The following is a 55953-nucleotide window of genomic DNA, read 5'->3' on the forward strand; positions in this document are numbered from 1 at the left end:
GTATGAGTAGCATTCTCGCGACTCTCCTTCGACACCACCAAAGCATCCATGTCGGCACGCCGCTGCGCATCATCGCGTTTCATCTGTAATTCGGCCTTGCGCGCCGCGACCGCAGCTTGCGCCTGCTCAACCGCGATCTCATAGTGCGACGGATCGACCTGCATCAACAGATCGCCCTTTTTAACCAGCTGGTTATCCTTCACCGGCAGGTCGACAACCGCACCCGAAACATCCGGCGCGACATTGACAATCTCAGCGCGCACGCGCCCATCACGTGTCCACGGTTCATCCATGTAATGAACCCACAACACGCGCCCAATCAAAATCGCGACGATAAAAATAACGGCTGTCGCGACGAAGCCCACAAGATTTCGGATGGTCATGATTCGACTCTGATCAACGATAAACGGCGAGACTCAGCACGCCGCACACACACACGAGCAAGCTGGCCCGGAACAAGGACGGATGCCACACCACGCGATACACGCCCGTATAGGCGATCACGCGGTCCAGCACCCAGGTAAGCGCGGCGCCCGCGATAAACAGCAGCACGATGGCCGGCACGTAGGCGTCGAATACGGCGATCTCACGTGGCATGACGAACTCCTTTCTCTGATGCACCGTCGGCGCGGGCGCGTCCGCTCATCAACGGTTCAAGCGGCGATTGCGGATCGAGCAGTGCGGTACGGATGAAATGCAACTGACTCAGAATGCGTTGCAGTTGATGACGCTCCTCACGCGGCGGCGCGAAAGTGGCCAGCATCTGCTGAAGCGCGGCGATCGCGTCGGTGGTCGCGGCGAGCGCACGGTCGAAGCGGTCTTCGCGCGGACGCTCGAACAGCGCGGTCAGCGCATCGCGCATCGCCCGTAACGTGACGCGCCACGGCATCGACTTCGCGTAGCGTGCGTCGGCGGGCAGCGTCGCCACTTCGCGGCGCAGATCGATCATCGCGTTGCCCACTTCGAGCACCGCGAACAGCCAGCGCAACGTGTCGCGCTTGAGTTCGGGCTCGTTCTGCGCGAGCGCGTTGATCTGGAACATCAGATCGCGCGCGCCGCTCTCGAAGCGCGAACGTACCCGCCGCATGCCCGCGCTGCTCGCCAGCGACACCTGACGGCGCAGGTCCATCAGCAGACGATTGCGCAGCCACGGCGTCGACGGCGGCAGCAGCACCGCGAACGCAATCGATACCACCAGCATCGACAGCACCAGCGCAATCGCGTCGTTGATCGTGCCGCTCGGGTCGTAATGGATCACGTTGTCCGGGCCGGCCAGAAAGCAGAAGAAGATGCAGTAGCCGATGCCGTAACCGGCCAGCGCGGGCCGCGTCGTCATGAACACGCCGAGCAGCAGGAACGGCGTGAGCGCGGCGCACAGCAGCGGAAAACCGTCGATATGCGGATACACCCCGTACACCGCGATCATCCCCATGACGGAGGCGACCAGCGTGCCGCCGGCCATCTGGAACGCAGTGCGCTTCGGGTTCGGCGACGCCGATGCGAGCGCGCAGACGGCGGCGGCATCCAGTGTCAAGGTCGAACCGCTCGGCCACGCGGTCGCGATCCAGAACGCGCCGAGTACCATCATCACGAGAGCGGCCCGCACGCCCGCGACGCCTGCCGCGATCGCGTTGGTCTTCGGCTCGTAACGCTCGATCCAGCGCTCGCGCTCGTGCGTGTCGACGGCGAGCGATGCGTAAGTGGCGGCGTACGCATGCAGATCGTCGACAAAGCGGTACAGCAGTTCGGCGCCGGTGTCGAAGTCGAGCAACGGCGCGTCGGGGTGCGCTTCGAGCGCGCAGCGCGTCGCGCGTACACGCTTCGGCAATTCGGCCTTGTAGGCGTCGAGTTGCGCGGCGGCGTGGGCGGCATCGGCGGCGCTCAGCACGGGTTCGCCGGATTTCGCGAGCAGCGGGGCAATTTCCTTGAAGTACGGTTCGAGCGCGTCGACCGCAATCGCCGCGCCGTGCATGTCCTGGCTCGGGCCGGTTTCGCGCAGTCGGTTCATCAACTGATGCAGCGCGTGAAAGCGCGTCGACGCGGTCATGAACTCGCTGTTCAACCGCGCGAGACGGCCGCCGCGCATCCGCGAATCGGGCCCTTCGAACACGGCCACGCTGCGCGCCGCTTCGAATCCGACGATATCGGCGACGAAGCGCGCATTGGTCGCTTCGATCTGCGCGCGGTCGTTACGGCCCGCGAGCGACGCGGACACATACTCGACGAACGACGAAAAGCGCGCCCGCACGGTGCCGCGCATCTGCAAGCCGGCGAACTGTGGAAACACCAGGCCGCTGACCGCACCCGCGCAGACGATCCCGAGCACCACTTCTGCGACCCGCGTCAGCGCGCTGAGAAACGCGCCGTCCGGATGCTGCGAAGCGGGAATGCCGATCAGCGCGGCGGTGTAGCCGGCCAGCACGAAACCGTACGACTTGAAGTTGCGGTTACGCGCGGCGCCGGCGGTGCAGATGCCGACCCAGATCGCGGTGCTGGCGATGAACAGTTCGGGCTGCTGCGCGAACAGGCCGATCAACGCAAGCATCACGACGAGACCGACGAGGGTGCCGCAGATCCGGTAGAAGCTCTTCGCGAACACCATGCCGCTTTGCGGCTGCATGACGATGAACACGGTGGTCATCGCGGTGCGCGGCTGCGGCAGATCGAGTTTCATCGCGATGCCGAGCGCGAGGAAGCAGGCGGCGAGCGCCTTGAACAGATAGATCCAGGTGAGGCCGTCGTTGCGCGCCCAGTCGACGGCGGCCGCGTAGAGCGTGGCAAGCGACGTCGGTCGCGAGGTAGAGGATGGGGAGGCTGACATGGCCGGTTTCCTCACTCGACCGCGGGCGCGGTGGTATTACCCGCGGCGCTCGCGGCAGGATCGCCCGCTGCGTTGCCTTTGCCACTGCTGCCCTTGCCATGCGCCGGCAGCGTCTCATTCGCCTGCGGACCGTTAGCCGGCTCGTCGAGCCCGCCGCCCAAGGCCGTAACCAGCGACGCATGCGCACCCAGCCGCTCGGCCTGAATCTTCGCGACGCCTTCCTGTGCGCGCAGCAACTGGTTCTGCGCGACCAGCACGTTCAGATAATCGGTCAGGCCGCGCCGATAACCTTCGCGCGACAGATCGTAGTTCTTGCGGGCGGCGGCGACCGAGCGGTCCGCATCACCCGCCTGCGTGGCGAGCGAGCGGATCCGGATCACCTGATCGGACACGTCCTTCAACGCGCCCACGATCGACTGGTTATAGCGATCGACCGCTTCGTCGTAACCCGCCGACGCCGCGCCGAGTTGCGAGCGCAACCGGCCGCCGTCGAGAATCGGCAACGACAGCGCCGGCCCCGCGCTCCAGCTATGCGACGGGTTCTTCAGGAACTGGAACAGCGGCCCCATCGCCGCATAACCGCCGATCGATGCGAGCAGGTTGATGTCCGGATAGAAGTCGGCCTTGGCGACGTCGATGCCGCGCGCCTGCGCTGCCACGGTCCAGCGCGCCGCGACCACGTCTGGCCGATGGCCGATCAGATCGGCGGGCAAGCTGCTGGGCAGGCTGGCCGGCGCGGTATCCAGCGACAGCGTCGGACGCTGGATCGCATCGCCCGCGCCCGGACCTTTGCCGGCCAGCGCGGCCAACTGGTTGCGGCCGAGCGCGATCTGCTCGTCGAGCGCGTCGATCTGGCGGTCGTATTCCGGCAGCGGCGTTTCGGCCTGGCTCACGTCGAGCTGCGTGCCGATGCCACCCTTCAGCCGGCGGTTGGCGAGATCGACGATCTGCTGCTGCTGCTTCAGGGTCGCCTTGGCGATGTCGAGCAACGCGTAGTTCATCGACATCTCGATGTACGTGCGCACCACGTTGCCTTCCAGTTCGAGCTGGGCGGCGCGGGCATCCGCGGCGCTGGCGTGGGCGGCGTCGAGCGCGCGTTCGGCGGCGTTGCGGTCCTTGCCCCAGAGATCGAGGTGATACGACAGGCCCAGCGTGCCAGTGTTGTTCCACGATTGCTCGCCCGCGAGCGGACCCGGGCCGTAGTACACGTTGTCGGCCCACTTCTGACGCTGCACCGACAGGCTGCCGTTGACTTGCGGCGCCAGCGCCGAGCGCGCGACGCCCGCCATCGACATGGCCTCGCGTACGCGCGCCTGGGCGGCCGCGAGACTCGGATTGCCGGCCTGGGCGGCGGCGATCCATTCGTTGAGTTGCGGATCGTTATAGGCGCGCCACCAGTCGGCGGCGGGCCACTGGGCGTCCGCATCGGCGGCGCGGATCGCGTTGCCCACGTCGAGCGAGGAGGGCGTCACGCTGTTCGCTTGCGGAGCGATGCCTCCGGTACTTGCACAGCCGGCGATTGTTAATAGGATCGTAAGAACCGCGGCTGCGGCGATCCCTTTTTGTACCGGAGACTGCACGATTTCCTCCAAAATTGACTATAGAAGCATGTGCGTCATTATATTTTTTGATTGATTGGGGAATAACCTGTAAAGATGCAAGGCATTTTTACGGGATCTGAGACAATCGCCTTTGCGAATCATGTAACAATCGCTTCCGATAAAAGAGGAAGGTTATGGATACGCTTCAAAACATGCGCGTATTTGTCCGGGTGGTCGAAGCGGGCAGCTTTACAGGCGCCGCGCAGCACCTGAACACGACGACGGCCTACGCGTCGCGCGCGGTGTCCGATCTGGAAGCGCATCTGCGCACGCGTCTGTTGAACCGCACCACGCGCCGCATTGCGCTGACGGAAGCCGGTGAGCGCTACCTGCAACGCTGCGAACAGATCCTCGCCTACGTGGATCAGGCGGAAGCCGAGGCGGGCGACGCGCACGCGCGGCCTGCCGGCAAACTCAAGGTGCATGCCATGACGAGCTTCGGGCAGCACTATGTGGTGCCCGCCGTCGGCCTTTATCAGGAGCGCTATCCGGAGGTGCAGATCGAGCTGACGCTCGCGCAGCGCATGCCCGATCTGCTCGACGAAGGCTTCGACGTGTCGCTGACGCTCGCCACCACCGGCTTGCCGGATTCGGGGCTGGTGTCGCAACGGCTGGGCGGCGCGTTCAGCATTGTGTGCGCGTCGCCGGCTTATCTGGAGCGGCACGGCGTGCCGCAGACGCCCGCCGATCTCGCGCACCACACCTGCATGCAAATGGTGACGCCGGTGTTTCCTACGGACAAATGGACCTTCGATGGTCCGAACGGCGAGGAAACGGTCGCGCTGGGCTCGTCCCGGTTTCAGGTGAACGTGGCCGAAGCCATGGCGGTCGCGGTGAGCCGGGGCATGGGGGTCGGGCTGATTCCGATCTACTCGGCGATCAGCGGTTTGCGTAGCGGCAATCTCGTCTGGCTGTTGCCTGAATACACGTCGCAGGAAATGACGCTGTACGCGTTGTATCCGTCGCGCCAGTATCTGGACGCGAAAATCCGCACCTGGGTCGAATTTTTGCGCGACGAGCTGCCCGCCACGCTGGCCGCGGATCAGGAAGAGTTGCGGCAGTTTGCGCGTGCGTGAGCGGCTGTTACATAGCTGCCGCGCCGCAACATTTCCTTACTTCTGCCGTGCGGTCGATTTGCTAACGTGTCGTTCATGCGCTGCCGCTTCAGCCGGACGCGTTCAATTTCGCTGCTGTTCGGCAAATCGCACTAATCGAAGGACGAGGGATTCATGGATACGCATCTGATGATCGGCGTGGCCGTCATGTTTGGACTGATCGGGATCGCCGCATCGCGTGATCTGCTGCGCCGGCTGCGTGAGCAGCAGCCGCAATTGGCGCCGATCAAGGTCGAACGCGCGGATTTGCGGGCGCAGCGGCTCGATCGGTGAAATTCGCGGGCGGCTTTTGCACTGTGCCCGCGCATTGAGTCTTTCAGCTTTTCAATCCAGCGCTTCGATCAAACCCGGCTCGTCGTTGAGCGTGCGGTCCACGTCGTGACTTACGCGATGCCAGCGAAACCGCCCGGCGGCCAGGCCGCCCGTGCGCGCCAGTTGCTCCAGTTCATCGGCCGGTAAATCCGGGGCCAGCCAGCGGCGCGCCGCGTCCGGCCCGAACACCAGCGGGCGGCGGTCGTACACGTCGACCAGACCTGCGTCGGCGTTCGCCGTCACGATCACCAGACCCATGCCCTCCGTTTGCGGCTCCGTGCCGCGTACGCTCGATAGCGCCGCCAGATACATCGGCGCGGCGCTTTTCAGATGCACAAAGTAGGGTTGGCGCGGCGTCGCGTCGGTCTGTGCCATGTCGGGCGCGCTTTCGGCGCTTTCTGTCGAGGGTGCGGCTGCTTTGCGCCACTCGAACCAGCCGTCTGCCGGCACCAATACCCGGCCGGTTTTCCACAGATCTTTGAAATAGCGCGCGGTCGGCGCGGCGTCCGCACGCGCGTTGATCGTCTGCGGCAGATGCTGCTCGCGCGCCCAATCCGGGCAATAGCCCCAGTGGACCGGGCGCAGCGTTTGATCGGCAAAAATCGCGAGCGGATGCGTGCCCGGCGCGAGGTTATAGCCGGGGCGACGGTCGGCGGCATCGAACAGCATCAGCGGATCGGCGAGACCCAGATGCTGCGTGTAAAGGCGCGGATCGCGGTACTGGCTGATTCGACCACACATGAGCGACCTCCGGAGACGACCGGCTTGACGGACTAGATCTCGACAACCTTATTCCACCTGAACGCCGGATTTTCCCACTGTCCGGTGCGCCGGTCGAGGTAGCCGCGCGGGTTGCAGACCACGCGCGTGCCGTTCACGGTGTAGTCGAACGGCGTATGCGTGTGGCCATGAATCCATAGCGCGACCGGCGCGCGCACCAGTTCCGGCAAATGACTGACGAAGCCCGCCGACACGCGGTCTTGGGCATACCGCTCGGCGAGACTCAGCCGATGCGGCGCGTGATGCGTGACGACGATCGTCTTGCCGTCGAACGGTTTGGCCAGCTCGCTTTCGAGCCAACTGCGTGCCTGCTGGTGCAACGCCAGCGAATCGCGGGGCGTGAAGTCGCGCGGGGCGTCGTGCGTGTCGTGCGGCCAGTTCGTCTGGATCGGGCCGCGAAAGTCGAGCATGGTGCGGCGCGCGGCATCGATCGAATCGGCCAGTGTGGCGGGGTCCGCGCCATACAGCGCGAAGTCGGTCCATAAGGTGGTGCCGAGCACGCGCCATTGACCCTGCGGGTCGACCAGCGTGGCGTTGTTCAGCACATGCACGTTGTCGACCTGCGCGGCCGCGTCGTATAGCGCGGCGTCGAGCGCGCCGAATTCGCCGTCGTAGTACTCGTGATTGCCGGGCACGTAGATCACCGGCACGGCGCCGTCGAAAGTTTGCGCGGCCCAGCGCGGGCCGGCCGCGTGATTGTGGATGTCGCCCGCCAGCACGATCAGGTCGGCCTGAGCATGCGGAATCAGCTCGGGTTCGTCGTTCTCCAGATGCAGATCGGACAGCACTCGAATCTTCACGGCCACGACTCCTGCAAACGGCGCCGCCGGGGAGGGTGGCGGCCTGAGACGTTAGCGTAGCACCTTGCCCGGGTTCATCAGATTCAGCGGATCGAGCGCACGTTTTACAGCGCGCATCAATTGCACTTCGACGTCCTGTTTGTAGTGCATCGCTTCGTCGATCTTCAACTGGCCGAGCCCGTGTTCCGCGCTGATGCTGCCACGGTGCCGGTGCACGCTGTCGTAGACGATCTGGTTGATCGGGCTCTGGTACTGCTTGAGAAACACCTTCGCGTCGACACCCTCGGGCGCCTGCACGTTGTAGTGCAGATTACCGTCGCCGAGATGGCCGAAGGTCACCATGCGCACGCCGGGCACCGCCTGCGCGATCGCCGCATCGGTTTCCTCGATGAAATGGCCGATGCGCGAAATCGGCACCGCGATGTCGTGCTTGATGTTCAGACCTTCCTCGGCCTGGGCGAGCGGAATGTGTTCGCGCAGATTCCAGAACGCCCGCGATTGCGCGAGGTTTTCCGCGACCACGGCGTCCTGCACCAGGCCTTCTTCGAGCGCGGTTTCCATCAGACGCTCGAACAGCGCGCGTGCATGTTCTTCGCTTTCGCTGTCCGACAGTTCCAGCAGCACGACTTGCGCGTGCGTGTCGGCGAACGGATAGCGCATCTGCTCGAAATGCCGTCCGACCAGACGCAGGCAGAAATCCGACATCAGTTCGAAACCGGTCAGCAGAGGCCCGGCGATGCGTTGCGTAAGGGACAGGAAATCGAGCGCCGCATGCGGCGACGCGAGCGCGGCCAGCGCCGTGACCCGCGCGGCCGGCCGCGGATGCAGCTTGAGCACGGCGGCGGTGATGATGCCGAGCGTGCCTTCGGCGCCGATGAACAGATCGCGCAGATCGTAGCCGGTGTTGTCCTTGCGCAGTCCGCGCAGGCCGTCCCACAGTTCGCCTTGCGGCGTGACCACTTCGAGGCCGAGGCACAGTTCGCGCGTGTTGCCATAGCGCAGCACGCCGGTGCCGCCCGCGTTGGTGGCGAGATTGCCGCCGATCGTGCAACTGCCTTCGGCCGCGAGGCTCAACGGGAACAGGCGGCCGGCTTCTTCGGCGTGCTTCTGCACCTCGGCGAGGATCACGCCGGCTTCGACGGTGATCGTGTTGTTGTGCGGATCGATGTCGCGGATGCGATTCAACCGCCGCAAGCTGATAACCGCCTGCGCGCCGCTCGCGTCCGGCGTGGCGCCGCCGGCGAGGCCGGTGTTGCCGCCCTGCGGCACCAACGCAATGCGATGCTCGACGGCGAGTTTGACGAGCGCGGCGGCCTCATTCGCGGTGGCCGGGCAGAGCACCGCACAGGCCGTGCCGGTGTAGCGACGGCGCCAGTCGGTGAGGTACGGGGCGGTGTCGTGCGTGTCGGTCAGGACATGGGTTGCGCCGATGGCGTCACGGCAGGCGGCGAGGAAAGCGGTTTGGGTCATGTTGGTCGGTCAGCGGGTTCGGGGCGCGGAGATGGGTGACGGCGGGCGCTTTCTTTCTTTGTCAGGCGTTGGTGCCTGGCTGATTTTTGGCCTGTTCTTTCGCCTGCTTCACGGCTTGTTTCCCAGCCCGTTTCGCTGCGCGTTTGAACGGCGCGACATAGGCCAGTGTGCAGACAAAAAACACCGCGGCGAGTGCGACTTCGAGCCAGCCCAGGCGCGCGCTCAAACCACGGTCGCTCCAGCCGCGAACAATACCTTCCGCAAAATACAGCAGGATCAGCATCGACGCCCATTGCAGCGTGTAAAGCCGGCGCCGCCAGACGCCGGGCAACGCGAGCAGCAGCGGCACCGCCTTCAACACCATCGCCGAGCCGCCGGGGCGCAGCGGCGCGAGCCACCATTCCCACGCGACGGACAGCGCGATCAGCGCGATCAAGGCCGCCGTGGCGCCATAGGCGGCAGCGGTTTTTTGCGGCACGGGCAGCGAGCTTGCCGCAGAGGATGCGGGCATGGATGCGCCGCTCGCCTCGTCTACGGTCGACGTGCCGGCCGCCTGGGCATTCGGCTCGTTCACGGCCTGTCGCTCAGGGAAGCCGCCGCGCGCGCGACGCGTGCGCCGAGTGCGATGGCGAGGGTTCTTTCGTCGGCGGAGATGCCTTGTTCCGCCGTGCCCGCGCGGGCGAAATGCGACGCGCCGTACGGCGTGCCGCCGGTCTGCGTAGTGGACAGCACGCTCTCCGTGTACGGAATGCCGACGATCAGCATGCCGTGATGCAGCAGCGGCAGCATCATGGACAGCAGCGTGGATTCCTGACCGCCGTGCAGGCTGCCCGTGGACGTGAACACACAGCCCGGTTTGCCCGACAACGCGCCCGCGAGCCACTGCGGCGTGGTGCCGTCGAGAAAGTATTTGAGCGCGGCGGCCATGTTGCCGAACCGGGTGGGTGAACCGAGCGCCAGACCGGCGCATTCTTCGAGGTCGCGCAACTCGACGTAGGGCGGACCTTCGGCGGGAATATCCGGCTGCGTCGCTTCGCAGACGGCGGAAACCGCCGGCACCGTGCGCACGCGCGCCTGCATGCCGGGAACGCTGTCGACGCCGTGCGCGATCGCCAGCGCGAGCTCGCGCGTGGCGCCGTGACGGCTGTAATAGAGCACGAGAATGTCTTTCATAGGCCTCATCGGTGAACGGGTATTATAGGGGTTGGGTCCGCTGCAGAGGCCACTCATAGCCGTTCGGCCAGGTGCCGGGAATGGTCTGGCCAGGTGCTGATCCCGTCCTGCCTCGGTCCCTAAGCCTGGTCCCTAAGCACGGGCCAGAAACACGGGTTCACGAAGCAAGGAGGTGGGTTTGTTGTCCAGGGTGCGTTTCGATCTCGACACGCTCAAAAGGCTCGCGCAATTTGCCGCGCAGCGCAGCAGCGAAGACCGCATTCCGCAGGTGGCCGGCAGTCTCACGTTCACCACCATGCTCGCGCTCGTGCCGCTCGCCACGGTCGCGTTCGCGCTGTTCACCGCGTTCCCGATCTTCAGTTCGTTCCAGGAGTCGCTGCAGTTTTTCCTCGCCGACCACCTGATGCCCGCGCAACTGAACAGTCAGATTTTCAAGTATCTGAACCAGTTCGCTTCGAAGGCCAAGGGGCTCACCACGATCGGCATGATCCTGCTGTTCCTCACGGCCGTGATGACCATGATGACGGTCGAATCCGCGTTCAACGTGATCTGGCGCGTGCGCAAGGCGCGACCCATCGCGCAGCGCATTCTGGTCTATTGGGCAATCATCACGCTCGGCCCGTTGCTGATCGGCGTGAGCCTGTCGATTTCCTCGTACCTGTTCACGCAATCCATGACGTTCACGGCGGCCCAGCGCATCACGCCGCTGATCGAATGGGCGCTCGCGGGCGCCGCGCTGCCGCTCACGGCGCTGGCCTTCACGATTCTCTACGTCTATTTGCCGAACTGCCGGGTGGAGTGGCGCGACGCGGTGATCGGCGGCGTGACCGCGGCGATTGCGTTTGAACTCTCCAAGCGCGGCTTCGGCTATTACGTGCGCCGGATTCCGACCTACACCGCCGTGTACGGCGCCTTCGCAGCCGTGCCGTTGTTCCTGCTCTGGATGTACCTGTGCTGGTTCATCACGCTGGCCGGCGCCATGATCGCGTCTGCGTTACCGGCGATCCGCATCGGGCAGTTTCATCGGCCTACGTTCGAGGGCAGCGACCTGTTCGACTCGCTCGAACTACTCGCGCGGCTTTCGGAAGCACGCGACGCGGGCAAGCGCGGTTACACGGTGCCCGAGCTCTCGCGGATGCTTCGCCGCGATATGGACACCACGATCAACCTGCTGCAAAAGCTGGAGGAAATCGAGTGGATCGCGCGCTTGCAGGAGGACGGCATGCGTCCGCACTTCCTGCTGCTCGCCAACCCGGCGCAGATCACGGTGGAGCGCTTGTTCGACCTGTTCGTGATCGACCGCGCGGAGCTGGAGTATCAACTCGAACTCGACGCTACACGGGTGGATGGCGACACGCTGCTGTCCGCGCTGGATAACGACAAGCTGAAGAAGGTGACGCTCGCCGCTTTGTTGACGGCACGCGCGGCCGCTCGCGCGCAGCGTGCCGAAGACGGCGGAGAAAACGCGGCGTCGATGCCGCATCAGGCGGCTTGACGCGCCTTAGCGCAGCGCGTTTCCCCGCGGCATGACGAAGCACGGTGGCAAGGTGCCTATTTCAATCGCTACAGCGAAATCTTGCCGACGCAGATGTCCTTGAACATCACCCAATCGCCCATCAGGCTATAGACCGGGTGCCGGAAAGTAGCCGGCCGGTTCTTCTCGAAGAAGAAATGGCCGACCCACGCAAAGCCATATCCGCAGATCACCGCGGCCGGCAGCCATAGCCAGCCGCCGGTGGCGAGCGCCATCGCGAGACAGCCGATGACGCCGAGCGACCCCACGAAATGCAGCCGCCGCGAGACCGTATTGCGATGCTCGCTCAGATAGTACGGATAAAACTCCGCGAAACTCGCGAAGTGATCGGTGTGGGCGGTTTGAGCCATCACGGCCTCCGGATTTCTATGTTTCTCGACTCCGTGCCTGTCGCTTCCAGGATGCTTCGTTGCGCGCCGTCGGCATGCCCGGCGCGCCGTCGAAACAGGGCAGGCGTGACCCATTGTGCGGCCATTCGACTCATGCGCGCAACCTGGCCATTCGGCCAATGGCGCGCCGCTTCCGGCGCGCTTATCGTGATGGTTTTCGCCGCGACTATCGAGCGTCGCGAGGCGGTCGGGATGCGAAGCTGAAGAGGGCGTCGAGCGTGGCGTCGGGTTGCTCGGTCATCAAGGCGTGGCCGGCCTCCAGCGTGACGGTGTCGACCGCTACGCCCGCTTGCGCGAGCGCGTCGGCAAGCGCTTTGGCTGCGCGCGGCGGCGTCATTGCGTCGCGCCGGCCGACCACCACGCGGGCCGCGCAGCGCACCTGGGCGGCACGGGCGAGGCCATCCGTGTAGCTGTTGCAGGCGCTGAAGTCGGTGTGGAACAGATGGGCTTCGCCACGTGCCGACACGCGCTCCATCAGCCGCTGGTTCATGCCGTACAGCCAGAAGCCGGGGCCGGGGCACGAGGGTTTGGCGGCGAGCGTGGAATGCGACCATTCGTTGACCATGCCGATTGCTTCGGGTTCGCGATTTAGCGCGGCGTCGAGCAAGGTGTCGGAGACGGTCATCGGAATCGCCGTGGCGAGCAGCGCGAGGTGCGTCGCGCGCTCCGGGTAGCGGCCGGCGAAGTCGAGCGCGATCAGCGAGCCCATGCTGTGGCCGGCCACGAACGCGCGTTGCACGCCGGCGGCGTCGAGCAGCGCGGCGAGCCAGTCGGCCATGGCGGGCACGGAGGTGAGCGCGGGGCCGCTGCTGCGGCAGTGGCCGGGCAGGTCGACCGCCAGCACGCCGAAACCGTGGTGTGCGAAGTAGCGGCTTTGCAGGGCCCACACGCTATGGTCGTGTTCCGCACCGTGGATGAACACGGCGGTCGGCAAAGCGGCGTCGAACGGTTTGCCACCGGTGTACGCGTACGCGGGTTGGCCTTGAACGGTGAGGATCATGCGGACTCCGGGCGGGGTTGGTCGGCGGCGCTCGGCGCAGCGGCACGGCCGCCTGGCGCCGCGCTCGAACCGCTCGCTTTCTGCGCGGCCTTCAGCGCGCGCTTGAGGTCGTCGATCAGGTCGTCGGGATCTTCGAGGCCGATCGACAGCCGGATCGTGCCTTCCGTGATGCCCGCCGCGGCGAGCGCGGCGGCGTCCATGCGGAAGTGCGTCGTCGATGCCGGATGGATCACCAGCGAGCGTGCGTCGCCGACGTTCGCCAGGTGCGAGAACAGCGATAGCGCTTCGATAAAGCTGCTGCCGGCCGCGCGGCCACCGCGCAAATCGAAGCTGAACACGGCACCCGCGCCGCGCGGCAGCAGCCGTTTGGCGAGCGCGTGATCCGGATGCGTCGGCAACTCCGGGTAGGCGACCGCGTCGACCGCCGCGTGAGACACGAGAAAGTCGACCGCCCGGCGCGTATTGGCAATGTGCCGCTCCATCCGCAAAGGCAGCGTCTCGATGCCTTGCAGCAACTGCCACGCAGCCTGTGGATGCAGGCATGCGCCGAAGTCGCGCAGACCTTCGCGGCGTGCGCGCAGCAGGAACGGCGCGACCGTGCTTTCCTCGCTGAACACCATGCCGTGAAAGCCGTCGTAAGGCTCGGTGAATTCGGGGAAAAGTCCGGAGGCCTCGAAGTCGAAGGTGCCGCCATCCACCAGCACGCCGCCGATCGTCGTGCCGTGGCCGCCCAGAAACTTGGTCGCCGAGTGGTAAGCGAAGTCGGCGCCGTGCTCGAACGGTCTGAGCAGATACGGCGTGGTGAAGGTCGAGTCGACCAGCAGCGGCACGCGGTGCTCGTGCGCGATCTGCGCGACGGCCGCAATGTCGAGCACGTCGAGGCCCGGGTTGCCGAGCGTTTCGCCGAACAGCAGGCGCGTGTTCGGGCGCAGCGCGGCGCGCCACGCGTCGGTATCGCCGGGCTTGACGAAGGTCGTCTCGATGCCGAAGCGCCGCAACGTGTAATGCAGCAGGTTGTGCGAGCCGCCGTACAGCGCGCTGGAGGCGACGATATGGGCGCCCGCGCCCATCAGCGTGGCGATCGCCAGATGCAGGGCGGCCTGGCCGCTGGCCGTGCCGATCGCGCCCGCGCCGTTTTCGAGCGCGGCCACGCGCTCTTCGAATACGGCCACGGTCGGGTTCGAGATGCGGGAATAGACGTGGCCCGCACGCTCCATATTGAAGAGCGCCGCGGCGTGGTCGGAATCGCGGAACGAAAACGAGGTAGTCTGGTAGATCGGCGTGGCGCGCGCGCCGGTGGTCGGGTCGGGCGCGGCGCCGGCGTGCAGCGCAAGCGTATCGAAACGGTTGGCGGACATGCTGGGCGGCGAGGCCACGAACGGCCCCGCGAAAGGTGAAAGTGGCGGCCATCCTATCACCGGCGTCGGGCGCATCAAGCGCGGTTTTCCCGATGCGCCGACGCGGTCGTGGGTGGAGTTCGCCTGGGATTCGCGCGGATCCGGCGCGGCTTGCGCGCGGATTCAGCACGAATCGAGCACGGATTCAGCCGGGCGAACGCCCGTCGCGCCTTGGTGGGCGGCCCGCTTTCCTTTTATGGGCCTTTCCGCTAGGATCGAAAATCATTCATGCATTACCAGCTTAGCGGGTATCTCGGGAGACAGATCATGCGAGTCAGCGACATTCTTAAGGTTAAAGGCAACACCCTTTTCACGGTCACGCCGGACACCACGCTGCACGAAGCCGTCAACGCAATGGCCGAGCACGACATCGGCTCGCTGGTCGTGATGGAATACGGCGATCTGGTCGGCATGCTGACCTTCCGCGAAATCATCAATACGCTGAGCAAGAACGGCGGCAGCGTCGGCACCTCCACGATCCGCAAGGTCATGGACGACCACCCGCTCACCTGCACACCGGAAACGGACGTGAACGAAGTCCGCCGCATGATGCTCGAGCACCACGTGCGCTATCTGCCGGTACTGGAAAGCCGTACGCTGATGGGCGTGATCTCGTTCTACGACGTCGCCAAGGCCGTGGTTGAAGAGCAGGGTTTCGAGAACCGTATGCTCAAGGCCTATATCCGCGACTGGCCGGAAGAGCAGCAGGAACAACCCGCGCGTTAATGTGAGTTAGTGAGTTAATGCGCGGTGACTCACCGCGGCGCTCGGGCATTCGCTGTGAGCGGTTGCGGTGAGCGCGAATATACAGTCAGAGCGCGCGCGAAAGCGTGCGCTTTTTTTGTGCCCGGACTTGTGCTCAAGCCCGCCACCCTGTTGCTCTTTTAGCGTGCCCTTCGAACTTCATGAGCGATCGTCCGATACCTGCCGCCCGCCGCACCGCCCGCACCCACGAGGCGCACGAGTCCCAGTTCCGGCTGCTCAGTCAGCGCCGCTTCGCGCCGTTTTTCTGGACCCAGTTCCTCGGTGCGATGAACGACAACGTGTTCAAGATCGGTTTCACGTCGCTGGTCACGTATCAGGCGGCACGCTTTTCCGGTGTCGATCCGGCCACGGCGGCGTTCCTGATCTCGGCCATTTTCATTCTGCCGTTCGTGCTGCTGTCCGCCACCTCTGGCCAGATCGCCGACAAATACGACAAGGCGATGCTCACGCGCTTCGTCAAGACGTTCGAAATCGTCGTGATGCTGATCGGCGGAACGGGGTTCTGGCTGCATAGCGCGCCACTACTGTACCTGTGCACGTTTCTGATGGGCGTGCATTCAACCGTGTTCGGACCGGTCAAGTATTCGTACCTGCCGCAGCATCTGTCGAAGTCGGAACTGGTCGGCGGCAACGGCATGGTCGAGATGGGCACCTTCGTGGCGATCCTGATCGGCACGATTATCGGCGGCGCGGGTGCGGGTTTCGTCGAGCATGGCGCGGTGGTGCTGGCCTGCGCGTGCGTCGCAATCGCGGTGGTCGGGCGCTTCGTGTCGAACTACGTGCCGGTCACGCCGGCGGCGCAACCGGATTTGCGCATCAACTGGAATCCGGTCACCGAGACGTGGCGCAACCTGAAGCTGGCGCGCGAAAACCGCACCGTGTTTCTGAGCCTGCTGGGGATCTCCTGGCTGTGGTTCGTGGGCGCGACGTTTCTGTCGTCGTTTTTCAGCTTCGCGAAGAACGTGCTGTCCGCCAACCCGGACGTCGTGACCGTGCTGCTCGGCACGTTCTCGATCGGCATCGGCCTCGGTTCGCTGATGTGCGAAAAACTCTCGAAGCGGCGCATTGAAATCGGTCTGGTGCCGCTCGGCTCGATCGGTATGAGCGTGTTTGCGATCGATCTGTTTTTTGCCAGCCACGCGCTGCCGCTGGCCGGCCATCTGCTGAGCGTCGGCGAGTTTCTCGCGCAGCCCGCCCACTGGCGCGTGCTGGCCGATCTGTTCCTGCTCGCCATGTTCGGCGGCTTCTACAGCGTGCCGTTGTACGCGCTGATCCAGAGCCGCAGCCAGCCGAGCCACCGCGCGCGGATCATTGCGGCGAACAATATTCTGAACTCGCTGTTCATGATTCTTTCGTCGCTGATGGCGGTCGGGCTGACCTCGGCCGGCTTCAGTATTCCGGCGCTTTTCCTGATCACCGCGCTGCTGAATATCGTGGTGGCGACCTACATTTACTCGCTGGTGCCGGAGTTTCTGCTGCGCTTCGTCGCGTGGGTGCTCGTGCATACGTTCTATCGGATCCGGCTCGTGCATGCCGAACGGATTCCGGAAGAGGGCGCGGCGGTGCTCGTTTGCAATCACGTGAGCTTCGTCGACGCGATCGTCATCATGGCCGAAAGCCCGCGGCCGATCCGTTTCGTGATGGATCACCAGATCTTCAAATCGCCGTTCGCCGGCTGGGTGTTCCGTCATGCGAAGGCGATTCCGATCGCGCCGGCCCATCAGGATCCGGAATTGTTGACGCGTGCCTACGAACGTTGCGCGCAGGCGCTGGCCGAGGGCGATCTGGTTTGCATCTTCCCGGAAGGCAAGCTCACCAAGACCGGCGACATGAATCCGTTCCGTCATGGCGTGACCGAGATCATCAAGCGCACGCCCGCACCGGTTGTGCCGATGGCGCTGCGCGGGCTGTGGGGCAGCGTGTTTTCGCGCGCCAACGACGCGCGCTGGCCGCGGCCGGTTCAAAAGGGCGTGATGAGCCGGTTGACGCTCGCGGTGGGCGAGCCGATCGACCCGGAATTAGCGACGCCTGAGTTGCTGCAGCAGGTCGTGACCGAGCTGCGCGGGGCGCGGAAGTAGCGGGTGGATCGGGCGCGCCGCTCCCAGGCGGCCTCGCCCGGCACTTGTCCAGAAGGCCTATAGCGAACCTGCGCCACCGCCTGGCCCCTAACGGGCTGGCATAATAGTGCCTTCCCCGCATTTCTTTGGACGACGCCCATGTCCGGCAACACGCTCGGTACGCTTTTCACTGTCACGACCTTCGGCGAATCGCACGGCCCGGCTATCGGCTGCGTGATCGACGGCTGCCCTCCGGGCATGGCGCTCAGCGAAGCCGACATCCAGCTCGAACTCGACCGCCGCAAGCCCGGCACGTCGCGCCACGTCACGCAGCGCCAGGAAGAAGACAAGGTCGAGATCCTGTCGGGCGTGTTCGAAGGCCAGACCACCGGCGCGCCGATCGCGCTGCTGATCCGCAATACGGACCAGCGCAGCAAAGACTACGGCAACATTGTCGATACGTTCCGTCCGGGCCACGCCGACTACACCTACTGGCAAAAATACGGCATTCGCGACTATCGCGGCGGCGGCCGTTCGTCGGCGCGTCTGACCGCCCCCACGGTCGCGGCGGGCGCGGTGGCGAAGAAGTGGCTGCGCGAAAAGTTCGGCGTCGAGATTCGTGGCTACATGGCCGCGCTCGGCGAGATCGACGTGCCGTTCGTCGACTGGACGCACGTGCGCGAGAACCCGTTCTTCGTGCCGAACGCCGACATCGTGCCGCAGCTCGAGGAGTACATGGACGCGCTGCGTAAAGACGGCGATTCGATCGGCGCGCGCATCAACGTCGTGGCGTCCGGCGTGCCGGTCGGCCTCGGCGAGCCGCTGTTCGACCGTCTCGACGCCGACATCGCGCATGCCATGATGGGCATCAACGCGGTCAAGGGCGTGGAGATCGGCGCGGGCTTCGCGAGCGTCGCGCAACGCGGTTCGGTGCATGGCGACGAACTGACGCCGGAAGGCTTCGTCGGCAATCACGCGGGCGGTGTGCTCGGCGGCATTTCGACCGGGCAGGACATTACCGTGTCGATCGCGATCAAGCCGACGTCGAGCATTCGCACGCCGCGTCGCTCGATCGACAAAGCCGGGCAGCCGGCCGTCGTCGAAACGTTCGGGCGGCATGACCCGTGCGTCGGCATTCGCGCCACGCCGATCGCCGAATCGATGCTTGCGCTGGTGCTGATCGATCACGCGCTGCGGCATCGCGCGCAATGCGGCGATGTTGCTGTCAGCACGCCGAAGATCGCTGCCAGCGCGCCGTAACAGGTGCGCGGGTTGAGCAGCTTCGTTGCGTCGTAAGAACGTGCGCGCGGTGTCGTCGTCATGACCGATCTGGCTATCGATCCGGCTCACAACCCTCTGGCCGGCCTGCGCAGTCGCGTTGCCGCGCCGGACGCCACCACCGGCGACTGCTGCGCGCTCGGCCAGCTGTTGCTGCAACACGCCGGTCGCGACAAAGACCGCCAACGCGAGGCGCTTGCCGCGCTGGTGCGTGCCTATCGGCTCGATCCTTCCTGCGACCCCACGCTGCTTCACACGATCGCGCAGACCGCCTTCGTGCTGCGCGATTGGTCTTTGACCGACGCCGCCGCCCAACTGCTCCTGTCCCACAACGCCGACGACGCCAACGCGCTGATCTGGCGCGCCGCCGCCGTCCAGCAGCGCGACGATTTCGCCTTGGCGGAGCAGTTGTTGCGCGAGGCGGTGCGCGTCGTGCCCGGCAATCCGGTGACCCTTCACAAGCTGGCGTTGTGCGTCAAGGAACAGGCGCGTTTCGCCGAAGCGGAAGCGTTGCTCAGGCAGGTGCTGACGTTATCGCCGGATAACGCGCACGCGTTGTTCGATCTGTCGGAGCTGGAAATCCGCACAGGTCGTTTCGCCGATGGCTGGGCGCACTACGAATCACGCGTCGGGTTCGGCGGCGAGCTGAATAACGCGCAGCAGGCGCTCGCGTCGATCAGCGCACATTGGCAGGGCGAATCGCTGGCGGGCAAGACGCTGGTGGTCTATGGCGAGCAAGGCAACGGCGACTGCCTGTGGGCGGTGCGTTTTCTGCCGCACCTCGCCGAGCGGGTGCGGCGCGAGGGCGGCCGGGTGATCTTCGGTCACGACGGACCGTTGCGGCATCTATTCGAACGCATCCTGCCTGCCGATTTGCCGCTCGAAACGAGTCTGGACACACGGCCCGACTTCCATTGCGGATTAATGAGTTTGCCGCTGCGGCTCGGCGTGTTCGACGCAACGGGATGGGGCCGGCCGTATCTGAGCGCCGATCCGACGCATGTCCAGGCTTGGCGCGAGCGCGTCGACGCACACGTCACGGGGACACACGCTCATCGCAAAGTCGGTCTGGTGTGGAACGGCAATCCCGATCATATCCGCGACGTGCGGCGCTCGGTGCCGGTGGCGCAACTCGAGCCGCTGCTGAACGTGCCGGGCGTAAGCTATTTCGCGTTGTCGCCGGGACGCGGCGAGACGGTCGCGCAATGGCGGGAGAAGGGGCTGGATGTGGTCGATATGACCGGTCATTTTCAGTCCGGATTCGACGACGTGGCTGCGCTGCTGGCAAATCTGGATCTGGTGCTGACGATCGACAGCGGGCCCGCGCATCTGGCCGGCGCACTCGGTGTGCCGACCTGTCTGATGATCGATCACGTGTCCGCGTGGTTTTGGGGCGATGAATCGTCGGCGACGCCCTGGTACGATTCGATTGAGCTGGTTCGACAACCTGCGGTCGGCGATTGGACGCCGGTTGTGGCGCACGTGCGGGAACGGATCGTGGCGCTGGTGCGGAATTGAAATTCGCCTTCGCAACGCGCGACCTGCTGTCGACGCGCCGCGAAGGCAAATGCACAGCCATTACATATTCGGGTAGTTCGGCCCGCCGCCACCCTCAGGCGTGACCCACACGATGTTCTGCGTCGGGTCCTTGATATCGCACGTCTTGCAGTGCACGCAGTTCTGCGCGTTGATCACCAGACGCTCGCCGCCGTCGTCGTTCTTGACGAACTCATACACGGCCGCCGGGCAGTAACGCGCTTCCGGACCGGCATAGGTCTGCCAGTTCACGTTCACCGGCACCGACGGATCTTTCAGCGTCAGGTGAGCCGGCTGGTTCTCTTCGTGATTGGTGTTCGAGATGAACACCGACGAGAGCCGGTCGAACGTCAGCTTGCCGTCCGGTTTCGGATACGTGATCGGCTTGCACTGCGACGCCGGCTTCAGCATCTCGTGATCGGAATGCTGGTGATGCAGCGTCCAGGGCACATTGCCGCCCAGGACCTTCTGCTCGAGACCGACCATGAGCGTGCCGAGATATAGGCCCTTGCTCATCCATTGCTTGAAATTGCGCGCGCGATGCAGCTCAGTGTGCAGCCAAGACGTCTTGAAGGCTTCCGGATAGGCCGTGAGTTCGTCGCTTGTGCGTCCCGCCTGCACGGCTTCGAACGCAGCGTCGGCGGCCAGCATGCCGGTCTTGATCGCCGCATGCGAGCCCTTGATCCGCGATGCATTCAGGAAGCCCGCATCGTCGCCTACTAGCGCGCCGCCCGGGAACACCAGCTTCGGCAGCGACATCAGACCACCTGCGGTGATCGCCCGCGCACCGTACGACACGCGCTTGCCACCTTCCAGGATCGCACGGATCGCCGGATGTGTCTTGTAGCGCTGGAATTCTTCAAACGGCGACAGATACGGATTCGTATAACCCAGGCCGACCACGAAGCCCACCATCACCTGGTTGTTGTCCATGTGATACAGGAACGAGCCGCCGTACGTGTCGTTTTCAAGCGGCCAGCCGGCAGTGTGCATCACCAGACCCGGCTTGTGCTTGCTCGGATCGATTTCCCACAGTTCCTTGATGCCGATACCGTAGACCTGCGGATCGACGCCTTCGCGCAGCTTGAACCGGTCGTTCAGCTGACGGCCCAGATGGCCGCGCGCGCCTTCGCAGAACAGCGTGTATTTGGCATGCAACTCCATGCCGAGCTGGAAGTTCTCGGTCGGCTCGCCGTCCTTGCCGATGCCCAGATTGCCGGTCGCCACGCCCTTGACCGAGCCATCGTCGTTGTAAAGGATTTCAGCGGCCGGAAAGCCCGGGAAAATCTCGACGCCCAGCGCCTCGGCCTGCTGACCCAGCCAGCGCGTCACGTTCGCGAGGCTGATCACGTAGTTGCCGTGATTCTTGAAGTTGTCCGGCAGCGCCCAGACCGGCACGTTTTTCGAGCCGGTTTCGCTCAGGAACAGGAATTTGTCTTCGCTCACCGCCACGTCGAGCGGCGCGCCTTTTTCTTTCCAGTCCGGAATCAGTTCGGTGATTGCGCGCGGATCCATCACCGCGCCCGACAGGATATGCGCCCCGATCTCCGAGCCTTTTTCCAGCACGCACACGCCCAGCTCGACGCTCTTTTCCGCCGCCAGCTGCTTCAGGCGGATCGCTGCGGACAGGCCAGCCGGGCCGCCGCCGACGATCACGACGTCGTATTCCATCGACTCGCGTGGACCGTATTGCTCAATGAGACTTGCGGGGGTCATTGATGCTCCTCTTACCGTTAGAATGCTTTTTTCGGGTTCGTATTGTGGGCGATGCATCCCCGCACTGCAACCGGATGAGCAGAGATTAGCACGATCGTTCTATTTATGTGATACGGTACCGACCCGTAGCGACGGTCTTACCGCACCTGTCAACCGCAGTTGCAATTACAACCGAACAAGGGAACGACAATGGGCCGTTCGATCAATCTGGAAGGCAAGGTCGCGCTGATCACCGGCGCTTCGAGCGGGTTGGGAAAGCGCTTTGCTCAGGTATTGTCGCAGGCGGGCGCCAAGGTCGTGCTGGCGAGCCGGCGCACCGAGCGGTTGAAGGAACTGCGCGCCGAGATCGAGGCGTCCGGCGGCGCGGCGCATGTGGTGTCGCTCGACGTGACCGATTACCAGAGCATCAAGTCGGCGGTCGCTCACGCGGAGACCGAAGCGGGCACCATCGACATTCTGGTGAACAACTCGGGCGTGTCGACCACGCAGAAGCTGTCGGAAGTCACGCCGGCCGACTTCGAATACGTGTTCGATACGAACACGCGCGGCGCATTTTTCGTCGCGCAGGAAGTCGCCAAACGCATGATCATGCGCGGCAACAACGCGCAGAATCCGTCGTACCGGATCATCAACATCGCGTCGATGGCGGGCCTGCGCGTGCTGCCGCAGATCGGCCTGTACTCGATGAGCAAGGCCGCCGTCGTCCATATGACGAAAGCCATGGCGCTGGAGTGGGGCAAGCACGGCATCAACGTGAACGCGATCTGTCCGGGGTATATCGACACGGAGATCAATCACCACCACTGGTCGACCGAGCAGGGGCAGAAGCTGGTGTCGATGTTGCCGCGTCATCGCGTCGGCAAGCCGGACGATCTGGACGGGCTCCTGCTGCTGCTGGCGGCCGACGAGTCGCAGTTCATCAACGGCTCGGTGATCGCCGCCGACGACGGCTTCGGGCTGGCCTGATTTGAGTCCACTTTAACTTTAAGAAGCAGGTAGAACGGAAGTACGATGAGCGATTTTCACGCAGTCTTTGAGATGTCCATGCCGATCCGTTGGGGCGACATGGACGCATTCGGCCATGTGAACAACACGGTCTATTTCCGCTACATGGAGCAGGTGCGGATCTCCTGGTTCGAACAGATGGGTCTGGCGGGCAGCAATGCCGACGGGCAGGGCCCGGTGATCGTCAACGCGTCGATGGAGTTTCTCAAGCAACTGCATTATCCCGGCGACGTGATCGGCCGGATGACGGTGGCCACGCCTGGCCGCAGCAGCTTCGACACCGGCTTCGAGCTGGTGCGCGCCGACGATCCGAACACCGTCTATGCGCGCGGCGCCGCGCGCTGCGTGTGGATCGATTACGCGGCGGCGAAGTCGGTGCCGGTGCCCGATCTGCTGCGTGCGACGATCGAGCGCGCCGCGCTGGTCAAGGCGGCTTGATAAGCGTGGTTGATGAGGCGGCCGATAAAGCGGGCCGCCCGTCCACACCTCAATGCCCGAGCAAGCGCTGCAATAGCTCGGTCGCATTCCCCGTATCGTATTTGCGCATCAGCCGCGCCCGGTAGACATCCACGGTGCGCGGGCTGATATCCAGCACGCGGCCGATCTGCTTGCTGGTTTTTCCGGTCACCAGTTGCGCGGCGATCTCCCGTTCGCGCGGCGTCAATTCGACCGCCACGCGGCGCGTCGCGCTCAAATCCTCGAACGTCCACACGCCCGCCGCATGCGCGTCTGCGCGTTGCTGCGCGCGGCCCGTCACGTGGCACCAGAACAGTTCGCCGTTGGCGCGTTTCATGATGCGGTCGTCGGCGTAGCTGCCCTGCGCGGTCATGATCGGCGGAATGCGTGCGCCGATCCGCTCGAATTCGTCCGTCGACGGATACAGCACCTGAAACGACTGGCCGAGCAGCGCCTCGCGCGGGCAGCCGAAAATCGACGCCAGCTCGTCATTACAGTCTTCGATCACCCGTTCGCGCGACAGCACGAGGCCGATCGGCGCGAGTTGAAAAGCGGTTTGATAGTCGAGGGCGGGCATGAGTTGGCGGCAAGTACTTATGTATTTTTGCGTATTGTGCCGCATGGCGCGCCCAGCGTACTCTTTCGGGCACATGACAACGCGGTGCAAGCGTCTGGAGCGAGTCTTTGCGCATAACACCGGCCAAGCCGGGCGCACGGCCTGCTACGGATGACTAGAATGACGTGTCGGGCGCGAGCTCGCAGAACGTCATACCAGCCGCAACGAACCTGATTCGGGTTTCCATAAAGGAAGGGACATACTGATGAACAAGGTCTATCCAGGCGCCGCCGAGGCGCTGAAAGACATCGTCAAGGACGGGCAGACGTTTGCCGTCGGCGGCTTCGGGCTGTGCGGCATTCCGGAGGCGCTGATCGCGGCGCTGCGCGATTCGAAGGTGCAGGGCATCACCTGTATCAGCAACAACGCGGGCGTCGACGGTTTCGGCCTCGGTCTGCTACTCGAAACGCGCCAGGTGAAGAAGATGATCTCGTCGTATGTGGGCGAGAACAAGGAGTTCGAGCGCCAGTATCTGGCAGGCGAACTCGAGCTCGAATTCACGCCGCAAGGCACGCTGGCTGAAAAGCTGCGCGCGGGCGGTTCGGGCATTCCGGCGTTCTTCACCAATACCGGCTACGGCACGCTGATCGCCGAAGGCAAGGAAACCCGCCAGTTCGGCGAGAACCACTACGTGCTCGAACACTCCCTGACCGCAGACGTCGCGCTCGTCAAGGCATGGAAGGCCGACAAGTCCGGCAACCTGATCTACCGCCGCACCGCGCGCAACTTCAACCCGATGTGCGCGATGGCCGGCAAGATCACGGTCGCGGAAGTCGAGGAGATCGTCGAAGTGGGCGAGCTCGATCCGGACGCGATCCATACGCCCGGCATCTTCGTTCAGCGCATTGTGCTCAATGCGACTCCGGAAAAACGCATCGAACAACGCGTCGTCCGCGCGAAAGGAGCCTGATCATGGCATGGACTCGTGACGAAATGGCCGCACGCGCGGCGAAGGAATTGCAGGACGGTTTCTATGTGAACCTCGGCATCGGCCTGCCGACGCTGGTGGCGAATCACGTGCCGGCCGGCGTCGAAGTCTGGCTGCAGTCGGAAAACGGCCTGCTCGGCATCGGCCCGTCGCCGACCGAAGAGGAAGTGGACGCCGACCTGATCAACGCCGGCAAGCAGACGGTGACCACGCTGCCGGGCTCGTCGATTTTCTCGTCGGCGGATTCGTTCGCGATGATTCGCGGCGGCCACATCAACCTGGCAATTCTGGGCGCAATGCAGATCAGCAAGAAGGGCGATCTGGCGAACTGGATGATCCCGGGCAAGATGATCAAGGGCATGGGCGGCGCGATGGATCTGGTGGCGGGCGTCAAACGCGTGGTCGTGCTGATGGAGCACGTTGCGAAGGGCGACCAGCACAAGATTCTCGACGAATGCACGCTGCCGCTGACGGGCGTGGCGGTGGTCGATCAGATCATCACCGACCTCGGCGTGATCGAGGTGACGGAAGCCGGGCTGAAGCTGACCGAACTGGCGCCGGGCGTGAGCGTCGAGGAAATTCAGGCGAAGACCGGTGCGCCGCTCGATGTGAGCGCGGTGAGTTGAGTGGTGGGCTGGGCGGTGCGCTTTGCAGTGAGATGTAAAGCGCGGCGCGAGGCGGGTTGAGATTCTGTCTCTGACTCGGTGCGCCGCCGGTGCTGCGACCGGCCAGTGTGATTGCAAGGCGGGCGAGGCGTGTGCCTCGCCCGCTTTTGTTTGTGCGCGGCGGATCCGGGTCTGAGGTTGTCCTATGCCGTTTGGCCGATCCTTGTCGCATGGCAAAGCGGTTTACAATCCCTTGAGGATTGGATGCCTTATCGGCCCGTGCTGTGCCGGGCTGAATCCGCAGTGCTTTTGCAAGGAGCCCCGATGACCGCACCAACGTCCGCTTTCAACGCCGAGCCAGCCGTTCCGCGCCAACGTTATGTGCAGTGCGCCAGCCCCGCGGGGTTGCACCGCGTTGCGTACACCGAATGGGGCGATCCGGCCAATCCACGCGTGCTGGTATGCGTGCATGGCTTGACGCGCTCGGGGCGTGACTTCGATCGTCTCGCGGCGCAATTCGCCAACACTTACCGTGTGGTGTGTCCGGACGTGGCGGGGCGAGGCTTGTCATCATGGCTTGCCAACCCCAACTTCTATAGCGTGCCGCAGTATGTGGCCGACATGGTCACGCTGATCGCGCGCCTGAACGTCGAAACGGTCGACTGGTTCGGCACCTCGATGGGCGGTCTGATCGGCATGGCGCTCGCCGGTCTGCCCGAGACGCCGATTCGCAAGCTGTTGCTGAACGACGTCGGTCCGCATCTCGAACCGGTGGCCGTGCAGCGTATCGGCGACTACCTCGGCAAGCCCGTGCGTTTCGACACGCTGCAACAAGGCGTCGACTACGCGGCATTGCTCGCGAAAACTTTCGGTCCGCTCACGCCGGACGAATGGCGCGAAATCAACACGCCGCTGCTGCACGAAAAAGACGGCGCATGGCTCATGCGCTACGACCCGCGCATTGCCGAGCCATTTGCCGCGATTACCGAAGAGGCGGCCAAACTCGGCGAGGCCGTGCTGTGGCGTTCTCTGGCGGCTTTTCAGGGGCCGGTGCTGGTGGTGCGCGGCGAGCAGTCCGATTTGTTGTCGCGTGAAACCGTCACGCAGATGACCGAGACTGGGGCCGCCGTGTCGAGCGTGGAAATTGCCGGTGTCGGGCATGCGCCGGCGTTTCTGTCGGCCGATCAGATCGACGTTGCGCGGCAGTTCTTCATCGGGCGGGCGGCCGACGCGTCATAATATGCAGTTCCGCGTGGCGTCCGATTCGGGCGTTATGCAGGGGCGTCATGCGGAAAGCATCTCCGATCAATTTTTAACCCAACTCAGGATTCTTCATGGCAGTCATTCGTCATCACGTCGGCAAGCGCCTCTCCGAAATCGCCGTGCATAACGGCACGGTGTACCTCGCAGGCCAGATCGCCGAAGACGCGGATCAGGACATCACGGGTCAGACGCGCGAAGTGCTCGGCCACATAGACCGTCTGCTGGGTGAGGTGAACAGCGACAAGTCGCAGTTGCTGTCGGTGCAGATCTATATCTCGGACATGGTGCACTTCGCCGGCATGAACGCCGTGTGGGACGAGTGGGTTGCACAAGGCGACACGCCGCCGCGCGCTACCGTCGAAGCCAAGCTCGCGAACCCGAAGTGCCTCGTCGAAATCGTCGTGGTCGCAGCGCAGCGCGACTAAGCCGCGCGCAGCCGTCGTTGTCGTTCACCTTCCGTTGATTCGTCTGGCCCGTCGGGCCGTCGCACCGTCGCACCATGAATACCGAAACCGTTACGAGCACGCCGCACCCCCTCCCGTCCTTCGACGAAGCGATGGCGTTCGTGCGCGAACATGCGGGCGAGGTGCGGTTGTCGTCGGGCGAGTTGCTGGCGGATCACGCGGCGGGCACGGCGTCGATCATGCGCACGCTCAATGTCGATCCGCCGGCGGTGCTGGCGGCGGCGCTGTTTGCGTTGACGCCGCATCTGCAGGATCCGGAGCGTGTGATCGCCGACAACTTCGGCGAGGAGGTCGCGCAACTGGTCGGCGACGTGCGCAAGCTGCTGCGTCTCGGCACGGTCAGCTTGCGTGCCGCGCAGAACGCGATGCCCGAAGCCGGGCGGGACGCGCAGGCCGCGCGCCGCGCGCAGGTCGAAGCGTTGCGCAAGATGCTGCTCGCGTTCGCGCAAGATATTCGCGTGGTGCTGATCCGGCTCGCGTCGCGTCTGCAATCTATGCGCTATTACGCTGCGGCGAAGATCACGCCGTCGCCTGACGTGGCGCGCGAAACGCTCGACATTTACGCGCCGCTCGCCAATCGGCTCGGCATCTGGCAACTGAAGTGGGAGCTCGAAGATCTCGCGTTCCGCTTCGAGGAGCCGGTCACGTACAAGCGCATTGCCAAGCTGCTCGACGAGAAGCGCGTTGAGCGCGAGGGCTATGTCGCGCAGGCTATTGAGCGCCTGCAGCAGGAACTGGCCGCGGCGGATATCCGCGCCGAAGTCAGCGGTCGGCCAAAACACATTTACAGTATCTGGCGCAAGATGCGCGGCAAGGAATTGGACTTTGCCGAGCTGTACGACGTGCGCGCGTTTCGCGTGATCGTGCCGGACATCAAAGATTGCTACACCGTGCTCGGCATCGTGCACAACCTGTGGCAACCGGTGCCGCGAGAGTTCGACGACTACATCTCGCGGCCCAAGCCGAACGGTTATAAATCGCTGCACACGGTCGTGATCGGCGACGACGGCCGCGCGTTCGAAGTGCAGATTCGCACGCACGAAATGCATCAGTTCGCCGAATACGGCGTGGCGGCGCACTGGCGCTACAAGGAAGCGGGCACGCGAGGTTACGGCGGCCAGTTCAGCGCCAATGAGAAGTACGATGAGAAGATCGCGTGGTTGCGGCAATTGCTCGCGTGGAAAGACGAGGTTTCGGAAGGCGAGCATGGCGAGAAGCGCGCGGCGCAGCCGTGGGAACAACTACGCCAGGCCACGCTCGACGACGACCACATCTACGTGCTGACGCCGCAGGCGCGCGTGATTCCGCTGCCGCATGGTGCGACGCCCGTCGACTTCGCGTATCACCTGCATAGCGAGCTGGGGCATCGTTGCCGTGGCGCGCGCGTCGACGGCGCGATGGTGCCGCTCAATACGCCGCTGCAGAACGGCCAGACGATCGAGATCGTCGCGGTGAAGGAGGGCGGTCCGTCGCGCGACTGGCTGAACCCGCAGCTCGGCTATCTGCAAAGCCCGCGCGCGCGGCAGAAAGTGCGCGCGTGGTTCAACGCGGTCGAAGTGCAGGAGCACATCGCCAGCGGACGTGCCATGGTCGAAAAGACCTTGCAGCGCGAAGGCAAGACTTCGGTCAACCTCGATCAACTTGCGGCCAAGCTGGGCTTCAAGACGACCGACGATCTGTTCTCGGTGGTGGGCAAGGAAGAGTTCAGTCTGCGGCTCGTCGAGCAGGCGTTGCACGACGCACCGCCGCCCGAGCCCATGGTCGAGGCGCCTGCGCAATTCGAAAAGCGCAGCAGCGGTGCGAGCGTCGCGCGCGGCGCGTCCACCGGTGTGCTGGTAGTCGGCGTCGACGCGTTGCTGACGCAGCTCGCGCGTTGCTGCCGGCCCGCACCGCCGGACGATATCAGCGGCTTCGTCACGCGCGGCAAAGGCATGTCGATTCACCGCAGCGATTGCCCGACGTTCCTGCGCATGGCGGATCGCGCGCCGGAACGCGTGTTGCAAACCGCATGGTCGGCAGACGTGATGAGTGGTCGCGGCCAGTCGGTCTATCCGGTTGACCTCAGCATCGAGGCGACGGACCGGCAGGGTTTGCTGCGCGACATCTCCGAAGTTTTCGCGCGCGAGAAAGTGAATGTGATCGGTGTGAAGACGCAATCGCGCCGCAATACCGCGTTCATGCAATTTACTGTCGAGGTGTCGAACTCCGCGCAGATCCAGCGCGCGTGCACGGTGCTCGGCGAAGTGACGGGCGTGGTGCGCGCGTCGCGCAAGAGTTGATGCGTGAGCGGTGGTCTGTGTGCGTCGTTGTCTCTGCAGAGGCCTTGGCTCTACACGCTCGTTCAGGTGGGTAGAAATTTAAAGTCGATGCATAAAAGTACTTGCCAAGCGGTGTGGCGCTCCATATAATCTCGTTTCTTCAGGCTCGTAGCTCAGCTGGTTAGAGCACCACCTTGACATGGTGGGGGTCGTTGGTTCGAGTCCAATCGAGCCTACCAACGAAAGAGAAATTCCGGTTTTGCCGGGGTTTCGCAAACTGCAGTAAGCGTCTTTGGCGCAAAAGGCGAATACGGTTATGACACCGCGAACGTTGACCGAGACTACTTCGGAGCGACGCTAGTCGAGGACCACTTTCGCCAATGTAGTTTGCAGGAAATGTGAATGCGGCCCCTCGAAAGCGGGGCCGCATTTTTTTTGGCTTTTAGACCTGGTTGTATGTGCCACCGCCGGTCGGCACCACGGAGAACGCAATGGTTTCGATACGTCTGCCTGACGGTTCTGTTCGACAGTACGAGCATCCGGTGACCGTCGCCGAAGTGGCCGCCTCGATCGGCCCCGGCCTCGCGAAGGCCGCGCTCGGCGGGAAGATCGACGGTGAACTGGTCGATACGTCCGCGCTGATCGATCACGACGTGGCGCTCGCCATCGTCACCGAAAAAGACGCCGACGGTCTCGACATCATTCGTCACTCCACGGCGCACTTGCTCGCGTATGCGGTGAAGGATCTGTTTCCGGAAGCGCAGGTCACGATCGGCCCGGTGATCGACAACGGCTTCTACTACGACTTCGCATACAGCCGTCCCTTCACGCCGGAAGATCTGGAAAAGATCGAAAAGCGCATGCAGGAGCTCGCCAAGAAAGACGAGCCGGTTTCGCGCCGTGTAGTGTCGCGCGAAGAAGCGGTCGACTACTTTAAGAGCATCGGCGAAAAGTACAAGGCCGAAATCATCGAATCGATTCCGTCCAGCGACGATATCAAGCTGTACTCGCATGGCGGCTTCACCGATCTGTGCCGCGGCCCGCACGTGCCGTCCACCGGCAAGCTCAAAGTCTTCAAGCTGATGAAGGTGGCGGGCGCCTACTGGCGTGGCGATTCGAAGAACGAGCAATTGCAGCGCATCTACGGTACGGCCTGGACCAAAAAAGAAGACCAAGAGGCGTATCTGCACATGCTCGAAGAGGCCGAGAAGCGCGACCACCGCAAGCTCGGCAAGCAACTCGATCTGTTCCATATGCAGGACGAGTCGCCGGGCATGGTGTTCTGGCATCCGCGCGGCTGGACGCTGTGGCAGCAGGTCGAGCAGTACATGCGCCGTCGCGTGAACGACGCGGGTTACCTCGAAATCAAGACGCCGATGATCATGGACCGTTCGCTGTGGGAAGCGTCGGGCCACTGGCAGAACTATCGTGAAAACATGTTCACGACGGAATCGGAAAAGCGTGACTACGCGATCAAGCCGATGAACTGCCCGGGTCACGTGCAGGTGTTCAATCACGGCTTGCGTTCCTACCGTGATCTGCCGCTGCGTTACGCGGAGTTTGGTTCGTGCCACCGCAATGAATCGTCGGGCGCATTGCATGGCCTGATGCGAGTGCGTGGTTTCGTGCAGGACGACGCGCACATTTTCTGTACCGAAGACCAGTTCATCAGCGAATCGATCGCATTCAACACGCTAGCCATGAGCGTGTACAAGGACTTCGGCTTCGACAAGGTCGAGATCAAGTTGTCGCTGCGTCCGGACGCGCGCGCCGGCACGGACGAAACATGGGATCGCGCGGAGCAGGGTCTGCGCGAAGCGCTGACCGCGTGCGGCGTGACGTGGGAAGAGTTGCCGGGCGAGGGCGCGTTCTACGGTCCGAAGGTCGAATACCACATCAAGGATGCCCTCGGCCGCTCGTGGCAATGCGGTACGCTGCAGCTCGATATGGTGCTGCCGGAGCGTCTGGGCGCCGAATACGTCGCGGAAGACAATGGCCGTCGCCGGCCGATCATGCTGCACCGGGCAATCGTCGGATCAATGGAGCGGTTCCTTGGCATTCTGATCGAGCACCACGCTGGTGCAATGCCGTCCTGGCTCGCACCGATGCAGGTCGTGGTGATGAATATCGCGGAAAATCAGACCGAATATGCACGCTCGCTAGCCCAATCGTTGCAAAAACAAGGGGTTAGAGTAGAGGCCGATTTGCGCAACGAGAAGATTAGCTATAAAATACGCGAGCACACGCTGGAAAAGGTGCCGTACCTGCTTGTGGTCGGCGACAAAGAGCGTGAAGCCCAAACGGTAGCCGTGCGTGCCCGTGGTGGTGTCGATCTGGGCGTTATGCCTCTCGATACCTTCATTGAGCGTCTGCGCCATGACGTGCAGTCGTTCAACTGAGCCACTTGGCAGCGCGGCTCGTTTTTTTAAATTTTAGAGGAAACGTAACATCGCTACTGATAAGTCTGCGCACCGCATCAACGGTGAAATTACGGCACCCGAGGTGCGTCTGGTCGGAGTCGAGAACGAACCGCTCGGCATCGTGAAACTCGCTGATGCGTTCCGCATGTCGGAACAGCAAGATGTCGATCTGGTTGAAATCGCCCCGCAAGCGGTTCCGCCAGTTTGCCGCTTGATGGACTACGGCAAGTTCAAGTACTCGGAAGCGAAGAAGCAGCACGAGGCCAAGCTCAAGCAGAAGATTGTCCAGGTCAAGGAAGTCAAATTCCGCCCTGGCACTGATGACGGCGATTACAACGTCAAGCTGCGCAACCTCATTCGCTTCCTCGACGACGGCGACAAGACGAAAATCACGTTGCGTTTCCGTGGCCGCGAAATGGCTCACCAGGAAATCGGTATGCGCGTGCTTGAGCGCCTGCGCACAGACCTCGACGAAGTCGGTCAGGTCGAGCAGATGCCTAAAATGGAAGGACGCCAGATGATCATGGTGATCGCTCCGAAGAAAAAGAAGTAAGCGACTTGAGCAGCGGCGCGCTGTGTGGCGTGCGCTCTGATCGTGAAAGATTGAAACGATGCGGTGCCGGGTGTCCGGTGCGGGATCGGCAGGTTTCGGAACGGCGCAGTAGTAGGCGCCGATTCCTGAAAAGCGGCCGCCAGCGGTATCGGCGGTCTGCATACCAAGTGGAATGGGTTTCGAAGGGCGGGTGATGGCCTCTGGCCGACCGCACACCCATATCCATCTAATAATGGAGTTGTCATGCCGAAGATGAAGACCAAGAAGAGTGCTGCAAAGCGCTTCGTGGTGCGTCCGGGCGGTACCGTCAAGCGCGGTCAGGCCTTCAAGCGCCACATTCTTACCAAGAAGACCACCAAGAACAAACGCCATTTGCGCGGTTCGACGGCAGTTCATGATGCAGATATGAACTCCGTGCGCGCAATGCTTCCGTTCGCTTAACCCTTAACCGAAACTCATAGGAGCAAGATATGCCTCGAGTAAAACGTGGGGTTACCGCACGGGCCCGTCACAAGAAGATCATCAAGCTGGCCAAGGGTTACCGCGGCCGTCGCAATAACGTCTATCGCATCGCCAAGCAGGCGGTCATGCGCGCAGGCCAATACGCCTACCGCGATCGCCGCAACAAGAAGCGTGTGTTCCGTGCATTGTGGATCACGCGTATCAACGCGGCGGTGCGTCAGCACGACATGACGTACAGCGTGTTCATCAACGGCCTGAAGAAGGCTTCGATCGAACTCGACCGCAAGGTGCTGGCCGACATGGCTGTGTTTGACAAGGCTGCTTTTGCTGCGATCGTTCAGCAGGTGAAAGCCGCCGTTGCAGCCTGATTGCGCTTCTGGCAATTAACACTGCGTGGTTCGTTGTAGCGAACATCCGGTAGTCTCGGTGACGCTGCAACAAAAACGGGGCTCCTCACCGAGCCCCGTTTTTGTTGGTAGAACCAGTTTTGCTTCGATTGAACACTGACGTTGAAATGATGGGATCAATGGATCTGGACCAGATTGTCGCCGACGCGCAAAAAGCCTTCGCAGAAGCCTCCGACGTCACCACCCTCGAGAACGAGAAAGCGCGCTTTCTTGGCAAATCGGGTGCGCTGACCGAGCTATTGAAGGGCCTTGGCAAACTCGATCCCGAAACGCGCAAGACCGAAGGCGCACGGATCAACCTCGTCAAGCAACAAGTGGAAGCCGCGTTGACGGCGCGCCGTCAGGCATTGGCCGACGCGTTGCTGAATCAGCGCCTCGCCGCTGAAGCCATTGACGTCACGTTGCCCGGTCGTGGCACCGGCGCAGGCAGCCTGCACCCGGTGATGCGCACGTGGGAGCGCGTCGAACAGATTTTCCGGTCGATCGGATTCGACGTGGCCGACGGCCCCGAAATCGAAACCGACTGGTACAACTTCACCTCGCTGAACAGCCCGGAAAACCATCCGGCGCGTTCAATGCAGGACACGTTCTACGTCGACGGCAAAGATGCCGACGGCCGTCAACTGCTGCTGCGCACCCATACCAGCCCGATGCAGGTGCGCTACGCGCGTACCAACACGCCGCCGATCAAAGTGATCGTGCCGGGCCGCACGTATCGCGTGGACAGCGACGCGACGCATTCGCCGATGTTCAACCAGGTCGAAGGCCTGTGGATCGACGAGAACATCAGCTTCGCGGACCTGAAGGGCGTCTATACCGACTTCCTGAAGAAATTTTTCGAACGCGACGACATTCTCGTGCGCTTCCGTCCGTCGTATTTTCCGTTCACCGAACCGTCGGCTGAAATCGACATGCTGTTCGAAACGGGCAAGAACGCCGGCAAGTGGCTCGAAATTTCGGGCTCCGGCCAGGTGCATCCCACGGTGATTCGCAACATGGGTCTCGACCCGGAGCGCTATATCGGCTTCGCGTTCGGCAGTGGCCTCGAACGGCTCACCATGTTGCGCTACGGCGTGCAAGACCTGCGTCTGTTCTTCGAAAACGACCTGCGTTTCCTGCGTCAATTCGCCTGAACCGCGCGGTCGAACGCGACAAGCATAGAGCGCGAATGGCATGCAAAGCGTGCCGTTCGCAGCGTCCCCGGCAGAGTCCAGAGAAGCACCAAGGCAGCATCGCCGGACGTGGACCTAACCTGATCAGAACGTACACAGAACCATGCAATTCCCGGAATCCTGGCTGAGAACCTTTGTCGATCCGCAACTGACGACCGACCAACTGTCGCACGCGCTGACAATGGCCGGTCTCGAAGTTGAAGACCTGCGGCCGGCTGCGCCGCCGACCTCGAAGATCGTTGTCGGCCAGGTGCTGGAAGTCGTCAAGCACCCGGACGCGGACAAGCTCAACGTGTGTCAGGTCGACGCCGGCACGGGCGCGACGCTGAACATCGTGTGCGGTGCGCCGAACGTGGCGCCGGGCATCAAGGTGCCGGTCGCATTGGTGGGCGCGCAATTGCCGCCGGCCGAAGAGGGCGCTGCGCCGTTCGCGATCAAGCTCTCGAAGCTGCGTGGCGTGGAAAGCCAGGGCATGCTCTGCTCGGCACGTGAACTCAAACTGTCGGAAGACCATAGCGGCCTGATGATCCTGCCGGAAGATACGCCGATCGGCCAGGACATCCGCGAAACGCTCAATCTCGACGACACGATTTTCGAAATCAAGTTGACGCCGAACAAGGCGGATTGTCTGTCGGTGTTCGGCGTGGCGCGCGAAACGTCGGCGATCACCGGTGCATCGTTGCGCCCGCTCGAGATCAAGCCGGCGCAAGTCACGCTCGACGAAACGCTGCCCGTCAAAATCTCGGCGCCGGATCTGTGCGGCCGCTTCTCGGGTCGCGTGATTCGCGGCGTGAATGCGCGCGCGAAGTCGCCGCAATGGATGGTGCAGCGTCTCGAACGTTCGGGTCAACGCAGCATCTCCGCGCTGGTCGATATCTCGAACTACGTGATGCTCGAACTGGGCCGTCCGTCGCACGTGTTCGATCTGGACAAGATCCACGGCGGCATGGACGTGCGTTGGGGTCGCCCCGGCGAAACGCTCAAGCTGTTGAACGGCAACACGGTCGAGCTCGACGAAACCGTCGGCGTGATCGCGGACGAGCAGCACATTGAAAGTCTCGCCGGCATCATGGGCGGCGACAGCACGGCGGTCACGCTCGACACCACGAACATCTACCTGGAAGCCGCGTTCTGGTGGCCGGATAGCATTCGTGGCCGCTCGCGCAAGTACAACTTCTCGACCGATGCGGGCCATCGCTTCGAACGCGGCGTCGACTACGCGACCACGGTCGAGCACATCGAACGCATCACGCAACTGATCCTCGACATCTGCGGCGGCGCGGCCGGTCCGGTCGACGACCAGATCGTCAACGTGCCGAAGCGCGAGCCGGTGAAGATGCGTGTGTCGCGTGCGAACCGCATCATCGGCATCAAGATCGACGCGGATGAAATCGCGCAAATCTTCACGCGTCTCGGCCTCACGTTCGAGCGCAACGACGACACGTTCTCAGTGATGCCGCCGTCGTACCGCTTCGACATTGAAATCGAAGAAGACCTGATCGAAGAAGTCGCGCGTATCTACGGCTTCGAAAAGATCCCCGCGCGTCCGCCGGTTGCGACCAGCGAAATGCTCGCGACCAACGAAACGCAGCGTTCGATCCACGTGATCCGCCACGCACTCGCCGCGCGCGATTACGCGGAAACGGTGAACTTCAGTTTCGTCGACGCTGAGTGGGAACAGGACTTCGCGGGCAACGACAAGCCGGTGCGTTTGCTCAATCCGATAGCAAGCCAGTTGTCGGTCATGCGCACCACGCTGTTCGGCAGCCTGATCCACGTGCTGCGCACGAACCTGAATCGCCGCGCCGCGGATCGCGTGCGCGTGTTCGAAGCCGGCCGCGTGTTCCTGCATGATCCGTCGATCAAGGCCGGCGAACTCACGGTGGAAGGTTTCGCGCAGCCGAAGATGATCGGCGCGCTCGCCTACGGCCCGGCGCTCGACGAGCAGTGGGGCGCGTCCACGCGCACGGTCGACTACTTCGACGTGAAGGGCGATCTCGAAGCCTTGCTGGCGCCGGCAGTGGCACGTTTCGTGAAAGCGGAACATCCGGCGCTGCATCCGGGACGCAGTGCGCGTATCGAAGTGAATGGCCGCGCAGTCGGCTGGATTGGCGAAATGCATCCGCGCTGGATGCAGAAATATGATTTGCCGCATGCGCCGATTCTGTTTGAAATCGAATCGGAAGCATTAATGCAGCGCGTATTGCCCACTCCCGCGGACGTGTCTAAATTCCCGCCGGTGCGTCGTGATATTGCGGTAGTCGTCGATCAGAAAATCGAGGTTCAGGCGCTGCTGGACGAGCTGCAGAAGGCGCAATCCGAACCGGCTTGCAAGAGCGTTCAGAAGGTTGTGCTTTTCGACGAATTCCGTCCAAAATCAAACACTTCCGGCGGTCTAGCCGCTCATGAGAAAAGCCTTGCGTTCCGTGTGACCTTGCAAGATACTGGCGGAACCCTTCAGGATGAGACGGTCGATCTGGCCATTCAAACTCTAGTGGAACGTCTGGCTCGAGTATATGGCGCACGGTTGCGCGGATAACCCGCATTTAACAATTGCACGGCTGTTTCCGCATCCTTTGTTTTTTGCTTGGCGCGCCATTTGATAGATATGAATGAAATGAACTCGAGTGATTTCGAAGCCCTTCTTACGGCGCAACGCAGCGCCATGATTCGCGATATTCCGACATCACCCGCCGTCGTTTCTGCTGAAACGCCGACGCTCACCAAAGCTGAACTTGCCGAGTTGCTGTTCGACAATGTCGGGCTCAACAAGCGGGAAGCGAAAGACATGGTCGAAGCGTTCTTCGAGGTGATCCGCGACGCGCTGGAGAGTGGCGACAGCGTGAAGTTGTCGGGCTTCGGCAACTTCCAGTTGCGCGACAAACCCCAGCGTCCCGGCAGAAATCCGAAGACCGGCGAGGCGATTCCGATCGCCGCGCGCCGGGTTGTGACGTTCCATGCGAGTCAAAAGCTGAAGGCACTGGTTGAGAACGGCGCTGAAGCGAGCTTCGCGCGCTGATCGACTGGCGCATTCCTGCGCAACCCACCACGACGGCTAACTGACGATGACAGCGACGATCGAAAAAGTCGTCTTGCCTCCGATTCCGGCGAAGCGCTACTTCACGATTGGTGAGGTCAGCGAACTATGCGGCGTGAAGCCCCATGTGTTGCGTTACTGGGAGCAGGAGTTCACGCAGTTGCGGCCGGTCAAGCGACGCGGTAATCGTCGGTACTATCAGCATCACGAGGTGCTGTTGATCAGACGGATTCGTGAGTTGCTCTATGAGCAGGGCTTCACGATCAACGGTGCGCGCAATCGTCTCGATTCACATGGCGGTGGGGCGCACGGTGCGCCGGCTGAGGACCTTGACGAAGGTGCGAGCGTCGCGGCCGCGCAAGCGCCGGCGGCGCCTGCCGCTGCAGTGGATGTCGAGCAGTTGCGCAAGGAGTTACTGCACGTGATCGATCTGCTGGGCCGCTAGTTCACTTTGTTAGTGCGGGCGGTTCTAATCGAAAGAAGTGTCTGTTATAATTTTCAACTGTTCGGGGCGTAGCGCAGCCTGGTAGCGCACACGCCTGGGGGGCGTGTGGTCGGAGGTTCAAATCCTCTCGCCCCGACCAAAGAAATCAAGGTCTTACAAGCATCGCTTGTAAGACCTTTTCTATTTCTGCGCTGAGTTTTCGAGTCACATCAACTTCGGCACGATATCCACAAACAGGATCTTCACGATCGTCATCGCGGGGAAGATCATCGCGTAGCCGATATCGGGCCGATCCGTGGGCGTGAGCTTATTGGCGAACGCGAGAATCGCCGGATTGCCGCACGCCCCGGCGACAATGCCCGCGACCTCGTCATACGGCAGCCGATAAACCAGCAGCCCGAGAATCAGAATCGGCACGGCCAACGCGAGCAGCACGAGCGCGCCCAAGCCAAGCATCAGCAGCCCCGTTTGCGAGACCGTTGCGGCGAATTTCGGCCCCGACGCCATGCCCACTTGTGCAAGAAAAATCGTCAGCCCGAGATTGCGCATCACGAGATTTGCGGGCAACGGCATGGTCCAGTTGATGCTGCCGCTGCGCCGCAATTTGCCGAGCACGAGCGCCACGATCAACACGCCGCATAAACCCAGCGCCAGCTTGCCGAAGCCCGGCAGCGGAATCTGCAGCGCACCGGCCAGAAAGCCGAGCGCCATCCCCAGACCGACCGAGATGTAGCTGAATTCAGCGGTGCCTTTGATCGAGTCGCCGAAGAACGTCCGCAGCGTGGGGAACATCGCGCGTTTCGTCAGCAGGCCGACGCGATCGCCGTATTCCAGCATGAGTTCGGGGCGCGGCAGGATGTCGGCGTCGCCGCGCCGTACGTGCGCCACGATCGAGCCGTCGGGCAACGCGAGCTCGCCGAGCGGGCGGCCCACCACGTTCGCGCGCGACGCAAACACCCGTAGATAATCCAGATCGCCGCGATCGCGCAGCACCCGGCCGGGCGCCGCTTCGCCCAGACGCGTGCGGGCTTCGGCGAGCGCGTCCTGATTCGGGCTCACGGCTAGCACCACGTCGTTTTCGGCGAGCACGAGTTCGGGCGATGCGGGCGCATTGTGATGCGCGCTGCGCACGGCGACGATCTGCACGTCGGCGGGCAACGCGGCGAGTGCTTCGCTCAATGTCTTGCCGCGGAAGTCCGGATTGCGCAGCGCGATTTCGAGAATATCCAGGCCCGCGCCCGAGGCGGTGTCGATCTTCGGCGACAGGATCGCGAACGCCAGGTAGAGCAGCAGAATCGGACCGGCCACGCCGAACGGGTAGGAAACTGAATAGCCGACCGCCGCGTTGTCGTTGCCGAGCACGGCGATCGCCGCTTGCAACGCGGCCGTGCTCGTGCCGGAACCTGAGAACAGACCGAGCGCATAGCCCGGATCGAGCTGCATGATTTTCTGAGTCGCGATGCTTACCGCGCCCGCGCACAACACCCCCACGAGCGCGAGCAGATTCGCGCGCCGGCCCGCGGCGCTGGTCAAGCCGAGGAAGAACTGCTTGCCGTACTGAACGCCGACCGTGTAGAGAAAGAGCGAGAGGCCGAGCGTGCCGATCATCGGCGCGGGCGCGGCTTTCGGCGCGAACCAGCCAGCCGCCAGCGCGACGAACAGCACCGCGCCGACGCCGAGCGAAAACCCTTTGACGTTGATCTCGCCGACGAAATAGCCTGCCGCGATGGTGAGGAACAACGTCATCAACGGCTGCTGCTCGAGAAGCGTCTTCAGGGCATCCATGTCGGCTCCGATCGGGGTTGAGGCTTCTGCGGGTTCAGCGGATTGTGCGGCGGCGATCCTGAATGGTGAGGCCTATGCGAAATACGTATCGCGCGATTCGCGGCAAGTGGAACGTACCACCTCCTACCGGACCCCGCAGGTTCCGGCAGTTCGCCAGTATCTACCGGATTGCGCAACACCACGCCATCGCCACCGCCACCGCCACCCGCAACGAACGCCGACTTACTAAGACCCCCGTCCGAGCGCGATAAACCGTTCGAGATGATGATCCTCGTCGCCGAGTTGGTGATCGATCATCACGAGGCGTTTCGCGTAGTGAGCGAGCGGCAGTTCCCACGTCATGCCGATGCCGCCATGCAACTGAATACATTCTTCGGCAACCATCGCCCCGATTCTGCCAATGCTGTATTTAGCCGCCGACAACGCCCGTTCGCGCGTCGTGCGCTGCGCACCCAGCGCGGCCGCTGCATTGATCACCGCCGAGCGCGCCTGCTCGATTTCAAGCAGCAGATCCGCCATGCGATGCTGCAAGGCCTGGAAGCTGCCGATCGGCACGCCGAACTGTTTGCGTGTGCGTAGATACTCGAGCGTGTGGTCTTTCGCGACGTCCATTGCGCCGACGGCTTCAGCACACAGCGCGAGCACGCCACAGCCGACTGCGTATTCGAGTGTCGCGAAGCCAACGCCTGCCGTGCCGAGTAGCGCGTCGGCGTCGAGCATGACGCGGTCGAACGTCACTTCGGCTGCGCGGCCGCCGTCGATCTTGCGATAGCCGCGCACGCTGACGCCGGCCGTGTCGCGCGGCACGAGAAAGAGGCTGATGCCTTCTTCCGAGTCGTCGGCGCCATGCGTGCGGGCCGAGACTAGAAATAGCCCGGCATGCTCGCCGTGTTGAACCACCGCCTTCGAGCCGTTCAACTGCCACGAGCCGCCATCAGCATCAACATCAGCATTGCCATCGCCATTGCCATCGCTATCAGCAGCCCCCTCGCGCTGCGCCCGCGTGCCCACCCGTGCCAACTCATAGTGCCCATCCGGCTCACCGTGTGCGAGCGCAACGATCCGCGAGCCATCGATCAACCCTTCAAGCAACGCCCGCTGCGTGTCATTCCCGCTGCGCGCCAACGCTTGCCCAACCATCAACGTATCGAGAAACGGCTCGACCACGAGCCCACGCCCGAGGCATTCGAACACGACAGCCATGTCGAACCCGCCGCCGCCAAACCCGCCGTTCGCTTCGTCGAACAACGCGCCGATCACGCCGAGTTCGGCAAAGCGTCCCCACAATTCGCTGCTGAAACCTTGCGCCGAGCGCGCGATCCGGTCACGCGTGTCGAAGCCGTATTGCTCGCTGACGAATCGATTCAGCGAGTCCGCCAGCATGCGGCGGTCTTCGGTGTGCTGGAAGTTCATGACGTGCGCCCCTTACAGTCCCAGGATCATTTTGGAAATGATGTTCTTCTGGATTTCGTTCGAGCCGCCGAAGATCGACAGCTTGCGATTGTTGAAATACAGCGACGCGGCGCTCGCCGCTTCGGCGGGGCCGACCGGCACGCCGTCGAAACCATCGTGCAAGGCTTCCTCGACGAACGGCTGCGCATACGGTCCCATCGCGCGACGCGTCAGCGACGAGATTTCCTGACGGATCTCGGTGCCGCGAATCTTCAGCATCGAGCTTTCCGCGCCCGGCACGCCGCCGCCCGCCACCGCCGCGATCACGCGCAGGTTGGTGGTCTTCATGTTCTCCAGATCGATCTCGACGCGTGCCATGCGCGCCGCGAACGACGGATCGTCGGCGAGCGGCCGGCCGTTGCGCTGCTGCTTCGCGGCGATCTTGCGCAGCCGGTTGAAGGCGGCCACCGAGAAGCCGACGCCCGCGATATTGGTGCGCTCATACGTGAGCAGATACTTCGCGTAGGTCCAGCCCTTGTTTTCTTCGCCGACGAGGTTTTCGGCCGGCACGCGCACGTCGGTGAAAAACACTTCGTTGACTTCGTGCTCGCCGTCGAGCGTGATGATCGGACGCACTTCGATACCCGGCGTGTTCATATCGATCAGCAGGAAGCTGATGCCGGCCTGCTTGCGCGCGTCGGTGTCGGTGCGCACGAGGCAGAAGATCATGTTCGCGAAGTGGCCGAGCGTGGTCCACGTTTTCTGGCCGTTGACGAGGTAGTGCTCGCCTTGCGCGTCGATGCCGCGTACCGCGCGCGTGTTGACCGCCGCGAGATCGGAGCCAGCGCCCGGTTCCGAATAGCCCTGGCACCACCAGTCCGAGCCGTCGAGAATGCGCGGCAGCCAATGGTGTTTCTGCGCGTCGCTGCCGTACTTGATCAGCACCGGCCCGAGCATGTTGACGCCGAACGGTACGACGCGCGGCGCGCCGGCCAACGCGCATTCGTTTTCGAAGATGAATTTCTGCGCTGCGCTCCAGCCGGGACCGCCGTACTCCTTCGGCCAGTGATTCGCGAGCCAGCCTTGCGTGTTGAGAATCGCGTGCCATTGGGCCATGTCGTCGCGCGTCAGACGACGGCCGCCGTGGACCTTGTCGGCGAGACGCTGCGGCAGCTTATCGCGCAGGAACGTCTGCACGTCGGCGCGGAAGGCTTCTTCTTCAGGGGTGAAGTTCAGATCCATAGCGGAGTGTTCCGTGGAAAGTGAGCGGAGCGGGGCGCTGTTGCGCGCCACCGGCCGTGCTGCATAACAGGAGCAAAAAAAGCGGCGGCTTCAGACCGTCTGGTTCAGACTCGCGAAGTCGGCGCCGCGTTCGACCAGATCGACCAGCAGCGGCGACGCTTGCCAGAACAGCGGGTCTTCTTTGGCGAACTCGCGAATGTCGGCGAGAATCGTCGGCAGCCCTACCATGTCGGCGTATTTCATCGGACCGCCGCGATAGCGCGGAAAACCATAGCCGTACAGGAAGGTCACGTCGACATCCAATGGCCGCAGCGCGATGCCTTCATGCACGACGTTCGCGCCTTCGTTGATCATCGCGGCCATGTAGCGGCGCACGATTTCTTCGTCGGTGAAAGTGCGCGGCGTGATGCCGGCGCGCTCGCGTTCGGCGTCGATGATCGCTTGAACTTCGGGGTCGGGCGCGCCGCTGCGCGAACCTTCGGCATACCGATAGAAGCCGCGGCCGGTCTTCTGGCCGAACCAGCCGCGTTCGCACAGGCGGTCGCTGATCTGCACATATCGAGCGGCGGGATTGCGGGTCGCCGCGCGCCGTTTGCGCGTAGCCCAGCCGATGTCGCCGCCCGCCAGATCGACCACCTGAAACGGTCCCATCGCAAAGCCGAAGGCGCGCACGGCGGCGTCGATCTGATACGGCGACGCGCCGTCTTCCATCATCGCGTCAGCGGCGCTGCGATACACGGCGAGCACGCGGTTGCCGATAAAGCCGTCGCACACGCCCGCGCGCACCGGCGTCTTGCGCAGTTTCTTCGCGAGCTCGAATGCGGTGGCGACCACGTCGGCGCTGACCTGTTTCGGCACCACCACTTCCAGCAGCTTCATGATGTTGGCCGGCGAGAAGAAGTGCAGGCCGATCACGTCGGCGGGACGCGAGATGCTCGACGCGATCGCGTCGATGTCGAGATACGACGTGTTGGTCGCGAGCACCGCGCCTTTTTTGCAGACGCGATCGAGTTCGGCGAACACGGCTTTTTTCACGGCCAGATCTTCGAATACGGCTTCGATCACGAGGTCGGCGTTGGCCAGCGCGTCGTACGAAGTGCTGCCGCTCCAGCGCGCCATCACGGCGGCTTTTTTCTCCGCGCTCAGGCGGCCTTTCGCGATCAGGCCGTCGTAGACCTTTTCGATGTGCGCACGGCCGCGCGCGAGCGATTCGTCGTCGCGTTCGATCATCGTCACCGGCAAGCCCGCGTCGAGCACCGCGACGGCGATGCCCGCGCCCATCGTGCCGCCGCCGACCACGCCGATTGCGTCCAGCACGCGCGGTTTGGCGGAGCGCGTTTCGGGCGCCTTGAGCACTTCACGTTCGGCAAAGAACGCGTGGATCAAACCGGCACGTTGCGGACTGTCGATGCATTCGAGGAACAGCTTGCGTTCGATCCGAAGGCCTTCGTCGAAGGGCTGTTCGATGGCGGCTTCGACCGCGTCGACGATCTTGAGCGGCGAGAACAGACCGCGCGATTTCTTCGCGGTGTCGGCGCGCGCAGCGGCAACGGCGGCGAGACTCGTGGCGCGATCGGCGAGTGCCGTGGCGTCGCGCGTGCGGCGCACCGGCGCGTGGGTGGCCAGCAACTCCTGCGTGTAAGCGAGGGCTTCGGCCAGCAGATCGTCACTGCTGCCGACGCGGTCGACCAGCCCCAGCGCCAGCGCTTCCTGCGCGCTCGCATGACGGCCGCTGAGAATCAGATCGAGCGCGGCGGCCGCGCCGATCAGACGCGGTGTGCGCTGCGTGCCGCCTGCGCCCGGCAGCAGGCCGAGTTGCACTTCGGGCAGGCCGAGCTTCGCGCCGTCGACCGCGATCCGGTAATGCGCGGCGAGCGCCACTTCCAGGCCGCCACCAAGCGCCGCGCCGTGAATCGCGGCCACCACCGGCTTCGTGCACGCTTCGATGCGGTTGCACACGTCCGGCAGCGATGGCGGCACCGGCGGCTTGCCGAACTCGCGAATGTCCGCACCGGCGATGAAGTTGCGACCCGCGCCGACGATCAGCACCGCCTCGACGGCCGGATCGGCGTCGGCGGCGTCGATCGCGTTGGCGAGGCCGCGCCGCACGTCGGCGGAGAGGGCATTGACCGGCGCATGGTCGATGGTTACGAGCAGCACCTTGCCGCGTACGGCGTGCGTGACGACATCGGTCGAAGGGGTGAAGGTCATGGGGTGTCTCCTGAACGGTTATCTGTGACTGCTGGCGGCTTCTAGCGATGCCCGACACCGCGCCCGCGCTCGGCGGCGCGCGCGGGCGGACCGCGTCTGGCGAATTCTCCGATTGTGCGGCGGTCAAGGTTTATTGACAATCACATGGACGGTTGACAGACTGTCAAAATTATTTTGACAAAGGTGCCGCCGTGGACGTCAATTCGCTGACCTTGCTGGTGGACATTCTCGACGCGGGCAACCTGAGCGAGGCCGCGCGCCGGCTGAAAATGAGCCGCGCGAACGTGAGCTACCACCTGAACCAGCTGGAGCGTTCGATCGGTCTGCAACTGGTCAGGCGCACCACGCGGCGGGTCGAGCCGACCGAAATCGGCCTGCAACTCTACGAACACGGCCGCGCGATCCAGAACGCGCTGCTGGCCGCCCGCGAATCGGTCGCCACGCTCGGCCAAAGCCTGCAAGGGCGGGTGCGGCTGAGCGTGCCGAGCGGCTACGGGCAACTGGTCATGTCCGACTGGCTGATCGCGTTCAAGCGGCTCTATCCGGGCATCGTGCTGGACGTGATGTTCGAAAACCGTGTCGAAGACCTGATGCGCGACGAAGTGGATATCGCCGTGCGGGTCATGTCCGAGCCGCCGCAAAACCTGGTCGCGCGCGACATGGGGCCGGTGCGCTATGTCGCGTGCGCGTCGCCCGCATTCGCCGAAAGCCGCGGCATGCCGGTGAGGCTCGACGATCTGCGCACCGCGCCGTTGATCACGTCGGCGGTGGTCGGCAGGCAGTTGCGCGTGGCCGCTTACTGGCGCGATGAGCGGCACGAAGTGCTGCTCGAGCCGACGCTCATCTCCGAGAACTTTCTGTTTCTGCGCGACGCGGTGCTCGCGGGGTTGGGTGTCGGGCTCGTACCCGACTACGTGGTGCAGGACGATCTGAAACGCGGCGCGGTAGTGACCGCGCTCGACGAATGGCGCCTGAGCATCTTCGGCACGCATATGTACATGCTCTATATGCCGAACCGGCATCACACGCGCGCGGCGGCGACGTTCATCGAGTTTATTTTGCAGCAGGCGCAAGGCAGCGGCAGAGGGACGGGCGCGTGATCGGGTAAGTCCCGGATCGGGAAAGCCGCAAATTGTTTTTGCGGCGTGCGCGGGTATGCTTGGTGTGAGGCGACGCTTGACTTCACAACCATTGGGACGCGGAGGTGTCAGATGAAATGGATCGTCCGACTTCTGGCCGTGGTGGCCGCACTCGCGTTGATGGCGCTACTGATGTTCCGCTTGCCCAGCGAAGACGCGATTCGTTTCGCCGGTTATGCAGGCACGGCCGCGTTCGCGGGACTCATGGGCTTGCTGTTCCGCTGGCGCACAAGCCGCGCGCAGCGCAACAACAAGCGCGTGTGAACGCCGTATCAGGTGAACTGGTCGGTGATCCGGACATGCGCGTCGGTAATATGAAACCCATGCTGCGCGATATCGTCGAGACACGCCGCTGAATCGACGCCCGGCGTTGCATGGTCCCGGCTCAGTTCTACCGATTTAAACGGCGCCCACGGCGCAAACTTTGCCGGCAGGTTCGCGCCGTTCGCATCGGCGGTAAATCCGAACACGCGCCCGGGACCACGAAAGAGATAGAGCAGCATGGTCTACCGTGCCGGCTGCTTAGTGGCCGGACAGCAGCACGTCGGCAATGACGCCGCTAGCAACGGCGGCGAGCACGTAATCCCCATTCACGCCAACCCATTGATAACCGCGCGGCGGTGAATGCAGCCCGTGTTCGCGCCAATTGTCGACCACGTAACTGCGATCGCGATACTCGGCCGGAAGCCGCTCGCCTTTATGCCAATCGCTGTGCGGAATCGGGCCGCCCTGACGGCCGATATCGGCTTCGTGTGGCGCGCCGTGTCCTCGCATGCTGTGAGGTGGCGGCCCGCCGTGTTGATCGTCGTGATGGGGTTGTTGCGCTAGCGCGGCAACCGATGTGCCGAGCAAGGAAACGATGACAAGCTGCGCGATGACTGGTTTCATGGCTACGCCTCGAAGAGAGTGTCACGAACTATCGGCTGTTCGACGTGGCCCAGGCTGATTCGCCCAGAAGGCCAGCGCCGGCAAATAATCGCACAAACAAGGCGGCTTTGCCAAAATCGTGGGGGATCGATGCCGTGTGATTCGCGCGCGATGCGCGGCGGCTGGTGAGGCCGCGCGCGCTCGCGCTTCAACGTGAAGCGGAAGGTTGAAACGTAAGCGCGACGCGAGCGCTCAGCGTCCCTGCAACTTCAGCCGGCCTCTTGCTCCTTGATCCGCTTGCGATGAGCGGCCACCTTCGCGCGGTTACCGCAAAGCGCCATGCTGCACCAGCGCCGCGCGTGCCCTCGCGTGTGATCGGCGAACAACAGCGTGCATTTCGGTCCCTCACACGCTTTCACGTACGTGAAGTCTTCGTCGCAGACCAGTTTTGCCATGGCCTCGGCGATCGGCATCAGCAACGATTCGGCGGAGCGCCAGCGCCGCTGGTGGCTCAGCTCGAAAACCGTCGCCGCATCCGACGCACCGGCGACGATCTCGCGATGCTGTTCGTCGCGCGCCAGCAGCCGGTTGAGCGGCTCCAGTTCGCGCAGATTTTTGGCGCTCAACGCGCGACCCTTGCGCTTCTGCACAAATCCCCTGAACCACTCGCGCAGTTCGCGCGCCTGCTCGGCGACACGGTCGAGTTCGGCGGCCGTTGACTGCGTGCGAATGTCCGCCAATGCGGCGCGCGGCACGAGGCCGGCCTGTTCCGACCAGGCCAGCAGGCCAGCGCCGTCGCTGATCCAGTCGACGGGCTCATCCACCGGCGTGGCGATGGAGTTCAGGAAATCGAGGCCGGCCGCGTCGGCCACGAAGATCGCGGGAATCTCACGGTAGTCCATGTCTTCTGACAAATACGAAAGAGTAATGCGCTCATCGTAACCACTAAAAATCGTCTTGACAAGTTACATGTAGCGTGAGTAACCTATAAAACATGAATTTAGAGGTTACAAGTAAATCGATGTCCCTTTCCATCAAAGGAGCGCAGAAATGAATCCTCGTAACGTGACCGCGGTGCTCGTGCACGGCGCATGGGCTGACGGTTCGAGCTGGAGCAAGGTGATCGAGCGTCTCGCCGCACACCACATCGAAGCGGTCGCGGCGCCGCTGCCGTTGACGTCGTTAGCCGACGACGTGGCCGCGCTCGAACGGACGCTCGAACGGATTGAAGGTCCGGTGGTGCTCGCAGGTCATGCGTATGCCGGTGCTGTGATCGGCTCGGCGCGCTCGGCTACGATCGAGGCGTTGGTCTACGTCGCCGCGCTCGCGCCCGACGAAGGCGAAACAGTGGCCGACGTGTTCTATCGCGGCACTGCGCATCCGCAGGCGCCGCAGTTGGCGCCGGATCGGCACGGGTTGATCTGGCTGCCGCACGACGCATTCGCCGCGGCGTTTGCCCAGCATGCCGCGCCGCACGAACTGACGACGCTTGCCGCGGTGCAGCGTCCCATCGCGGCGGCGTGCATCGGCGAGGCGGTCGCCCGGCCGCTTTGGAAAGATCTGCCCAGCTGGTTTCTGGTCGCGGAGCAGGATCGGATGATCAACCCCGACACGCAGCATGGCATGGCGCGTCGCATGAACGCGAACGTGCGTTCGTATCAGGTCGATCACACGCCGATCGTCACCGCGCCGGACGTCGTGACCAAGGTCATCGTCGAAGCGGTCGAGGCGTCGGCCGTTCGTTAAACGTTGTCGAAGTCTTCTTGTGCAGACGGTCGCTAACCGTTGCCGACCGCCAAACCCTTCTCTTTTTCACAGGTGAAAACCATGTCCGCCATTTCCTATCGCACCGCAGACGTCGACGGTTTCAACGTGTTCTACCGCGAGGCCGGTCGGCCGGGCGCGCCGAAGCTGCTGCTGTTGCATGGCTTCCCGAGTTCGAGCCACATGTTCCGCGATCTGCTTCCGAAGCTGGCCGACCGTTTCCATATCGTCGCGCCGGACCTGCCCGGTTTTGGGCAGTCGGATATGCCGAGTCGCGACACGTTCGCGTACACGTTCGATAACCTCGCCAACGTGATCGACCGCTTCACCGAAGTGATCGGTTTCGATCGCTACGCCGTCTACGTATTCGACTACGGCGCACCGACCGGCTTCCGGCTCGCGCTCAAGCATCCCGAGCGAATCACGGCGATCATTTCGCAGAACGGCAACGCGTACGAAGAAGGCCTCAGCGATGGGTGGAATCCGATTCGCGCCTATTGGCAGGATGCATCGCCCGCCAACCGCGAAGCGCTGCGCGCGATGCTGACGCTCGAGACGACTATCTGGCAATACACACACGGCGTACCCGATACGACGACCGTGTCGCCCGACGGCTATACGCTCGACGCGTTCTATCTGAACCGCCCCGGCGCCGATGAAATCCAGCTCGACCTGTTTGGCGACTATCGAAACAACGTCGCGTTGTATCCCGCGTTCCAGCACTATTTCCGCACGCATCAACCGCCGTTCCTGGCCGTGTGGGGCAAGCACGATCCGTTCTTTCTGCCGCCCGGCGCCGAAGCCTTCAAGCGTGACATACCGCAAGCGGTCGTGCGCTTCTTCGATACCGGCCATTTCGCGCTCGAAACGCATGCTTCGGAAATTGCCGCTGCCATTAACGATTTTCTGATCCGCTGAGTCGTGCAGCGCAATTGTTTGAAGATTGACAACGTTCGCTTCGGCAAACGAAAGGAGCCATGACATGTCCACGAACGTAGCTATTGTGACCGGCGCGAGCCAGGGGATCGGCCGGTCGACCGCGATCAGGTTGGCGCGGGATTTTCCGTCGATCGTGCTGGTGGCGCGCAATCGCGAGAAGCTTGAAGAAACCGCTGTCGAGGTAAAGCACGCGGGCGCCGACGCGCTGGTGATCGACCTCGATCTGTCCGTGCCCGACGCCGCGCGGAACGTGGTCGATCAGACGCTCGCCAGGTTCGGTCGCATCGACGCGTTGCTCAATATCGCGGGCGCGGTGCCCCAGATCGACGTGCTCGACATGACCGACGAGCAGTGGGATAGCGGCCTCGCGTTGAAACTGCACGGCGCGCGACGTCTGACGGTCGCGGCGTGGCCTTCGTTGAAGGCGTCGTCGGGTTCGGTCGTGTTCATGTCGGGCAATTCGGCGCTGTTTCCGAAAGCGCCGTACGCCGCAGTCGGCACCATCAACGCCGCGATCGTGGCGCTCGCCAAGGCCTTTTCGGATCGCGGCATCGCCGACGGCGTGCAAGTGAACAGCGTGTTGCCCGGAGCCGTGATGACCGGGCGGCGGCAATCGTATCTGGAGCACTGGGCGCCGCTGCACAACATGACGGTCGAAGAGGCCACAGCGAAGTTTCCCGTCGAAGCGGGCATTTCACGCTATGGCACGCCGGAGGAGATCGCCGAGTTGATGGCCTTCATCGTGTCGCCGGCGGCGCGCTGGATGACGGGATCGGCCTTGAGAATGGACGGCGGCGAGGTCAAATCCGTGTGAGCCCGAGCAGGCTCATGCGGACTTGACCGGCCTACGTGGGGCAGCGATTCGTCAATCCGCGAAATCGGTCGAGGCCGACAGTGTTTTCCACGCGTCCATTTCCTGCGCCACGTAGGCGTTTTTTGCGGCGATCGCGGCAAGCGTGTCGTTGCCGAGCGGCAGGCGCAGCGGCGGTGTGTCGGCATCGACTAGCGCAACCATCGCGGCGGCCAGTTTCTTCGGGTCGCCGGGTTGGTTGTGATTCATTTGCGTTGCCCGGCGGCGGACCGCGCCCGAGGTTTCGTCGTAGTCGTCAATCACTTGCGGCGCCACGACCAGCGACGACGCATCCAGAAAGTCCGTGCGGAAATAACCCGGCTCGACGACCGTCGCGTGAATGCCGAGCGGCTTCAGCTCGGCATGCATGGCTTCGGTAATGCCTTCGACGGCGAACTTGGTCGACGAGTACACGCCGAATCCCGCCGCGGCCCGATAGCCGCCGATCGACGAAATATTGATCACGTGTCCCGCACGCTGCGCGCGCATGACCGGCAGCACGGCGCGCGTGACGTTCAGCAAACCGAAGACGTTCGTGTCGTACATGCGGCGGATGTCTTTGTCGGCGGATTCTTCCACTGCGCCTAGCAGACCGAAGCCGGCGTTGTTGACCAGCACGTCGACGCGGCCGAATTTTTCCACTGCGGCTTGCACGGCGGCTTTGGCTTGCGCCTCGTCGGTGACGTCGAGCGCGACCGGCAACAGCGCCGGCGTGTCGCCCAACCGTTCGACGATGGCCGAAACGTTGCGCCCGGCGGCGACCACCGCGTTACCGTCCGCGAGTGCCGCCTCGGCAATTAGCGCGCCGATGCCGCGCGCTGCGCCGGTGATCAACCATACCCGCTTGAAAACGCCGCGTTGCGTGTCAGCCATGATGTTTCTCCTGCGTGTCGTCGAGTTGAAGTGATGCCATGGTAAAAGCGCGGACTGACACTAACTAGCCGTCAATTGCTAGACTCATAATCAACTCTTACTTGCGAATCGGGAGCGCACGCCATGAACGAAATTCGAGCGATCACCACGTTCGTGCGAGCCGCGGCGCTCGGCAGCTTGCGGCGCGCAGCTGTCGATCAGGGCATCTCGCCGCAGGCCGCGAGCCAGGCGGTGATGCAACTGGAGAAGGAACTGGGCGTACGGCTCTTTCACCGCACCACCCGCAAGCTGAGCCTGACGGAGGAGGGGCAGCGGCTGTTCGACAGTGTGCAACCGGCGCTGTCGATCCTGTCGTCGGCGCTCGGCGACGCGCGGCGGTCGAAAGAAGAGGTGGACGGCCTGCTGCGCGTGAGCGCGCCGCGAGCGTTCGGCATGCCGGTGCTGTGGTCGCACTTCGAGGAATTCCAGCGGCTTTATCCGCACGTGCGGCTGGAAGTCCAGTTCGACGACCACTTCACCGATCTCGTGACCGAACGCGCCGATGTGGGTTTTCGCGGCGGCCCGCCGCCGGCGGGCGGCTCGATCGCGCGCCGGCTTGTGCCGATCCAACTGGTCGTGTGCGCGTCGCCGGCTTACATCGAGCGCAACGGCGCGCCGCGCAGCATCGACGAACTGGCTCAGCATCGTTGCACCGGCTATCGGCGCGCCAACACCGGCAAGCTCGCGCAATGGCAGTTTCAGATCGGCGATGAGATCGTCTATCGCGACGTGCCGCCGGCCATCTGCGTGAACGATACGCAGATGGAAACGCAGGCGGTGCTGTCGGGCCTGGGGGTTGGGCAACTGGGCAGCTTCAACGCGGCGGTGCACATTCGCAGCGGCCGGCTCGTGCCGTTGCTGACGCAACATGTCACCGAGTACGGCGCGCTGTATATCTACTACGGACATCGCACCGAGCAGCCGTTGCGTGTGCGGACCTTCATCGACTTCATGATCGAACGCATGGCCGATAACCGCGATTTTTTTCTCGATGCGGCCGAGTTGCGCGCCGCTCGCTCACCGCAGCGGGGGCGGCCGGCGAGCGCGCGCGGACATGGCTAGTGCGATGGCGTGCGCGCGAGCAGCGGGGCGCCCGTGACGTCGTAAGAAACGCTCATCGTATCGAGCGCGGCGAGAAAATCCCTCGCGTCGAAAATCTCGCCGAGACTGACCACACCGCCTTGGCTCGTGGACTTGCCGCGAACCAGCCGCTCAGTCGCCTCGACGACGATCGGCGCGGTCACGGCATAGATGTCGCGTCCGGTCGCGGTCGCGCGCCGCGTCGCTCCGTTCTGCGCGATGACTATGTCGACGATGAACTGTTGGGCTGAGCGTCCTTGCGCGTCGTTGGGTTGAGGCGGCGGCGTAGCCGGATCGCGAATGTCGCGCAGCGCGGCCGACGCGAGCCACGAGTCCATCGTCCCGACCCGCAGATGACGCGACACCGCGAGCACCTCCGTGAACGGCAGCATCACCACCTCCGCATTGCCGAGCGGGGCCGGGAATGCCCACAGGCTTTCGGGCGCGGGCTGCGGCAACGGCGCCAGCCGGCCGTCGCGCTGGATCATCCGTGTCGCGTGATTGCGCGCACCGGTTAGACGTGTTCCGCGTGTCGGGTGCCAACTGTCGAGGCCAATGGCGACGTCCACGCGATCGAGCGCTTGCCCGGTGTCCGCCACCGAGGTGACCAGCAGATCGGCCAGCCCGCCGTAGAACGCGGCGGCGGGGATCAGCGTCACGCCGGCCTCGCGGGCGCTCGTGTCGCGCTGATCGATCAAGGCCTGAAGCGACGGTTGTTCCGCCGTGACGTCGAGATAGGGAATCCGCGCGCGCAAGGCGGCATCCACGATCGGCAGCGCCGTATCGAGAAACGGTCCGGCGCAGTTGATCACGGCGTGCGTACCGCGCAGCGCCGCGTCGAGTTGGTTCGCGCTGCCGACCTCGGCCACGCGCCACGGCGCCGTTGCGTCTGCCGGGCTTTCCTGCAGACGCGCGGCGTCCCGTCCTATGCGGACCACACCGAGCCCGCGCCGCTGCAACTCCGCCACGACGAAGCGCCCTGTGTGACCCGAGGCGCCGTACACCGCAACTGTGATTCGATCGTTCATGTGTCTCACTCTCCTGGTTCAGGTTGTTTTCGGAACGCTACAGACCGGTATGTTTTATAGTACAGATCTGTAGCGTCGTCAAACACAGAGTGCTATGATCGATTTCAATGTGACGGCAATGGAAATCGTTGGGGTTGAACATGATGAAGAAGCGAGGGCAGGCGAGCGAACCCGTTCCCGATACGCGCGAACGCATTCTGCGGACCGCTAGCGAACTGTTCTATCAGGAAGGCACGCGTGCGGTGGGCGTCGATCTGATCGTGGCGCGCGCGGGGGTTGCCAAGACCAGTTTGTATCGTCACTTCGGGACCAAAGACGATCTGATCGAAGCCTTCCTGCTGCTTGAAGATAAAGATTTCTGGCAGCACTGGGACGCGGTTGCGGCGCAGCACAAAGGCGCGCCGCGCGAAGAACTGGACGCCCAATTGCAATGGATCGGCGAGCGCATTGCGCGGCCGGGCTATCGCGGCTGCCCGCAGATCAACATTGCCGCCGAATATGCGGACGACAGCCACCCGGCGCGCAAGGTGGCGGTTGCGCATAAGCGGGAGTTGCGGCATCGGCTCGCGGAGCTGGCGCGCGCCATGCGCATCGACGAGCCGCAGACGTTCGCCTTACGGATGGGCACGATCATCGACGGTGCGTTGAGCAGCGGGCGGGCGCTGCATGGGGAAGGGCCCGTGGTGTTTCTGCAGGCACTGGCGAAGCTGCTGATTCCGAAGAAAACGAAGAAGTGAATCTCGTTACCGGGCGAGCGCGCGAGCGGGCGCGGGATCGCCCGGCACGTCCCCGTCGTCGGTTACGCCGGAGTGAACGCCACGTTCTGCGGCGGAAGCAACGTAATACCGAAGCGCGGCGCCGCGTCGCGCATTTTCTGTTTCGAGGCGTCGCTCGGCGGCGCGGTCTCGTAGGGCGCGGCCAGCACGTCGGCGCAGATCTCGACGAATTCGTCGAAGCCGGCCGGCGCGCAGATGACCAGATAGCGTGCCGTCGCGTCCGAGCGGTTAATCAGTTGATGCGCGGTGCCGCGTTGCAGATACAGCGTCTCACCCGCGCGGAACGTGTGCGTCGTGCCTTCGATGTTGACGTCGAGTTCGCCTTCCAGCATATGGATCGTCTCGTCCTCGTGCTGATGCCGGTGCGTCGGCGTGGCCCGGCCCGCCGGAGAAAAGATTTCGATCATGCAGTACGATCCGGCGGATTGCTTGCCGGAAACGAGCAGCCGCGCGTGCGAGCCGCCGAAATCGTAGTCGACCGGTTTGATGTTCTGGAAAGACATGGTGGGTTCCTTGGGGGGCGAGTTGGTCAATGCTCAATCTACCCGCATACGCACTGTCGTTTGATCTCCCCACTGCCGTTTCATTGATGACAGATTGTCGGGAATAGCCTCGATGAAAAACCTCAGTCAGTTCCTCAATTTTGCCGCCGTCGCGAGGCATGGCAGCTTTGCGCGTGCCGCGCGAGAGCTGAGCCTCGCACCTTCGTCGGTGGCGAAAAGCATTGCACGGCTCGAACAGGAGCTCGGCGTGCGGCTGTTTCATCGCACGACGCGTTCCGTGCATCTGACCGAGGAAGGTCAGACGCTTTTTGCCAAGTGTTCGCGGCTGCTCGACGAGATCGACGCGCTGGATCTGCGCAGCGTTTCCGACGCCGGTGAGCCGGCCGGCACGCTGTGCATCGGCGCGCCGATCGGCTACGGCACCCAGGTCGTGTTGCCGGTGCTGACCGCTTTGCAGCGGCGCTATCCCGCGCTCGAATTCGATCTGCGGCTGTCGGACGAGCAGGTCAATCTGGTTGGCGAGGGACTGGACGCGGTGATTCGTTTTGGCGCGTTGACCGATTCGAGCCTGATTGCCCGCCAATTCGATTCTCAACCGCTGGTGTTGTGCGCAAGCCCAGCGTATCTCGCCGCTCATCCGAAGATCCGCGCGGTCGCCGACCTCGCGCAACATGGGGTTGTCGCTTTCAGAATGCCGACGACCGGGCGGGAGCGGCCGCTCGAATTCGTCGAGAAGGGGAATGCTGTCGCGATCGCGCCGAAATCGCGGTTTCGGATCAGTCACGGCGAGGCGTTGATCGGCGCGGCGGTGCAGGGCGCCGGGCTGGTTCAGGTGCCGGAGTTCATGGCGCGCCGGCACCTCGATAGCGGGGCGTTGGACGAGTTGTTGCCTCAATGCCGTCCCGCACCGTTGCCGGTCAACGTGATCGTGCCGGGCTCGCGAACGCGGCCCGTGCGCGTCGATGCATTGATCGACGCGTTGATGAATGGGCGGCCGGGTGCCAGCTACAATCCGCTACTTCGATCCGACCCACATGAATGACGCCATGAAATCCTCTATCGCATTGACTCTCGCGGCGCTCGTCGCGGCCGCCGCCTGTGTGGGCGCACAAGCCCAAACCTCGACCAGCGCCAGCACGCCCAAACTGCAATGCGCGATCGGCTACGTCACCGGGGTCGGCGGCGCGGCACAAAGCTTCCGCGAATATCTGGCCACGCCTGATCGCGACAAATACCGCTACATCGCCGATAACCCGATCCAATGCAAGGTCTCCGACGAAGGCCGCGCCTCCGGCTGCACCGGCGTCACCAACCTTCGGCGCGAAGAGGTCAGCGTCTATGACGACATCGACGAGACGACAATGGCCGTGGTCGCGCGGGTGGAACTCGAGCACGGCACCTATCCCGTCATCATCCAGGTGCGCAGGCAAGACGTGAAATGTGAGCAGTAAATGACGTGACGCGATGCAGCATTCAAACCGCCGCGTTGCGCCGCGCCACGTCATTTCTCCCCTCAAACCCGCACCACGCTTCATTTGTACCTCGCACGCACGACTGTTTGTCCACGGTGGGTATTCGAGATCGGCGCCAATGCGCCTAGATTTCATACCCATCGGAGCCCGTGGCCCGA

55 protein-coding genes and 2 tRNA genes (1 of these 57 running past the window's edge) are annotated in these 55953 nt (G+C 63.5%); 33 read left to right on the top strand and 24 right to left on the bottom strand.

Going from position 1 to position 55953, the window contains the following annotated elements; all coding sequences use genetic code 11:
* The 4 genes in view from GGD40_RS19090 to GGD40_RS19105 are tightly spaced (at most 13 nt apart) and all read right to left on the bottom strand, a layout consistent with a single transcriptional unit that may run on beyond the window.
* A protein-coding gene (locus GGD40_RS19090) for an efflux RND transporter periplasmic adaptor subunit (RefSeq protein ID WP_179703624.1) crosses the window boundary here: on the bottom strand, window positions 1-383 show its start. 478 nt of this gene lie to the left of the window's left edge; 383 of the gene's 861 nt are visible here — the first part of the coding sequence; it begins with the start codon at window positions 381-383; the stop codon falls past the left edge of the window.
* Between the two features lie 13 nt (window positions 384-396).
* Window positions 397-597, bottom strand: a complete 201-nt coding sequence (locus GGD40_RS19095) for a DUF1656 domain-containing protein (protein WP_179703625.1) — start codon at window positions 595-597, stop codon at window positions 397-399.
* The gene (locus GGD40_RS19100) at window positions 587-2821 is read right to left on the bottom strand and encodes an FUSC family protein (RefSeq protein WP_179703626.1); all 2235 of its coding nucleotides are present in this window, start codon (window positions 2819-2821) and stop codon (window positions 587-589) included. Before GGD40_RS19100 ends, GGD40_RS19095 begins: the two co-directional genes overlap by 11 nt.
* A gap of 11 nt (window positions 2822-2832) precedes the next feature.
* A complete protein-coding gene (locus GGD40_RS19105) occupies window positions 2833-4401 on the bottom strand; it encodes an efflux transporter outer membrane subunit (protein WP_373565300.1) in 1569 nt (522 codons plus the stop codon).
* Between the two features lie 155 nt (window positions 4402-4556).
* Between GGD40_RS19105 and GGD40_RS19110 the strand changes: the two genes are divergently transcribed.
* The gene (locus GGD40_RS19110) at window positions 4557-5498 is read left to right on the top strand and encodes a LysR family transcriptional regulator (RefSeq protein ID WP_179703627.1); all 942 of its coding nucleotides are present in this window, start codon (window positions 4557-4559) and stop codon (window positions 5496-5498) included.
* A gap of 153 nt (window positions 5499-5651) precedes the next feature.
* Entirely contained in the window at window positions 5652-5810 is a 159-nt protein-coding gene (locus GGD40_RS19115) for a hypothetical protein (RefSeq protein ID WP_179703628.1), read from the top strand.
* Window positions 5811-5861: 51 nt separating this feature from the next.
* Here the strand turns inward: GGD40_RS19115 and GGD40_RS19120 are convergent, their stop codons facing one another.
* The 5 genes from GGD40_RS19120 to wrbA form a co-directional block, all read right to left on the bottom strand.
* Window positions 5862-6590 (bottom strand): SOS response-associated peptidase, encoded by a 729-nt coding sequence (locus tag GGD40_RS19120; protein WP_179744558.1) that lies wholly within the window; start codon window positions 6588-6590, stop codon window positions 5862-5864.
* Window positions 6591-6622: 32 nt separating this feature from the next.
* A complete protein-coding gene (locus tag GGD40_RS19125; RefSeq protein ID WP_179703630.1) occupies window positions 6623-7429 on the bottom strand; it encodes a metallophosphoesterase in 807 nt (268 codons plus the stop codon).
* A gap of 51 nt (window positions 7430-7480) precedes the next feature.
* Window positions 7481-8899 (bottom strand): FAD-binding oxidoreductase, encoded by a 1419-nt coding sequence (locus tag GGD40_RS19130; protein ID WP_179703631.1) that lies wholly within the window; start codon window positions 8897-8899, stop codon window positions 7481-7483.
* Window positions 8900-8960: 61 nt separating this feature from the next.
* The gene (locus tag GGD40_RS19135) at window positions 8961-9410 is read right to left on the bottom strand and encodes a DUF2069 domain-containing protein (protein ID WP_179744976.1); all 450 of its coding nucleotides are present in this window, start codon (window positions 9408-9410) and stop codon (window positions 8961-8963) included.
* Window positions 9411-9469: 59 nt separating this feature from the next.
* Window positions 9470-10072 carry an NAD(P)H:quinone oxidoreductase gene (wrbA, locus tag GGD40_RS19140; RefSeq protein ID WP_179744559.1) on the bottom strand — a complete coding sequence of 201 codons (603 nt, stop codon included), beginning with the start codon at window positions 10070-10072 and terminating at the stop codon, window positions 9470-9472.
* Between the two features lie 178 nt (window positions 10073-10250).
* Here wrbA and GGD40_RS19145 point away from each other — a divergent pair, with 178 nt between their 5' ends.
* Window positions 10251-11567, top strand: coding sequence for a YihY family inner membrane protein (locus tag GGD40_RS19145; RefSeq protein WP_179703633.1), 1317 nt, complete (start codon window positions 10251-10253; stop codon window positions 11565-11567).
* Window positions 11568-11635: 68 nt separating this feature from the next.
* Here the strand turns inward: GGD40_RS19145 and GGD40_RS19150 are convergent, their stop codons facing one another.
* The 3 genes from GGD40_RS19150 to GGD40_RS19160 all read right to left on the bottom strand — a co-directional run bounded on the left by GGD40_RS19150 (window position 11636) and on the right by GGD40_RS19160 (window position 14353).
* Window positions 11636-11956 carry an Mpo1-like protein gene (locus GGD40_RS19150; protein ID WP_111935476.1) on the bottom strand — a complete coding sequence of 107 codons (321 nt, stop codon included), beginning with the start codon at window positions 11954-11956 and terminating at the stop codon, window positions 11636-11638.
* Between the two features lie 205 nt (window positions 11957-12161).
* Window positions 12162-12995 carry an alpha/beta fold hydrolase gene (locus GGD40_RS19155; protein ID WP_179744560.1) on the bottom strand — a complete coding sequence of 278 codons (834 nt, stop codon included), beginning with the start codon at window positions 12993-12995 and terminating at the stop codon, window positions 12162-12164.
* Window positions 12992-14353 (bottom strand): O-acetylhomoserine aminocarboxypropyltransferase, encoded by a 1362-nt coding sequence (locus GGD40_RS19160; protein WP_179744561.1) that lies wholly within the window; start codon window positions 14351-14353, stop codon window positions 12992-12994. Before GGD40_RS19160 ends, GGD40_RS19155 begins: the two co-directional genes overlap by 4 nt.
* A 306-nt stretch (window positions 14354-14659) precedes the next feature.
* On the opposite strand from GGD40_RS19160, the gene GGD40_RS19165 reads away from it, so the two are divergent.
* The 4 genes from GGD40_RS19165 to GGD40_RS19180 all read left to right on the top strand — a co-directional run bounded on the left by GGD40_RS19165 (window position 14660) and on the right by GGD40_RS19180 (window position 20010).
* Entirely contained in the window at window positions 14660-15118 is a 459-nt protein-coding gene (locus GGD40_RS19165; protein WP_035546952.1) for a CBS domain-containing protein, read from the top strand.
* A gap of 179 nt (window positions 15119-15297) precedes the next feature.
* Complete coding sequence (locus tag GGD40_RS19170; protein ID WP_179744562.1) at window positions 15298-17235, top strand: MFS transporter; 1938 nt, start codon at window positions 15298-15300, stop codon at window positions 17233-17235.
* 138 nt (window positions 17236-17373) lie between these two features.
* Window positions 17374-18474 (top strand): chorismate synthase, encoded by a 1101-nt coding sequence (gene aroC / locus GGD40_RS19175; protein WP_179703636.1) that lies wholly within the window; start codon window positions 17374-17376, stop codon window positions 18472-18474.
* A gap of 60 nt (window positions 18475-18534) precedes the next feature.
* Window positions 18535-20010, top strand: coding sequence for a tetratricopeptide repeat protein (locus GGD40_RS19180; protein WP_179744563.1), 1476 nt, complete (start codon window positions 18535-18537; stop codon window positions 20008-20010).
* Between the two features lie 60 nt (window positions 20011-20070).
* On the opposite strand, the gene GGD40_RS19185 is transcribed toward GGD40_RS19180, so the two are convergent.
* Window positions 20071-21744 (bottom strand): electron transfer flavoprotein-ubiquinone oxidoreductase, encoded by a 1674-nt coding sequence (locus tag GGD40_RS19185; protein ID WP_179703638.1) that lies wholly within the window; start codon window positions 21742-21744, stop codon window positions 20071-20073.
* Window positions 21745-21933: 189 nt separating this feature from the next.
* On the opposite strand from GGD40_RS19185, the gene GGD40_RS19190 reads away from it, so the two are divergent.
* Both GGD40_RS19190 and GGD40_RS19195 read left to right on the top strand, forming a co-directional pair.
* Window positions 21934-22710, top strand: a complete 777-nt coding sequence (locus tag GGD40_RS19190) for an SDR family oxidoreductase (RefSeq protein WP_035546940.1) — start codon at window positions 21934-21936, stop codon at window positions 22708-22710.
* Window positions 22711-22755: 45 nt separating this feature from the next.
* Entirely contained in the window at window positions 22756-23187 is a 432-nt protein-coding gene (locus tag GGD40_RS19195; protein ID WP_035546938.1) for an acyl-CoA thioesterase, read from the top strand.
* A gap of 49 nt (window positions 23188-23236) precedes the next feature.
* On the opposite strand, the gene GGD40_RS19200 is transcribed toward GGD40_RS19195, so the two are convergent.
* Window positions 23237-23782, bottom strand: coding sequence for a LuxR C-terminal-related transcriptional regulator (locus GGD40_RS19200; protein ID WP_179703640.1), 546 nt, complete (start codon window positions 23780-23782; stop codon window positions 23237-23239).
* Window positions 23783-24026: 244 nt separating this feature from the next.
* On the opposite strand from GGD40_RS19200, the gene GGD40_RS19205 reads away from it, so the two are divergent.
* From GGD40_RS19205 to GGD40_RS19275, 15 genes are all read left to right on the top strand, one after another.
* A complete protein-coding gene (locus tag GGD40_RS19205; protein ID WP_105506696.1) occupies window positions 24027-24731 on the top strand; it encodes a CoA transferase subunit A in 705 nt (234 codons plus the stop codon).
* A 2-nt stretch (window positions 24732-24733) separates the two neighbouring features.
* A complete protein-coding gene (locus tag GGD40_RS19210; protein ID WP_179703641.1) occupies window positions 24734-25375 on the top strand; it encodes a CoA transferase subunit B in 642 nt (213 codons plus the stop codon).
* A 303-nt stretch (window positions 25376-25678) separates the two neighbouring features.
* Window positions 25679-26593 carry an alpha/beta fold hydrolase gene (locus GGD40_RS19215; RefSeq protein ID WP_179744564.1) on the top strand — a complete coding sequence of 305 codons (915 nt, stop codon included), beginning with the start codon at window positions 25679-25681 and terminating at the stop codon, window positions 26591-26593.
* A 95-nt stretch (window positions 26594-26688) separates the two neighbouring features.
* Window positions 26689-27042: a RidA family protein gene (locus GGD40_RS19220; protein WP_179703643.1), complete on the top strand. Its 354-nt coding sequence runs from the start codon at window positions 26689-26691 to the stop codon at window positions 27040-27042.
* A 74-nt stretch (window positions 27043-27116) separates the two neighbouring features.
* Complete coding sequence (locus GGD40_RS19225) at window positions 27117-29360, top strand: RelA/SpoT family protein (RefSeq protein ID WP_179744565.1); 2244 nt, start codon at window positions 27117-27119, stop codon at window positions 29358-29360.
* Window positions 29361-29501: 141 nt separating this feature from the next.
* A tRNA-Val gene (locus GGD40_RS19230) sits at window positions 29502-29578 on the top strand.
* A 252-nt stretch (window positions 29579-29830) separates the two neighbouring features.
* Window positions 29831-31738 (top strand): threonine--tRNA ligase, encoded by a 1908-nt coding sequence (gene thrS, locus GGD40_RS19235; RefSeq protein ID WP_176059641.1) that lies wholly within the window; start codon window positions 29831-29833, stop codon window positions 31736-31738.
* Between the two features lie 49 nt (window positions 31739-31787).
* Window positions 31788-32312, top strand: coding sequence for a translation initiation factor IF-3 (infC, locus tag GGD40_RS19240; RefSeq protein WP_081935657.1), 525 nt, complete (start codon window positions 31788-31790; stop codon window positions 32310-32312).
* Between the two features lie 243 nt (window positions 32313-32555).
* Complete coding sequence (gene rpmI / locus GGD40_RS19245; RefSeq protein ID WP_012433738.1) at window positions 32556-32753, top strand: 50S ribosomal protein L35; 198 nt, start codon at window positions 32556-32558, stop codon at window positions 32751-32753.
* Window positions 32754-32782: 29 nt separating this feature from the next.
* Complete coding sequence (gene rplT / locus GGD40_RS19250; RefSeq protein ID WP_006052502.1) at window positions 32783-33142, top strand: 50S ribosomal protein L20; 360 nt, start codon at window positions 32783-32785, stop codon at window positions 33140-33142.
* Window positions 33143-33300: 158 nt separating this feature from the next.
* Window positions 33301-34314, top strand: a complete 1014-nt coding sequence (gene pheS / locus GGD40_RS19255) for a phenylalanine--tRNA ligase subunit alpha (RefSeq protein WP_035546916.1) — start codon at window positions 33301-33303, stop codon at window positions 34312-34314.
* A 142-nt stretch (window positions 34315-34456) separates the two neighbouring features.
* Window positions 34457-36892 carry a phenylalanine--tRNA ligase subunit beta gene (gene pheT / locus GGD40_RS19260; protein ID WP_179744566.1) on the top strand — a complete coding sequence of 812 codons (2436 nt, stop codon included), beginning with the start codon at window positions 34457-34459 and terminating at the stop codon, window positions 36890-36892.
* 69 nt (window positions 36893-36961) lie between these two features.
* The gene (locus GGD40_RS19265) at window positions 36962-37372 is read left to right on the top strand and encodes an integration host factor subunit alpha (RefSeq protein WP_035546911.1); all 411 of its coding nucleotides are present in this window, start codon (window positions 36962-36964) and stop codon (window positions 37370-37372) included.
* A 46-nt stretch (window positions 37373-37418) separates the two neighbouring features.
* Entirely contained in the window at window positions 37419-37835 is a 417-nt protein-coding gene (locus GGD40_RS19270; RefSeq protein WP_179703646.1) for a MerR family transcriptional regulator, read from the top strand.
* A 62-nt stretch (window positions 37836-37897) separates the two neighbouring features.
* Window positions 37898-37974: transfer RNA gene (locus GGD40_RS19275), tRNA-Pro, on the top strand.
* A 65-nt stretch (window positions 37975-38039) separates the two neighbouring features.
* On the opposite strand, the gene GGD40_RS19280 is transcribed toward GGD40_RS19275, so the two are convergent.
* From GGD40_RS19280 to GGD40_RS19295, 4 genes are all read right to left on the bottom strand, one after another.
* Window positions 38040-39620 (bottom strand): aspartate:alanine exchanger family transporter, encoded by a 1581-nt coding sequence (locus tag GGD40_RS19280; protein ID WP_179744567.1) that lies wholly within the window; start codon window positions 39618-39620, stop codon window positions 38040-38042.
* Between the two features lie 225 nt (window positions 39621-39845).
* Window positions 39846-41033 (bottom strand): acyl-CoA dehydrogenase family protein, encoded by a 1188-nt coding sequence (locus GGD40_RS19285; RefSeq protein WP_179744568.1) that lies wholly within the window; start codon window positions 41031-41033, stop codon window positions 39846-39848.
* A 12-nt stretch (window positions 41034-41045) separates the two neighbouring features.
* Window positions 41046-42254: an acyl-CoA dehydrogenase family protein gene (locus GGD40_RS19290; protein WP_179744569.1), complete on the bottom strand. Its 1209-nt coding sequence runs from the start codon at window positions 42252-42254 to the stop codon at window positions 41046-41048.
* Between the two features lie 90 nt (window positions 42255-42344).
* Window positions 42345-44465, bottom strand: a complete 2121-nt coding sequence (locus GGD40_RS19295; protein ID WP_179744570.1) for a 3-hydroxyacyl-CoA dehydrogenase NAD-binding domain-containing protein — start codon at window positions 44463-44465, stop codon at window positions 42345-42347.
* A gap of 191 nt (window positions 44466-44656) precedes the next feature.
* On the opposite strand from GGD40_RS19295, the gene GGD40_RS19300 reads away from it, so the two are divergent.
* Together GGD40_RS19300 and GGD40_RS19305 are read left to right on the top strand one after the other, a co-directional pair.
* The gene (locus GGD40_RS19300) at window positions 44657-45565 is read left to right on the top strand and encodes a LysR family transcriptional regulator (RefSeq protein ID WP_179703651.1); all 909 of its coding nucleotides are present in this window, start codon (window positions 44657-44659) and stop codon (window positions 45563-45565) included.
* A 111-nt stretch (window positions 45566-45676) separates the two neighbouring features.
* The gene (locus GGD40_RS19305) at window positions 45677-45868 is read left to right on the top strand and encodes a hypothetical protein (RefSeq protein WP_179703652.1); all 192 of its coding nucleotides are present in this window, start codon (window positions 45677-45679) and stop codon (window positions 45866-45868) included.
* Between the two features lie 8 nt (window positions 45869-45876).
* On the opposite strand, the gene GGD40_RS19310 is transcribed toward GGD40_RS19305, so the two are convergent.
* The 3 genes from GGD40_RS19310 to GGD40_RS19320 form a co-directional block, all read right to left on the bottom strand.
* Complete coding sequence (locus tag GGD40_RS19310; protein ID WP_179703653.1) at window positions 45877-46107, bottom strand: hypothetical protein; 231 nt, start codon at window positions 46105-46107, stop codon at window positions 45877-45879.
* Between the two features lie 19 nt (window positions 46108-46126).
* Window positions 46127-46492 carry an RcnB family protein gene (locus GGD40_RS19315; RefSeq protein WP_179703654.1) on the bottom strand — a complete coding sequence of 122 codons (366 nt, stop codon included), beginning with the start codon at window positions 46490-46492 and terminating at the stop codon, window positions 46127-46129.
* A 248-nt stretch (window positions 46493-46740) separates the two neighbouring features.
* The gene (locus GGD40_RS19320; protein WP_179744571.1) at window positions 46741-47373 is read right to left on the bottom strand and encodes a CGNR zinc finger domain-containing protein; all 633 of its coding nucleotides are present in this window, start codon (window positions 47371-47373) and stop codon (window positions 46741-46743) included.
* A gap of 148 nt (window positions 47374-47521) precedes the next feature.
* Between GGD40_RS19320 and GGD40_RS19325 the strand changes: the two genes are divergently transcribed.
* The 3 genes from GGD40_RS19325 to GGD40_RS19335 all read left to right on the top strand — a co-directional run bounded on the left by GGD40_RS19325 (window position 47522) and on the right by GGD40_RS19335 (window position 49988).
* On the top strand, window positions 47522-48217 hold the full coding sequence (locus GGD40_RS19325) for an alpha/beta fold hydrolase (RefSeq protein WP_179744572.1): 696 nt from the start codon (window positions 47522-47524) through the stop codon (window positions 48215-48217).
* A gap of 81 nt (window positions 48218-48298) precedes the next feature.
* Window positions 48299-49153: an alpha/beta fold hydrolase gene (locus GGD40_RS19330; RefSeq protein ID WP_179744573.1), complete on the top strand. Its 855-nt coding sequence runs from the start codon at window positions 48299-48301 to the stop codon at window positions 49151-49153.
* Between the two features lie 64 nt (window positions 49154-49217).
* The gene (locus GGD40_RS19335) at window positions 49218-49988 is read left to right on the top strand and encodes an SDR family oxidoreductase (protein WP_179744574.1); all 771 of its coding nucleotides are present in this window, start codon (window positions 49218-49220) and stop codon (window positions 49986-49988) included.
* 51 nt (window positions 49989-50039) lie between these two features.
* Here GGD40_RS19335 and GGD40_RS19340 read toward each other — a convergent pair whose 3' ends face one another.
* A complete protein-coding gene (locus tag GGD40_RS19340) occupies window positions 50040-50897 on the bottom strand; it encodes an oxidoreductase (protein WP_179744575.1) in 858 nt (285 codons plus the stop codon).
* A 123-nt stretch (window positions 50898-51020) separates the two neighbouring features.
* Between GGD40_RS19340 and GGD40_RS19345 the strand changes: the two genes are divergently transcribed.
* Complete coding sequence (locus GGD40_RS19345) at window positions 51021-51998, top strand: LysR family transcriptional regulator (protein ID WP_179744576.1); 978 nt, start codon at window positions 51021-51023, stop codon at window positions 51996-51998.
* Here the strand turns inward: GGD40_RS19345 and GGD40_RS19350 are convergent.
* Entirely contained in the window at window positions 51995-53044 is a 1050-nt protein-coding gene (locus GGD40_RS19350; RefSeq protein WP_179744577.1) for a saccharopine dehydrogenase family protein, read from the bottom strand. The two genes, GGD40_RS19345 and GGD40_RS19350, sit on opposite strands and share 4 nt — an antisense overlap.
* Window positions 53045-53184: 140 nt before the next feature.
* Between GGD40_RS19350 and GGD40_RS19355 the strand changes: the two genes are divergently transcribed.
* Window positions 53185-53781, top strand: a complete 597-nt coding sequence (locus GGD40_RS19355) for a TetR/AcrR family transcriptional regulator (RefSeq protein WP_257030436.1) — start codon at window positions 53185-53187, stop codon at window positions 53779-53781.
* A gap of 62 nt (window positions 53782-53843) precedes the next feature.
* On the opposite strand, the gene GGD40_RS19360 is transcribed toward GGD40_RS19355, so the two are convergent.
* On the bottom strand, window positions 53844-54323 hold the full coding sequence (locus GGD40_RS19360) for a cupin domain-containing protein (RefSeq protein ID WP_179744578.1): 480 nt from the start codon (window positions 54321-54323) through the stop codon (window positions 53844-53846).
* 112 nt (window positions 54324-54435) lie between these two features.
* On the opposite strand from GGD40_RS19360, the gene GGD40_RS19365 reads away from it, so the two are divergent.
* Complete coding sequence (locus GGD40_RS19365) at window positions 54436-55365, top strand: LysR family transcriptional regulator (protein ID WP_179703661.1); 930 nt, start codon at window positions 54436-54438, stop codon at window positions 55363-55365.
* Window positions 55366-55369: 4 nt separating this feature from the next.
* Window positions 55370-55774, top strand: a complete 405-nt coding sequence (locus tag GGD40_RS19370; protein WP_179744579.1) for a hypothetical protein — start codon at window positions 55370-55372, stop codon at window positions 55772-55774.
* The last annotated feature ends 179 nt before the right edge of the window (window positions 55775-55953 follow it).

This window comes from Paraburkholderia bryophila (assembly GCF_013409255.1).
In the GTDB taxonomy this organism is placed as follows: domain Bacteria; phylum Pseudomonadota; class Gammaproteobacteria; order Burkholderiales; family Burkholderiaceae; genus Paraburkholderia.

Bases quoted from the DNA above. Each gene is read 5' to 3' on its own strand.
- wrbA (WP_179744559.1), bottom strand. From the start codon at position 10,072: ATGAAAGACATTCTCGTGCTCTATTACAGCCGTCACGGCGCCACGCGC.
- GGD40_RS19270 (WP_179703646.1), top strand. From the start codon at position 37,419: ATGACAGCGACGATCGAAAAAGTCGTCTTGCCTCCGATTCCGGCGAAG.
- GGD40_RS19305 (WP_179703652.1), top strand. From the start codon at position 45,677: ATGAAATGGATCGTCCGACTTCTGGCCGTGGTGGCCGCACTCGCGTTG.
- GGD40_RS19165 (WP_035546952.1), top strand. From the start codon at position 14,660: ATGCGAGTCAGCGACATTCTTAAGGTTAAAGGCAACACCCTTTTCACG.
- GGD40_RS19320 (WP_179744571.1), bottom strand. From the start codon at position 47,373: ATGGACTACCGTGAGATTCCCGCGATCTTCGTGGCCGACGCGGCCGGC.
- GGD40_RS19295 (WP_179744570.1), bottom strand. From the start codon at position 44,465: ATGACCTTCACCCCTTCGACCGATGTCGTCACGCACGCCGTACGCGGC.
- GGD40_RS19340 (WP_179744575.1), bottom strand. From the start codon at position 50,897: ATGGCTGACACGCAACGCGGCGTTTTCAAGCGGGTATGGTTGATCACC.
- GGD40_RS19155 (WP_179744560.1), bottom strand. From the start codon at position 12,995: ATGATCCTCACCGTTCAAGGCCAACCCGCGTACGCGTACACCGGTGGC.
- GGD40_RS19135 (WP_179744976.1), bottom strand. From the start codon at position 9,410: ATGCCCGCATCCTCTGCGGCAAGCTCGCTGCCCGTGCCGCAAAAAACC.
- rpmI (WP_012433738.1), top strand. From the start codon at position 32,556: ATGCCGAAGATGAAGACCAAGAAGAGTGCTGCAAAGCGCTTCGTGGTG.
- GGD40_RS19285 (WP_179744568.1), bottom strand. From the start codon at position 41,033: ATGAACTTCCAGCACACCGAAGACCGCCGCATGCTGGCGGACTCGCTG.
- GGD40_RS19180 (WP_179744563.1), top strand. From the start codon at position 18,535: ATGACCGATCTGGCTATCGATCCGGCTCACAACCCTCTGGCCGGCCTG.
- GGD40_RS19120 (WP_179744558.1), bottom strand. From the start codon at position 6,590: ATGTGTGGTCGAATCAGCCAGTACCGCGATCCGCGCCTTTACACGCAG.
- thrS (WP_176059641.1), top strand. From the start codon at position 29,831: ATGGTTTCGATACGTCTGCCTGACGGTTCTGTTCGACAGTACGAGCAT.
- GGD40_RS19185 (WP_179703638.1), bottom strand. From the start codon at position 21,744: ATGACCCCCGCAAGTCTCATTGAGCAATACGGTCCACGCGAGTCGATG.
- GGD40_RS19205 (WP_105506696.1), top strand. From the start codon at position 24,027: ATGAACAAGGTCTATCCAGGCGCCGCCGAGGCGCTGAAAGACATCGTC.
- GGD40_RS19225 (WP_179744565.1), top strand. From the start codon at position 27,117: ATGAATACCGAAACCGTTACGAGCACGCCGCACCCCCTCCCGTCCTTC.
- GGD40_RS19130 (WP_179703631.1), bottom strand. From the start codon at position 8,899: ATGACCCAAACCGCTTTCCTCGCCGCCTGCCGTGACGCCATCGGCGCA.
- GGD40_RS19325 (WP_179744572.1), top strand. From the start codon at position 47,522: ATGAATCCTCGTAACGTGACCGCGGTGCTCGTGCACGGCGCATGGGCT.
- GGD40_RS19110 (WP_179703627.1), top strand. From the start codon at position 4,557: ATGGATACGCTTCAAAACATGCGCGTATTTGTCCGGGTGGTCGAAGCG.
- GGD40_RS19360 (WP_179744578.1), bottom strand. From the start codon at position 54,323: ATGTCTTTCCAGAACATCAAACCGGTCGACTACGATTTCGGCGGCTCG.
- rplT (WP_006052502.1), top strand. From the start codon at position 32,783: ATGCCTCGAGTAAAACGTGGGGTTACCGCACGGGCCCGTCACAAGAAG.
- GGD40_RS19265 (WP_035546911.1), top strand. From the start codon at position 36,962: ATGAATGAAATGAACTCGAGTGATTTCGAAGCCCTTCTTACGGCGCAA.
- GGD40_RS19170 (WP_179744562.1), top strand. From the start codon at position 15,298: ATGAGCGATCGTCCGATACCTGCCGCCCGCCGCACCGCCCGCACCCAC.
- GGD40_RS19210 (WP_179703641.1), top strand. From the start codon at position 24,734: ATGGCATGGACTCGTGACGAAATGGCCGCACGCGCGGCGAAGGAATTG.
- GGD40_RS19190 (WP_035546940.1), top strand. From the start codon at position 21,934: ATGGGCCGTTCGATCAATCTGGAAGGCAAGGTCGCGCTGATCACCGGC.
- GGD40_RS19215 (WP_179744564.1), top strand. From the start codon at position 25,679: ATGACCGCACCAACGTCCGCTTTCAACGCCGAGCCAGCCGTTCCGCGC.
- pheS (WP_035546916.1), top strand. From the start codon at position 33,301: ATGGATCTGGACCAGATTGTCGCCGACGCGCAAAAAGCCTTCGCAGAA.
- GGD40_RS19345 (WP_179744576.1), top strand. From the start codon at position 51,021: ATGAACGAAATTCGAGCGATCACCACGTTCGTGCGAGCCGCGGCGCTC.
- pheT (WP_179744566.1), top strand. From the start codon at position 34,457: ATGCAATTCCCGGAATCCTGGCTGAGAACCTTTGTCGATCCGCAACTG.
- GGD40_RS19365 (WP_179703661.1), top strand. From the start codon at position 54,436: ATGAAAAACCTCAGTCAGTTCCTCAATTTTGCCGCCGTCGCGAGGCAT.
- GGD40_RS19370 (WP_179744579.1), top strand. From the start codon at position 55,370: ATGAAATCCTCTATCGCATTGACTCTCGCGGCGCTCGTCGCGGCCGCC.
- GGD40_RS19350 (WP_179744577.1), bottom strand. From the start codon at position 53,044: ATGAACGATCGAATCACAGTTGCGGTGTACGGCGCCTCGGGTCACACA.
- GGD40_RS19195 (WP_035546938.1), top strand. From the start codon at position 22,756: ATGAGCGATTTTCACGCAGTCTTTGAGATGTCCATGCCGATCCGTTGG.
- GGD40_RS19310 (WP_179703653.1), bottom strand. From the start codon at position 46,107: ATGCTGCTCTATCTCTTTCGTGGTCCCGGGCGCGTGTTCGGATTTACC.
- GGD40_RS19150 (WP_111935476.1), bottom strand. From the start codon at position 11,956: ATGGCTCAAACCGCCCACACCGATCACTTCGCGAGTTTCGCGGAGTTT.
- GGD40_RS19335 (WP_179744574.1), top strand. From the start codon at position 49,218: ATGTCCACGAACGTAGCTATTGTGACCGGCGCGAGCCAGGGGATCGGC.
- GGD40_RS19315 (WP_179703654.1), bottom strand. From the start codon at position 46,492: ATGAAACCAGTCATCGCGCAGCTTGTCATCGTTTCCTTGCTCGGCACA.
- GGD40_RS19280 (WP_179744567.1), bottom strand. From the start codon at position 39,620: ATGGATGCCCTGAAGACGCTTCTCGAGCAGCAGCCGTTGATGACGTTG.
- GGD40_RS19330 (WP_179744573.1), top strand. From the start codon at position 48,299: ATGTCCGCCATTTCCTATCGCACCGCAGACGTCGACGGTTTCAACGTG.
- GGD40_RS19095 (WP_179703625.1), bottom strand. From the start codon at position 597: ATGCCACGTGAGATCGCCGTATTCGACGCCTACGTGCCGGCCATCGTG.
- GGD40_RS19200 (WP_179703640.1), bottom strand. From the start codon at position 23,782: ATGCCCGCCCTCGACTATCAAACCGCTTTTCAACTCGCGCCGATCGGC.
- GGD40_RS19160 (WP_179744561.1), bottom strand. From the start codon at position 14,353: ATGTCCGCCAACCGTTTCGATACGCTTGCGCTGCACGCCGGCGCCGCG.
- GGD40_RS19355 (WP_257030436.1), top strand. From the start codon at position 53,185: ATGATGAAGAAGCGAGGGCAGGCGAGCGAACCCGTTCCCGATACGCGC.
- GGD40_RS19115 (WP_179703628.1), top strand. From the start codon at position 5,652: ATGGATACGCATCTGATGATCGGCGTGGCCGTCATGTTTGGACTGATC.
- GGD40_RS19100 (WP_179703626.1), bottom strand. From the start codon at position 2,821: ATGTCAGCCTCCCCATCCTCTACCTCGCGACCGACGTCGCTTGCCACG.
- GGD40_RS19290 (WP_179744569.1), bottom strand. From the start codon at position 42,254: ATGGATCTGAACTTCACCCCTGAAGAAGAAGCCTTCCGCGCCGACGTG.
- aroC (WP_179703636.1), top strand. From the start codon at position 17,374: ATGTCCGGCAACACGCTCGGTACGCTTTTCACTGTCACGACCTTCGGC.
- GGD40_RS19220 (WP_179703643.1), top strand. From the start codon at position 26,689: ATGGCAGTCATTCGTCATCACGTCGGCAAGCGCCTCTCCGAAATCGCC.